Below are 53668 nucleotides of genomic sequence, written 5' to 3'. Positions count from 1 at the left end.
GCGTGGCGTCAGGGTCATGATCATCGACCCCGATCCCCAGCTGGTCTGGCAGTTCCTCTTCGTCGGCCTGATCAGGGGCATGGCCGACGACTTCGGCGCGCTCTGCCTCATCACGAACGACGAGGGGTCCATCCGCATCGACATCTGGGACGAACAGTTTTCGGAGGGTCGATTGTTCTGCCTTCAGGGCGCGCCGGCGCTACAGGGGACAACATGAGCATGGCCGGTAAATCTTGCCTGGTGCGGGGGGCCGCCTTGGCGCAGCTGCTGCCGATGCACCTTTGGTTGCGGGATGACGGCACGGTCATCTCGGCGGGGCCGACGCTTGCGAAGCTGCTCCCGGATCTGGATGCGGGCCTGGTCGGCCGACTGTCAGGCGCACGGCCCGGAGAGCCGGCGGATCCCATGACCGCGATCAGAGGGGCCGTCGACGGGCGCCGGCGCCTGTTCCTGCGTGTCGAGCCTGAAAGCCGGCTGGTCTTGCGCGGCCATGGCGTCAGGGTGTTCGACGGATCGCTTCTGCTGAACCTCGGATTCGGGATCGGGCTGCACCACGCGATCCGGCAGGCCGGGCTGACGGATGCCGATTTCGCGCCCTCCGACCTGGCGATGGAGCTGCTGTTCCTGCACGAGGCCAATCGCGGCGTCCTGATGGAGCTGTCGCGCTTCAACGAGCAACTGGCGGAGTCGCGCGCAAGCGCCCTGAAGCAGGCGCAGACCGACCCGCTGACCGGTCTCGGCAACAGGCGCAAGCTGGACCTGACGCTGTCGTCGGCGCTGAAGCCGTCCGAGACGGGTGACATCAGGCCGTTTGCGTTGGTGCACCTGGACCTCGACAACTTCAAGCAGGTCAACGACAGGCTTGGGCATCAGGCGGGGGACGACCTTCTGCGTGCCGTCGGCAAGGTGCTGCGTGACCAGATCCGGCGGGCCGACACGGCGACACGAATCGGTGGCGACGAATTCGTCCTTCTGCTGCCGGGGATGATCTCGCGGCCCGCGCTCGAACAGCTGTCGGGCCGGATCATCACGGCGATCAACGCGCTGACGCCCTCGCAGCTAAGCGGCCCGCCCGTGTCAACCAGCCTGGGGATCATCATCTGGCCCACCGACGGGGCCGAACATCCCGACGAGGTGCTGGCCCTGGCTGACGAGGCGCTTTACGCCTCGAAGCGCAGCGGTCGCAGCCGAGCGACGATCAGGTGACGCGACCCGGTCAGCGGAACAGAAGGACCGGCCGGCGCGATTCGATCAGCATCTGCGTCGTGGTCGAACCGATGATCAGCCGCCGGATCCGGCTGTGGCCATAGGCGCCCATGACCAGAAGGTCGTGATCCTGTTCCTCGATCCGGCTCACCAGCGCCGCCTCGGGCTGCCCTTCCAGCATCTTAGGCTGAGCATCGACCCCAGCCGCCCGAAGCCGCAGGATCGCCTCGTCCAGGTGGCTTTCGGCGTTACGGGGGCCGGGACCGACCATTGCGACCTCGACCAACAGGCCATGGAAGGCGGGATCCGCGGCGATGTGATCGACCGCCTTCACCGAAGAAGACCCACCGTCGAACGCGATCAGCACCCGAGAGATCGGGCGGAACGTGCGCGCCGCGACCAGGACGGGCACGCGCGCCGCCCTGACGATCCGTTCCAGGTTCGAGCCGAGGTGACCCTGCGCAAAATCCGCAGCCGCACCCCGCTTGCCGATGACGATCAGCCGGGCGTCGGTCTCTCGTCCGGCGGCCCGCTCGATCAGGTCGCCCTGGTCCAGGCGGGACGTCACCCCGACGGCACCCGACGCTTCGACCAGGGATCGCGCGTCCTCCAGCAGCGCCCGCCCTTGGGCATTGGCGATCCGCGCCCTCTGGGCGTCCAGCGTCGACAGCTCTTCCAGCAGCGCGCTTCGAGCGCCAAGCCGAATCGCGCCCGACAGGTCCTGCGCATTTGCCGCCTCCCTGCGGCCCAGGACGTGAAGCAAGTGAACCGGAACCCCGCTGCGCGCCGACATCCAGCCAGCATGTTCGCAGACCGAGGTGGCATAGACCGACCCGTCCACCAAGGCGATGATCTTGTCCGTCATGATTGTCCCCCGCTAATGTGCGACCAGTTTATCGAGTGCGCCGGATTTGTCATGCACGGCGAGCCGATCCACGAGGGTTTCCGAAGCATCATTCATGCCGACCAGCCTGACCTCGGCTCCGTCACGGCGGAACTTGAGGATCGCCATGTCCAGGGCCTGAACCGAGCTGATGTCCCAGATATGTGCGCGGCTGACGTCGATCGTGACATGGTCCAGCGGCTCCGAAAAGTCGAAGGCGGCCATGAAATCCTCGACCGAGCCATAGAACATCTGCCCCTCGACGACATAGGTGCGACTGCGTCCGTCCTTCGACAGGGTCGAGGACACGCGGAACAGCTGCGCGATCTTGGCCGCGAAGAATATCCCCGACAAGAGCACACCCACCAGCACACCGATAGCCAGGTTGTGCGTCCAGACGACGGTGGCCACCGTGGCCAGCATCACGGCCGAGGACGACCGCGGATGCGAGCGCAGGTTGCCGATCGACGACCAGCTGAAGGTCCCGATGGACACCATGATCATGATCGCGACAAGCGCCGCCATCGGGATGCGGCTGACAAGGCCGCCAAGGCCCACGACAAGGATCAGCAGCGCGACCCCGGCGGTGAAGGACGACAGGCGCCCCCGACCGCCGGACTTCACGTTGATCATGGACTGGCCGATCATCGCGCAGCCGGCCATGCCGCCGATGAAGCCCGTGGCGCTGTTGGCAAGGCCCTGGCCGATGCATTCCTGGTTGCGGTTCGACCGGGTGTCGGTCAGCTCGTCCACCAGGTTCTGGGTCATCAGGCTTTCCAGAAGGCCGACGATGCCAACCGCGAAGGAATAGGGCAGGATGATCCGCAGCGTTTCCAGGTTCAGCGGCACGTCGGGCAGCAGGAACACGGGCAGCGTGTCGGGCAGGGCGCCCATGTCGCCGACGGTCCTGACGTCCCAGCCAAAGGTCGTGGCCAGCGCCGTCAGCACCACGATCGTCACCAGCGGCGACGGAATGGCCCTGGTGATGCGCGGAAAGAGATAGATGATCGCAAGCGACGCCGCGACAAGGGCGTAGGTGAACCAGCCGACACCGGGGGTTGCAGGGTCAAGCTCTGGCAGCTGCGCCATGAAGATCAGGATCGCGAGCGCGTTGACGAAGCCGGTCATGACCGACTTCGACACGAAGCGCATCACGAAGCCCAGCTTCAGCAGGCCGCAGGCGATCTGGATCAGCCCGGCCAGAACCGTCGCGGCCAGCAGGTATTCCAGCCCGTGGTCGCGCACCAGCGTGACCATCAGCACCGCCGTCGCGGCCGTCGCGGCCGAGATCATGCCGGGCCTGCCGCCGGTGATCGCCGTGATCACGGCAATCGAGAAGCTGGCATAGAGGCCGACCTTCGGGTCGACCCCGGCGATGATCGAAAAGGCGATCGCCTCGGGGATCAGGGCAAGGGCGACGACAAGCCCCGACAGCAGGTCGGGCCGGATGTTGCCCAGCCATTCGCCCTTGTAGCGAGAGAGTGAAAACATGAATAATCCGTTCCTGACCGGGGCCGCGGCGGGCGCGGGGTCCAGCAAATCCGCAAAGGTTCGAATTGTCCGGCGGATCGGCGGCCGGAGTAGCCACCCGGGTTCTCACCGGGTCCATGCGCTTGTACCGGCTGATAGCCGCAGCAGGCGCGGCGGTGCAACCCTGCCGCGCCAAAAAAAGCGCAGGTCGTGTTCAGGCGCGGGTGCGCAGCAGGCCCATGATGTCCTTGGTCCGCTCCAGGATCGGCGTCGCGACGGCATCCGCGCGGGCCGATCCGTCGGCCAGGATCGCGTCGATCTGGGCGGGGTCGGCCATGAACTCGGCCATGCGGCGGGTGATCGGCGACAGCGCCTCGACCGCGACCTCGGCCAGGGCGGGCTTGAAGGCGCCGAAGCCCTGGCCCTCGAACCGCGCCAGCACCTGGTCGGGTGTCTCGTCCGTCAGGGCGGCATAGATGTTGACCAGGTTCTTCGCCTCGGGGCGGTCCTTCAGCGCGTCCATCTGCCCGGGCAGCGGCTCGGCATCGGTGCGGGCCTTGCGGATCTTCTGCGCGATGGTGTCGGCATCGTCCGTCAGGTTGATGCGGCTGGCGTCCGAGGGATCGGATTTCGACATCTTCTTCGACCCATCCCGCAGCGACATGACGCGCGTCGCCACTCCCTCGATCAGGGGTTCCGTGATCGGGAAATGTTCGACGCCATAATCGTGGTTGAACTTGGCCGCGATGTCGCGGGTCAGCTCCAGGTGCTGCTTCTGATCCTCGCCCACGGGAACCGCCGTTGCCTGGTAGGTCAGGATGTCGGCCGCCATCAGGGCAGGGTAGGCCAGAAGACCCAGGCTGACGTTCTCGGTGTTCTTGCCCGCCTTGTCCTTGAACTGCGTCATCCGGTACATCCAGCCGACGCGGGCCACCGTATTGAACAGCCAAGCCATCTCGGCATGGGCGCTGACCTGCGACTGGTTGAACAGGATCGATTGCGCCGGGTCCACGCCCGCCGCCATGAAGGCGGCCGCGGCCTCGCGGATGCGGGCGCGCAGCACCTCGGGGTCCTGCCAGACGGTGATCGCGTGCAGGTCCACGATGCAATAGATCGTCTCGGCCTTGTCCCCCTGCAGGGCCGCGAACCGCTTCAGCGCGCCCAGATAGTTGCCAAGCGTCAGCCCGCCAGAGGGCTGGATGCCCGAGAAGATGCGCGGGCGGAACTGGGCGTTGATCTGGTCGGACATGACGGGCCTGCCTTGGAATTTCCTGGCCGCTGGCTTAGCGGTTGGCCCGACCCTTCGCAACCGTCAAGGAACGCCCATGCGCCCCGGCCTGACTGAATCCCCGCTGAACCCCCTGCCGCCGGTGATCTGGCTGCTGGCCCTGCCTGTCATCGCATCCGAAGCCGTCTTCGCGCTTGGAAACGCCGGGCTGATCGGCGGGGCCGAGGGTGTCGGCCTGCGCCTGTCGGCGATCCGCTTGACCGCCTTTCCGCCGGAACTGGCGCAGCGGGTCTGGACGTTCGGCGCGCTGGACCTGGACCAGTTCTATCGGATCATCAGCTACAGCTTCGTGCACGTCTCGCTGACGCACGCGCTGTTCGTCGTCGTCTTCACGCTGGCCCTTGGCAACATGGTCGCGCAGAACTTCCGCCCCGCCGCAGTGCTGGCGCTGTATCTCGGGTCCGCCATCGGAGGGGCGCTGGTCTATGCGGCGGTGCTGCCGGTGATCGGGGCGCGGCCGTCGCCGCTGATCGGTGGCTATCCGGCGGTCTATGGGCTCGTCGGCGCGTTCACCTTCCTGCTGTGGACGCGGCTGGCGGCGCAGAACGCCAACCGCCTGCGCGCCTTTGCCCTGATCGGCATGCTGCTGGCGTTCCAGCTGGCCTTCGGCCTTGTCTTCGGCGGTGCGGGTCAGGGCTGGATCGCCGAGATCGCCGGCTTTGCCACCGGCTTCGCGCTGTCCTTCCTGCTGGTCGACGGCGGGATCGCCCGGACGGTGGCGCAGATCCGACAGCGTTAACCGCGCCGGATCGCCGCCTTCAGCTCGGACGGGCGATAGCCGGCGATCAGGTAGGCCAGCGCGAAGTAGATCGCGGCCCCGCCGAAGACGAGGATCGCCAGCCCAACCCCGCGCCCGAGGCCGGCGCCCTCCAGCAGGTGGCGCGTCACCCAGAGCGCTCCCGCCATCAAGAGAGAAGCCAGCAGGATGCGCGGGAAGGCGCGCCGCAGCCGGTCATCGGCCCGCGCCGCCTGTCCCATCGAGCGGGTCCCCCACCAAAGCTGCGCGACCATGACCCAGGCCGCGATGGTGGTGCCAAGCGCCGCCGCAAGGAAGCCGAAGACCGGCATCAGGCCGAACGCCGCCACCGCGTTGACCAGCATGGAAAACAGCGCATAGCGGAAGGGTGTCTTCGTATCCTCGCGCGCGAAATACAGCGGTTGCAGGATTTTCTGCAGCACGAAGGCCGGAAGACCGAAGGCATAGACCACCAGCGCCGCCGCCGTCTGCTGCGTGTCGAAAGCCGAAAACGCGCCGCGCTGGAACAGGGTCGAGACCATCGGCTCGGCGATGACGGCAATGGCGAAGGCGGCGGGCAGGGTCAGGAACAGGCCGAACTCGGTGGCGCGGGAATAGGCGGACTGGCCGCCCGCGTGATCGTCGGCGCGAATCCGGCGGGCCAGTTCCGGCAGCAGGACCACCGCCACGGCGGCGCCCACGACGCCAAGCGGCAGCTGGTAAAGCCGGTCGGAATAGGACAGCCAGGCGATGGCGCCCTCGAACCGCGACCCGACCTGGCGGCCGATCAGCAGGTTGATCTGCACCACGCCACCCGCAAAGGCCGCGGGCAGGGCGACGGCGATCAGGCGGCGCATATCGGGCGTCAGGCGCGGGCGGCGCGGCCAGAAGACATAGCCCGAGCCGCGCGCATCCCACCAGACCAGCGCCAACTGCGCGATCCCGGTGACCGGCGTGGCCCAGGCCAGCGTCAGCCCCAGGTCCCAGCCCTGCCAGCGGCCCAGGTACATCGCGACGATGAACAGCAGGTTCAGCAGCACCGGGGCCGCCGCGGCCGCCGTGAAGCGCCCGTTGGCATTCAGCACGCCCGAGATCATCGACGCCATCGAGATCAGCAGGATATAGGGAAAGGTGATCCGCCCGTATTCCACCGCCAGATCGAAGCGCGGATCGCCCACGAAGCCCGAGGCCATCAGCCAGACCAGCCCCGGCATGAAGATCATCGCCAGCGCCGACAGCGCCAGGACCGTCATGAACAGGCCCGAGAACGCGTCCCTGGCGAAGCCCTGCGCCTCGTCGATGTTCTCGATCTTCTTGGAAAACATCGGCACGAAGGCGGTGTTGAACGCGCCTTCGGCGAAGAAGCGGCGGAACATGTTGGGCAGCGACAGGGCGATCAGGAACGCCTCGGCCACCGGGCCGGTGCCCAGCCACGCCGCCATCAGGATGTCGCGCACGAAGCCCGACGCACGCGAGATCAGCGTCCAGAGCCCCACCGAGAGGAACCCCCGCACAAGTCCGCTTTTCATGCCTGTTCAGCCTCGGCCCGTTTCACGCCGTCGGCGATTGCCGCGCGCAGTTTCTTTTCCAGCGCTTCCCGTTTGGCCGGGCTGTGCAGTTTCAGCCCGAACATGTCCTTGACGTAGAAGCTGTCCACCACCTGCGCCCCGAAGGTCGCGATGACGGCGCTGACAATCTGGATGTGGTTCGCCGCGAGCGTGCGCGTCAGGTCATAAAGCAGCCCCGGACGGTCGCGGGTGTCAACCTCGATGATCGTGTAGATGTCGCTGCCCTCGTTGTCGAAGGTGACGTGGGTCGGGAACTTGAATTCCTTCGTGCGCTTCTTGGGCTTGTCGCGGGTGGCGAAGGCCTCTCGCGCGACGATCTCGCCTGCAAGGGTGCGCAGGATGGTCTGCCGCAGGCGGGGCAGGCGATCTTCGGCGAAAGGATGGCCCTCGCTGTCCTGAACCCAGAAGACCGCGGTCGCATAGCCGTCCCGCGTCGTATAGGTGCGCGCGTCGACGACGTTGGCGCCGGTCAGCGTCAGGGCGCCCGCCAGGCGGGAAAAGATGCCGGGGTGGTCCGAAAGAACGAAGGCCGCCCGCGTGGCGTCCCGGTCCGTGTCTGCGCGCAGATCGATGCGGATCTCGTCGGGACCAAGGCCGGACAGCAGTTCCGCAAAGACGGCCTGTGTCTGTGTCGGCAGGCCGGGCCAATAGGCGTCATAGTGGCGGGCCATCTCGGCGCGGATGGCGCGGGCTTCCCAGCCCTTGGCGACCAGCATGTGGCGCAGGGATCGCTTGGACTCGGCCTGGCGGCGGTCGCGGTTCAGCTCCTCCAGCCCGTTGTCCAGCGCGGCGGCGGTTTCCTGGTGCAGCTTGCGCAGCAGCATGGCCTTCCAGTTGTTCCAGGTGCCGGGGCCGACGCCGCGGATGTCGCAGACGGTCAGGACCAGCAGCATGTCCAGACGCCTGCGGGTCTTCACGGCCTTTGCGAAGTCGCGCAGGGTGCGGGGATCGCTGATGTCGCGCTTTTGCGCGACGTCGGACATCAGCAAGTGGTTGCGGACCAGCCACTCGACCGTGTCGATGTCGTCCTGCGAAAAACCGAAGCGGGTGGCGATGCGCCGCACGATGCGGGCGCCCAGGATCGAGTGGTCCTCTCTCCGCCCCTTGCCGATGTCGTGGAGCAGCGTCGCCAGGTAGAGCACGCGGCGGTTGACGCCCGCGTCGATGATCCCCGACGACAGGGGCAGGTCCTCGGGATGTTCTCCGCGTTCGATCTCGGCCAGGGCGGCCACGCATTGGATCGAATGTTCGTCGACGGTGTAGTGGTGATAGAGGTTGAACTGCATCATTGCCACGACCGGCTCGAACTCGGGGATGAAGGCGGCCAGAACGCCCAGCTCGTTCATCCGGCGCAGCGCGCGTTCCGGATTGCCGTGCTTCACCAGCAGGTCCATGAAGATGCGGATCGCCTCGGGGTCGGACTGGACCTTGTCGTCGATCAGGTCGAGGTTGGCGGCCACCACGCGCATCGCGTCGGGGTGGATCAGCGCGCCGGTGCGCAGCGCCTCCTCGAACAGGCGCAGGATGTTCAGCGGGTCGGACAGGAAATGCTTGCTGTCCTCGAACGACAGCCGTCCCTGCTGGTCGACAAAGCCGTGCCGCAGCTTGCGGCGGCGGCGGAAGATGCGGCCGAGGAAGGGTGCGGTGCGGACGTGCTGCGCCTCCAGCTCGGTCAGGAAGACGCGGGTCAGTTCACCGACGCGGGTGGCGTGGCGGAAATAGTCCTGCATGAAGTATTCAACGCCTCGCCGGGCGGGCGTATCAGCGTATTTCATGCGCCGCGCGACTTCGACCTGCATGTCAAAGGACAGCACGTCCACGGGCCTTCCTGCGATCAGGTGCAGGTGGCTGCGCACGGCCCAGAGGAAATCCTCGGCCTGCCAGAAGGCCAGGTGCTCTTCGCGGGTGAAGACGCCCAGGTCGACCAGTTCGACCGCGCGGTCGACGCGGTGGATGTATTTCGAGATCCAGTAGAGCGTCTGGAGGTCACGCAGGCCGCCCTTTCCCTCTTTGACATTGGGTTCCAGAACATAGCGCTGCCCACCCTGGCGCGCATGGCGATTGGCGCGTTCCTCCAGCTTGGCCTCGACGAATTGTGGCACGGTTCCCGCGAACAGCTCGGCCCACAGGCGCGTGCGAAGTTCCTCGGCGAGAGGTGCGTGGCCGGTGACGACCCGGTGTTCCACCAGCGACGTGCGGATCGTCATGTCCGAGGCGCCGAGGCGCAGACAGTCATCGACGCTGCGGATCGAATGCCCGATCTTCAACTTGAGGTCCCACATCATGTAGAGCATCGATTCGACGACGCTCTCGGCCCAGGGGGTGATCTTCCAGGGCGTCAGGAACAGCAGGTCGACGTCGGAATGCGGCGCCATCTCGGCCCGGCCATAGCCGCCGACGGCCAGCACAGCCAGCCGCTCGTTCTCGGACGGCGACTGCTGCGGATGCAGGCGCGTCGTCGCGACGCGGTGGATGGCGAGGACCAGCACGTCAGTCAGCGACGCGATGGCGCGCACCGTCTCTCGGGCCGCGCGGGGGTGGGTCGCAAAGCCCGCCTCGATCGCCGCCATCGCGTCCGTTCGCGTCTGCAGCAGCAGCGCGACGGCGGCCGCGCGGATCTGGCGCGGCTCGGTCAGGCCGACAAGGCTCTCGTCCAGCCGCGCCAGCAGCGGTTCAAGGGCGGGAACGGGAAGCGCCCCGGCCGATGCCGGGGCGCTGCTGGTCGTGACTTTGGAGGTCATTTCTGCAGTCAATCCCTCACGAGCCGAGGCCGCGGGTGCTGCGCGGCGCGGGGTCCAGGACGACAAGCTGGTTGTTGCGGATCGTGGCGACCGCCAGCCCGCGCCGGACCGTTCCGTCGCGCTGCAGGCGGAACACCCCGCCCACGCCCGAGAACCCGGCGGGCTGCGTCAGCCCCGAGGTCGCCAGCGCGTTCCGCTGGCCGTTGCGCACCAGCGAGGCGAGGGCGGCAACCCCGTCATATCCCAGCGAGGCCAGCGGGTGCGGCGCCTCGCCATGGGCCTGGGCATAGCGGGCGTCGAACTGCCGCTGCAGCGTCTGGTCGGGGATCGCAAACCAGCCCTCGGCCAGCTGCGGCATGCCAAGACGGTCCGCAGGCTGATCCCACCGGGTCAGGCCCATCATTTGAGTCACGGGCGACCGCACCCCGGCCTCGGCCAGTTGCTCGGTCAGGTAGGGCAGGACGGCTTGGTTGTTCGCGGTCATGAAGACGGCGTCCACCTGTCCCGACTTCGCGGCTTCGGCGATGCGCGGCGTGACGCTGTCGATGCCGCTGATCGAGACCGGATGGTTCACGCGGCCTGCCAGGCGGGCGCCGTTGCGGGCGATGGCGGTCTCGATCGCGCGGCCGCCAAGCTGGCCCGCGACATCGTCCTCAGCCACGACCAGGACGTTGCGCTTGCCCTGGTTCACGCCATAGCCGACCAGCCGGTCGGCGATGTTCTCGAAGCTGTTGCCCAGGATGAAGACGTTGCCGCCGGCGACCTGGGTATTGTTGGAAAAGGTCAGCACGTTGATGTTGCGTGGCAGCATCGTGTTGCCGACCGCGTTCGCGCCCTCGGCGAACAGCGGGCCCAAGATGATCTGCGCCCCCGCATCGGCTGCGGCGTTGGCTTGCGCGACCGCCGTCTCGGTCGAGGCGCCGACGTCATATATCCGCAGGTCGATTGTCGCCCCCTGCGCGTCGGCCGCGGCCATGCGGGCGGCGTTCTTGATGCTGCGGGCCAGCCATTCCAGGTCCTGCGAACCCGTGCCGCCGGGGGCCAGAAGCGCGACCTGCACCGGCTCGGACGGGTCGATCAGCGGGCCGGTCTCGGGTCCGGTGGCCTGGCCTGCGCCGCCTATCGGTTCGCAGGCCGCAAGAAACAGGGCCGAGACGACGGTCGCCGTCTTCAGAAGCGCGCGGTGCAATCCGGATGCAGGCCGGCCCGATGCAGCCCGGGTTGTGGCGAAGGCGAACATGTGAAACTTCCCTGCTTTGTGATAAGACGCTCGCGGATGCCGGCAGCCTAGGACCTGCGCCCGCGATTGGCAATCAGCGCCGGCCCGTATCGGCGCCGAACGGAGGCAGGATGAGCGACCGCAGTGACCGACCCGCGACCGAGCTGCCGCGCCGCCTGACCGCCCATGTCGAGGCGGTGCGGCTTGATCCGGGCCTCTACCTCGTGGCGACGCCCATCGGCGCGGCACGCGACATCACGCTGCGGGCGCTGGACGTGCTGAACAGCGCCGACATGCTGGCGGCCGAGGATACGCGCGTGCTGCGTCACCTGATGGACATCCACGGCATCCCCCTGCGCGGGCGGCGCATCCTGTCCTATCACGACCACAACGGCGACCGTGCACGTCCAGCGCTTCTGGCGGCCCTGGCCGAGGGTGGCAGCGTCGCCTATTGCTCGGACGCGGGCACGCCGCTGGTGGCCGATCCCGGCTATCGCCTGGCGCTGGACGCGGCCGAGGCTGGCGCGCGCGTCCATGCGCTGCCGGGCCCGTCGGCGGCGCTGGCCGCGCTGAGCGTCGCGGGCCTTCCAAGCGACCGGTTCCTGTTCCTGGGTTTCCCGCCGCCCACCGCGACGGCCCGCCAGACCTGGCTTCGAAACTGGATGGCCGTCGATTCAACGCTGATCCTCTATGAAAGCCCGCGCCGCGTGTCGCGGACGCTGCAGGACCTGGCCGTCCTCGACGGTGCGCGCACCGTTGTCGTCGCCCGCGAACTGACCAAGAAGTTCGAGGAGATCATCCGCGGCACCGCCAGCGACCTGGCCGGAGATCCGCGAATGGAAGCGCTGAAGGGCGAGGTCGTCATGGTCCTCGACCGCCCGTCGCCGGTCGAGGTCGACGACGACCGCCTGCAGCAGGTGCTGGAAGGCTACATGGCCACGATGTCGGTGAAGGACGCCGCGCGCGAGGCCGCAAAGGATCTGGGGCTGCCCAAGCGCGACGTTTATCAGCGCGCGCTGGCGCTGTCCGGCCAGTGAGCGGTGCCCGCCACCACCGCGGCCGCACCGCCGCAACGGCGGGGCGTCTGGCCGAGGAAAACGTCCTGCGCCTTTACCTTGGCAACGGCGCAGAGCTTCTGGCCGAACGCTGGCGCGGGCGCGCCGGAGAGATCGACCTGATCCTGCGTGACGGCGACGACATCGTCTTCGTCGAGGTCAAGGCCGCCGCCACCCATGCCCTGGCCGCCGAACGCCTGCAGCCGGCGCAGATGCGCCGCATCATGCAGGCGGCTTGCGAATATTGCGAGGCGCGGGGCTTGGGCCAGGTGCCCATGCGCTTCGACGCGGCGCTGGTCGATGCGACGGCACGGGTCGACCTGCTGAAGAACGCCTTCGGAGAGTTCTGACGCAGGCTTGCATCCGCCCCGGCCGCAGGCCACAACGGATCCGCATTTCAGGAGGTGCAGATGAGCCTTTACGTCGCCTTGCAGATGGACCCGGTCGAGCATGTCTCGATCCACGCCGACAGCACCTTCCGCATCGGGCTGGAAGCCGAGGCCCGCGGCCACCGGCTGTTCCAGTACACCGTCGACCAACTGCGCTATGACGAGGGCAGGGTGATCGCGCGCGGCCGCCCGATCACCCTGCGCCGCGAGGCCGGCGCCCATGTCACGTTCGGCGACTGGACCGAGGTCGATGCCACCGATTTCGACGTCATCTGGCTGCGCCAGGACCCGCCCTTCGACATGGCTTATGTCACCTCGACCCATCTTCTGGACCGGGTGCATGCGCAGGCGCTGGTGGTGAACGATCCGTTCTGGGTCAGGAACTGCCCCGAGAAGCTGATGGTGCTGGACTTCCCCGACCTGACGCCGCCCACCATGATCGCCCGCGATCCTGCCGCCTTCCGCGCCTTCCGCGCGCGCCACGGTGAGATCATCGTCAAGCCGCTCTATGGCAACGGCGGGGCGGGTGTCTTCCACCTGCGCCCGGGCGACCCGAACCTGTCGGCGCTGCTGGAGACTTTCGCGGGCATCAACCGTGAACCCATGATCGCGCAGAAATACCTGCCCGTCGTCGTCAAGGGCGACAAGCGGATCATCCTGGTGGACGGCGAACCCGTCGGCGCGATCAACCGCGTCCCGCAAGAGGGCGAGGCGCGATCCAACATGCATGTCGGCGGCCGCGCCGAAAAGATCGGCTTGACCGAGCGCGAGCGCGAGATCTGCGCCCGCATCGCCCCGGTCCTGCGCGAGAAGGGCCTGATCTTCACCGGCATCGACGTCATCGACGGCTGGCTGACCGAGATCAACGTGACCTCGCCCACGGGCATCCAGGAGCTTGAGCGCTTCGATGGCATCAACGCCGCCGAGGCCATCTGGCAAGCCATCGAACGCCGCGTCCTGGCCCGAGGCTGAAGACGAAGCGGCGTCTTCCGCCTTGCAGGTTGATTATCCGTGCCGGTCGCTGGCCCTCCAGCGGCCGGGCCGGTCGGGTTTCCAAAACTTCACCTTCGCTAAGTGATCGGCCGCTCAGACAGCGCATAACGGTCCGGGTCGTGCGGGGACCTGCACCGTCCGGTTCTCTCTGGGAGCGCCGGATACTGCGCAACGCGTGGCGCAGAGAAGGCGTCCGCCGATTCCTGAGATCGAGTGTCTGGTGCGCTACTCCCGCCGGATGCCGGAGTTTTTCGGGCGCGGTGATGGCGACGGGCTGGCTGCGTCGCCGGGATGAAGCAGGGCGATCGGGACGTTATGTTCGATCTCTCTGTGGGGGCGGTCTTCGTTGTAGTGCCTACGCCCATCCTCCAGCTTTCCCGGGCGCCTGCATGACTTGTGAACCAGCAAACGTTCAGGCATTCGGCCCGCAGCTGTCTGTTGAACGCCTCAATGAGGCCGTTGTCTGCTGGTTTTTGGGGCCGTGAAAGGTCCAAGATCACCTGTCTGGAATAGGCCCGGGGGCCACTGTCGCGCACCATGAACTCGCTGCCGTTGTTGGCCCGGATGGTTCGGGGATAGCCGACCTGGTAACAGACCCGTTTCAGTGACTGGGCGACACCTTGACGGTAGATGAAGCGGGGACCGGCGGTGGGACAGAAACGAGAATGTGCATCAACAATCGTCAGGATCCGCAGCTTGTTGCCCAGGGCCAACTGGTCGTGAAGGTTCGCCGGAAAGCAGTTCCCCGGACTATTTCCCGGCCCGGCTCATTCCATGGCCCAGACATCGATCGGCCCGACGGCCGTGACGCGATCGTCGCGCAGCTTCGTCCTGACCCGCCGCTTCGGATGCGTGTTCCTGAACTGCAAGTCCAACTCTTTGTAAATCATCCGGGTCTTCTTGATGTTCACCTGCCATGCCTCCCGTCGCTGCAACACATGAATGCGCCGGCATCCTTGACCCACACCAATCGCCGTCGGGCTCGAACCGATGGCTCCTCGACAGCTCAGATCTCGCGGATCTCCCTGATCCGTCGTTTGACGGCCGCCTGGTCAGTGCGACGGGACTTGTAGTGAAATGTGGAGGTTTCGAACCTCAGCGCCCCAAAAGCTCTGCGGATCGACACGCCCCAATGGATGCACATTCCGCAAACCAGCCCGCGCATCTGACCAGGGTGAGCGAGCAGGCGCCACTGGTTCAAGCCGGCTGGCGAACGAGCTTGCGGCGGATGACGCGTCTCGCAAGATGTCCCGGTCCAGCGTCAGGTCGGCCACGATCTTCTTGAGCCGGCTGTTCTCGTCCTCAAGCGCCTTCAGCCGGCGCATCTCATCGGACAACAGCCCGCCGTAGCGCGTTCGTCGGGTGAGCAGTCCACCGGACTGTTCACTGACTCTTCTTACTGCAGCTGAACTAGGTCGTCTGGCCGATCCCGGCCTTGCGTCAGCCGGTATGCCTTCCTCGGCCTGCTTCGAACCGGTCGCCCTCTGCGCCTGTGTGAACCTTGACGCTTTCAAAGATCTCAGCTCCTCTCCGGGCCAGGAGGGGTCAGCCGAAAACTCCGGTTTCAAAGGGTTCAAGTCTCAGGGGGCGGAGAACCGGCCGACCGCCGAAGCGCCGGGTCAATCGTCCTCCGAAAGATCGTGCAAGAGGTTGGTCGAGTCCGCGGCACCAGAGAAAGTGCCCTCGATGCGATGCAACCCGCGACTGCCGGAGCCACGGTGGTGCACATGCCTCTTCAACCAATGATCCATGTGACGTTTGGACAGCTTGAGGCGCGGCAACGGAGTTTCCGCAGCTCAGCCGACTTCTGCAGGATACTTCGGACAGTTGTTACACTCCGTTTTGAGCGCGAAGGGGTTACCGCACCGCACACTGGCCTCAGCCGTAGAGGGTAATGCTATGGCCCGGAGATGCCCTTGGCATCAAGCCGCCCGCGACGGTCGCAATCCTCAACCGCCTGCAACGAATGGCAGTCGATAGCTGATGGCCTCGGCCAGGTGCTGGGTCAGGACTCGCTCGGCCGCTTCAAGATCCGCGATTGTGCGGGCGGTGCGCAGGATGCGATGATAGCCGCGGGCGGTCAGTCCAAGCCGGTCTGCGGCCTTGTGGATCAGCGCGCGCCCGGCCTCGTCCGGCGCGGCGATCCGGTCCAGAAGCGCCCCCGACGCATCGGCATTCACCCGCACCCCCGGATGGTCGGCGAAACGCTGCGCCTGGATCTGCCGAGCGGCGGCAACGCGGACGGCAACCTGGGCCGAGGTCTCTCCGCCGGCGGGCAGGTCCAGATCGTGAAGCCCGACACCTGGCACCTCGAGCCGCAGGTCGAAGCGGTCGAGAAGCGGCCCTGAAATCTTGCCGAGATAGCTTTCGCCGCAAAGGGGCGCGCGGGCGCAGGCGCGCGAGGGATCGGCCAGATAGCCGCAGCGGCAGGGATTGGCGGCGGCGACCAGCAGGAAACGGCAGGGATAACGCACATGCGCGTTGGCGCGCGAGACGACGACGTCGCCCGTCTCGATCGGCTGGCGGAGGTTCTCGAGCACGCCGCGCGGAAACTCGGGGAACTCGTCCAGGAACAGGACGCCGTTATGTGCAAGGCTGATCTGGCCCGGCTTTGCCTTTGGCCCCCCGCCCACGATGGCGGGCGAGGAGGCGGTGTGATGCGGGTCCTGGAACGGCGCGTGGCGCGGGATGCCGCCATGATCCAGCGTCCCGGCCAGCGAATGGATCATCGCGGTCTCGAGCGCCTCGCGCGCGGTGAGGGGCGGCATCAGGCCGGAAAGGCGCTGCGCCAGCATCGACTTTCCGGCGCCAGGCGGGCCGACCATCAGCAGGTGGTGTCGACCGGCCGCCGCGATCTCCAGCGCGCGCTTGGCGCGTTCCTGGCCGCGAACTTCCGAGAGGCACGCCGTCCCCGGACCGTCGATCATCCGGCCCGGGCGGGCCGGCGCAATGGGTGCGCGGTCGGTCAGGTGGTCGACGATTGCGCGCAGGCTGTCGGATGCAAGGACCGGCACCTGTTCGATCCAGGCAGCCTCGGGGCCGCAGGCGCGGGGACAGATGAGGGCGCGATCTTCCTCGGAGGCGGCAAGGGCGGCGGGCAGGGCGCCCGTGACCGCGACCAGGCGGCCGTCGAGCGCCAGCTCTCCCAGGGCGACGCAGCGCGCCACCTCCTCGGCCGGAACGATCTGGAGGGCGGCAAGCACGGCCAGCGCGATGGGCAGATCGAAGTGCGAGCCTTCCTTGGGAAGGTCTGCAGGTGACAGGTTGACCGTCAGCCGCTTGTTCGGCAGCGCAATGGCCAGCGCGCCGAAGGCCGCGCGCACACGCTCTTTCGCTTCGCTGATGGCCTTGTCCGGCAGGCCCACGATCGAAAATCCGGGCAGTCCCGCGGCGACGGCGCACTGCACCTCGACCAGGCGGGCCTCGACGCCGACGAAGGCGACCGAGTAGGCGATTGCGACCATGTTCATCTCCGGCTTTGCGGCGAATGGTTAATGCCCGGCAGGTTAAGGAGTGGTTAACGGGCGAGGCTTCCTTGCGGCAGGGCGGGACGGGCGCTATCTGTGCCGGGTGAACGGGGAAGGGCCGCATGCAGGGCAAGCGCATATTGCTGATCGTGGGCGGGGGCATCTCGGCCTACAAGATCCCTCAGCTGATCCGGCTGATCCGGGGCGCGGGGGCCGCGGTGACGCCGGTGCTGACTGCGTCGGGCGCGCAGTTCACCACGCCGATGACCCTGTCGGTGCTGGCCGGAGAGCCGGTGCACGACACCCTGTGGGACCGCAACGCCGAGGCAGAGATCGGTCATATCCAGCTGTCGCGCCAGGCGGACCTTGTCGTCGTCGCGCCTGCCACGGCAGACCTGATGGCGAAAATGGCGCAGGGGGCGGCGAACGACCTCGCCTCGACCCTGCTGATGGCCACGGACAAGCGGGTGCTGATCGCGCCCGCCATGAATGTCCGGATGTGGGACCACCCGGCGACACGGCGCAACCTTGCGACGCTGCGGGGCGACGGCATCCTGACCGTGGGACCGGGCAGCGGCGACATGGCCTGTGGCGAATTTGGTCCGGGCCGCATGGCCGAGCCTGACGCGATCCTGGCCGCGATTCGCACGGCGCTGGCCGAAGGGCCGCTGAAGGGGCGGCATGTCATCGTGACCTCGGGTCCGACTCACGAGCCGATCGACCCGGTGCGATACATCGCCAACCGCTCCAGCGGCGCCCAGGGGGCGGCGGTGGCGGCGGCACTGCGGGATCTGGGCGCACGGGTCAGCTTCGTGACCGGCCCTGCGGCAGTTCCCGCGCCGCAAGGGGTCGAGGTGATTGCGGTCGAAACGGCGCAGGAAATGCGCGACGCGGTCGAGGCGGCGCTGCCCGCCGATGCGGCCGTCATGGCGGCGGCGGTGGCGGATTGGCGGATCCTCAACGGCAGCGACCAGAAGATCAAGAAGGGCGACAGCCTGCCGTCGCTGCAGATGGCGGAGAATCCTGACATCCTGGCGTGGATTTCACGTGCGGCGCAGCGGCCCCGGCTGGTCGTGGGCTTTGCGGCCGAAACGCAGGACGTCGTCGCCCACGCCACCGCGAAGCGCGCGCGCAAGGGCTGCGACTGGATCGTGGCCAACGATGTCAGCCCGGCCACGGGCATCATGGGCGGCACTGAAAACGCGGTGACGCTGATCACCGAAGCGGGCGACGAGGAATGGCCGCGTATGGCGAAGGGCGATGTCGCAGCCCGCCTTGCCGCCCGAATTGCGGAGCAGATCGGATGAGAACCTATCTCGACTGGAACGCGACCACGCCCCTGCGCCCCGAGGTCAAGGCCGCGATGTCAGAGGCGATGGAGATTGCCGGAAACCCCTCCTCGGTCCATTCGGAGGGGCGTGCGGCCAAGATGGCGTTGGAGCGCGCGCGTGAACAGGTCGCCGCCGCGTTGGGGGCGGAGGGGGCGGACGTGGTCTTCACCTCGGGCGCGACCGAGGCGGCGGCGATGGTGCTGGGGCAAGGCGGCTTCCGCTGTGCGCCGGTGGAGCACAGCGCCGTCAAGGCGTGGTGCGACGCGACGCTGCCGGTGGACCGGGACGGGGTCGTGACGGTGGACGATCCGACGACGGCCAGCCTGCAGCTGGCCAACAACGAGACGGGCGTCATGCAGGACCTGCCGCAGGGACTGCATTCGAGCGACCTGACACAGGCCTTCGGCAAGGTGCCCTTCGCGTTCAACTGGCTTGGCATCACTGCGGGCTTCGTCAGCGCGCATAAGCTGGGCGGACCGAAGGGGATCGGCGCGCTGATCCTGAAGAAGGGAACCGAACTGCCAGCGCTGATCCGGGGCGGCGGGCAGGAACAGGGGCGTCGAGGCGGGACCGAGAATCTGATCGGCATCCTGGGCATTGCAGCGGCCGCCACCGCAGCGCAGCGCGACCTGGACTCGGGTATGTGGGCCGAGGTCGAGGCGCGGCGCGATGCGCTGGAAGCGCGGCTGCTGGATGTTGCGCCGCAAGCCGTCATCGCCGGAAAATGGGCGCGGCGCTTGCCGAACACCACCTGTCTTCTTACATCGGGGTGGAAGGGTGAAACCCAGGTCATGCAGATGGATCTGGCAGGCTTTGCTATCTCGGCCGGGTCGGCCTGTTCATCGGGCAAGGTCAGGGCCAGCGGAACGCTGCAGGCGATGGGTTTCGACGATCAGCTTTCGCAATCGGCTGTCAGGATCTCGATAAGTCCGGCTTTGGACGACGATCAGATCAACCGATTTGCGGATGCGTGGGAAAAGGCGTATTCACGCTGGCGCGACAGGAATGGCGTGCCGATGCGCGCCACCGAGGAAGGATAGAGGATGACGGCAACCACCGATCTTGACGTGCGCGAGGGGGTCGACCGCGAAACGGTCGAGACCGTGCAGAACATGGGCAGCTATAAATATGGCTGGGACACCGAGATCGAGATGGAATACGCCCCGAAAGGGGTGAACGAGGATATTGTCCGGCTGATCTCGACGAAGAACAACGAGCCCGAGTGGATGACGGAATGGCGGCTGGACGCCTATCGCCGCTGGGTCACCATGTCCGAGCCGAAATGGGCGATGCTGAACTACCCTGAGATCGATTATCAGGACCAGTACTACTATGCCCGTCCGAAGAGCATGGAGGAAAAGCCGAAATCGCTGGACGACGTCGATCCCAAGCTGCTGGCGACCTATGACAAGCTGGGTATCCCGCTGCGCGAGCAGATGATCCTGGCAGGTGTCGAGGGCGCCGATGCCGCACCTGCGGAGGGCCGTCGCGTGGCCGTGGATGCTGTCTTCGACAGCGTCAGCGTCGGCACGACCTTCAAGGAAGAACTGGCGAAGGCCGGGGTAATCTTCTGTTCCATCAGCGAGGCGATCCGCGAGCATCCCGAGCTGGTGAAGAAGTACCTGGGCAGCGTGGTCCCCCAGTCCGACAACTATTTCGCGACGCTGAACAGCGCGGTCTTCTCGGATGGGTCCTTCGTCTATATCCCCAAGGGCGTCCGCTGTCCGATGGAGCTGTCGACCTATTTCCGCATCAACGCGGAAAACACCGGCCAGTTCGAACGCACGCTGATCATTGCCGACAAGGGCAGCTATGTCAGCTACCTCGAAGGCTGCACGGCGCCCAAGCGCGACACGAACCAGCTGCATGCGGCGGTAGTCGAGATCGTCGTGCTGGAAGATGCCGAGGTGAAGTACTCGACCGTCCAGAACTGGTTCCCCGGCGACGAGGAAGGCAAGGGTGGCATCTACAACTTCGTCACCAAGCGCGCGGATTGCCGTGAGGCGCGGGCGAAGGTCATGTGGACGCAGGTCGAGACCGGATCGGCGATCACTTGGAAATACCCGTCCTGCATCCTGCGCGGCGACGAGAGCCAGGGCGAGTTCTACTCGATCGCCATCGCCAACAATTGGCAGCAGGCCGACACGGGCACCAAGATGATCCATCTTGGCAAGAACACCCGCTCTCGCATTGTTTCCAAAGGGATTTCGGCCGGTCAGGCGCAGAACACCTATCGTGGTTTGGTCACGATGCACCCGCGGGCGACCAACAGTCGCAACTACACGCAGTGCGACAGCCTGCTGATCGGCGACAAGTGCGGGGCCCATACGGTGCCCTATATCGAGGTCAAGAACACCTCGAGCCGGGTCGAACACGAGGCCACGACCAGCAAGGTCGACGACGACCAGCTGTTCTATTGCCGCAGCCGCGGCATGGACGAGGAAGAGGCCGTTGCCCTGGTCGTGAACGGCTTCTGCCGCGAGGTGCTGCAGGCGCTGCCGATGGAATTCGCGATGGAAGCGCAGTCGCTGGTCGCGATCTCGTTGGAAGGGTCGGTCGGATGATCGTCACCACCACGAACACCATCGAGGGTCGCCGTATCACCGCCTATCACGGCGTCGTCGTGGGCGAGGCGATCATGGGCGCCAACGTTGTGCGGGACTTTTTCGCGCAGATCACCGACATCGTCGGTGGCCGTTCCGGCGCCTATGAGGCCAAGCTGGCCGATGCGCGGGCGATCGCCTTTCGCGAACTCGAGGAGCGTGCGGGCGGTCATGGCGCCAACGCCGTCGTCGGCGTCGATCTCGACTACGAGGTCGTCGCGGAATCCATGCTGATGGTGTCGGTCTCCGGCACCGCCGTCACCATCGACTGAGGTAAGAAGAATGCTGAAAATCAACAACCTGCATGTCAAACTTGAAGAAGAGGACAAGCAGATCCTGAAGGGCCTGTCGCTGGAGGTTCCGGCCGGCGAGGTCCATGCGATCATGGGCCCGAACGGTTCAGGCAAGTCGACCCTGTCCTATGTGCTGTCGGGCCGTGACGGCTATGAAGTGACGGACGGCGAGGCAACGCTGGACGGCGAAAGCCTGCTGGACATGGAGCCCGAGGAACGTGCCGCCGCCGGCCTGTTCCTGGCCTTCCAGTACCCGGTCGAGATCCCCGGCGTCGGCAACATGACCTTCCTTCGCACCGCCGTGAATGCGCAGCGCAAAGCGCGCGGCGAGGAGGAGCTGTCCTCGGGCGAGTTCCTGAAGGTCGTGCGCGCCAAGGCGGCAGAGCTGCAGATCAGCCCCGAGATGCTGAAGCGACCCGTAAATGTCGGCTTTTCCGGCGGCGAGAAGAAGCGCAACGAGATCCTGCAGATGGCCATGCTGGAACCCCGCATGTGCATCATGGACGAGACCGACTCGGGTCTTGATGTCGACGCGATGCGCCTGGTCAGCGAAGGCGTGAACGCGCTGCGCAGCCCGGACCGCAGCTTTCTGGTCATCACGCATTATCAGCGCCTGCTGAACCACATCCAGCCGGACGTGGTGCACATCATGTCGAACGGCCGCATCATCAAGTCCGGCGGACCCGACCTGGCGCTGGAAGTCGAAGAGAACGGCTATGGCGACCTGCTGGCGGAGGCCGGCTGATGTCAGACACCGCCGTCAAGACCAAGGTGCAGCAGACGCCTCAGGTATCGGGGGCGCCAAAGGCCGCCGATGCGCTGGAGGCCCGTCTGGCTGCGCTTGACCTTCCGCGGGGCGCGTTCGCCTCCGCGCGCGGTGCGGCGCTGACGCGTCTGCGCGACATGGGCCTCCCGGGCCCGCGCGACGAATACTGGCGTTATACCGACCCGCGTCCCTTCAATACGCCCGAGCCGAAGCCGCTGACCGTCGAGGCTGCGCTTGAATCGCCGCTGTTCACGGGCCGCGACAAGCTGACGCTGGTCTTCGTCGATGGGGTCTTCGATGCGGAGGCATCCGACGACCTTTCGCTGGAAGGGGTCGAGATCGCGACCTTGGCCGGTGCTGGCGCCGGTCACTGGGCCGCGGATCTGTTCGGCACGCTGGAAACCGCTGGTCAGAGCCCGGTCAAACGGCCCTTTGCCGCGTTGAACACCGCTGCGGCGCAGGATGGGCTGCTGATCCGCGTCACCGGCAAGCCGTCGAAGCCGGTCCACGTGCTGCACCGCCGCCGCGCGGCCGATGCCGACGCGATGTGGCACCACGTGATCCGCGTCGAGACGGGCGCCGAACTGACGCTTCTGGAAAGCGGCATGGTCGGGGCGCGCTCCAACGGCGTGATCGAGGTCGACCTGGCGCCGGGCGCCAAGCTGCACCACGTTGCCGCCAAGCGGGCGGTGGACCCGCGCGTCGGCCTTTCGCATGTCTTCGCCCGCGTGGCCGAAGGCGCGACGCTGAAAAGCTTCACGCTGTCGGTCAATGGCCACCACATGCGCAACGAGGCAGTCATCGACATGGATGGCGACGATGCCGTGGCCCATGTCGCGGCAGCCGTTCTGGGCGATGGCGATGTTGGCCCGTTCCACCACGACGACACGGTCTTCATCACCCACGGGGCCGAGCGCGGCGAGAGCCGGCAGGTGTTCAAGAAGGTGCTGAAGAACGGCGCGACGGGCGTGTTCCAGGGCAAGATCCTCGTCAAGCCCGGCGCGCAGAAGACCGACGGCTACCAAATCAGCCAGGCGCTGCTGCTGGACGAGGCGAGCCAGTTCCTCGCCAAGCCCGAGCTGGAGATCTATGCCGACGACGTCAAGTGCTCTCACGGTTCGACCACCGGCGCCATCGACGAGGATGCGCTGTTCTACCTGCGTTCGCGCGGCGTGCCGCGTGAACGGGCGATCGTCTTCCTGGTGCTGTCCTTTTTGGCCGACGCCCTGGAAGAGGTCGAGGACGAAAGCCTGCGCGACGAGATCAACGAACGGCTGGACGCGTGGCTGACGACCCGTCCGCAGATCTGACGCGCCGCGGCGGCATGGCGCAGCGTGTGCTGCGCAGCTGGTGGACCCCGCGCCAGGTGGTGCGGGGTTTGTCGGGCATGCCGGACCGCGTCTTGCTGATCGTCCTGATGCTGGCCATGCTGATCACGCTGGTCGCTCAGGCGCCGGGGCACGCGCGTGCGGCGCAGTTGGACCCGTCGATCCCGCTCGACGCGCGGATCGGCGGCGCCGTGCTGGGCACCATCTTCATGATGCCGCTTCTGGCCTACGGCGTCGCGGCGCTGGTGTCGGTCCTGACGCGGGTGACGTCATGGCGGGTCGGTCCGCGGGATTCGCGTCTGGCGCTGTTCTGGGCGCTGCTGGCAGCGTCGCCGGCGACCCTGCTCGCGGGGCTTGTCGCCGGCATGATCGGCCCCGGGCCGGAACTGACCCTGACCCGCTCCATTGCCGGGGCAGGTTTCCTCTTTATCTGGTGCGCCGGTATCGCGGCCTTGGCGAGACGCTCATGACCTTTGACGATTTCAAGCTTCTGGCCCGTCGAACCCTATCCGAGCCCGAGAACGCGGCCCGCTGGCTGATCGCGCAGAACTGGCCCCTCCAGGCGCGCTGGATGGCGCTGGTGCTGGCGGTGTCGGTGTCGGGTGTTCTGGCCTATCTGTCGACGCTGGCCTTCCCCGTCCCCGAGGGCGAGGGCACCGCGGTCCTGGGATTGAGCCGACAACCCTTGGTTCTGGCCGGCATGCAGATGGTCGCGATCGTGCTGGGGGCCGGCCTCATGTCCGGTGTGGGCCGCATGTTCGGCGGCCACGGCCGGTTCGAGGACGCCCTGCTGCTGACCGTCTGGATCGAGATCATGCTGCTGATCGTCCAGGTGGCGCAGATCGTCCTGTCGCTGGCCCTGCCGGCGCTGGCGGGCATCCTGGGCATCATGGCCGTCGCGCTGTTCCTGTGGCTGACCGTCCAGTTCACCAAGGCGCTGCACGGGTTTTCCAGCGGGCCCAAGGTGCTTCTGGTGATGCTGGCCACGCTGCTGGCCATGGGCTTCGTGCTGTCCTTCATCCTGGCCGCCTTCGGCCTCATGCCGGAGATGCCGCAATGAACTTTGACGTCAACGCTGTCCGCGCCGATTTCCCAATCCTGTCGCGGCAGGTGAACGGGCGCTCGCTGGTCTATCTGGACAGCGGCGCCAGCGCGCAAAAGCCGCGCCAGGTGATCGAGGCGATCACCCGCGCTTACGAGGGCGAATACGCCAACGTTCATCGCGGGCTGCACTTTCTGTCGAACCTCGCGACCGAGAACTATGAACGCGTACGTGGCACCATTGCGCGCTTCCTGAACGCCCCGCACGAGGACGAGGTGATCTTCACCTCTGGCTCGACCGAGGCGCTGAACATGGTCAGCTATGGCTGGGCCGCCCCGCGCCTGCAGCCAGGGGACGAGATCGTGTTGTCCCTGCTGGAGCATCATGCAAACATCGTCCCCTGGCATTTCCTGCGCGAACGCCAGGGCGTCGTGCTGAAATGGGTCGAACCGGAACCCGACGGCAGCCTTCCGCCCCAGAAAGTCCTGGCGGCCATCGGCCCGAAGACGCGCATGATCGCAATGACGCACATGTCGAACGTCACGGGGACCGTGGTGGACATCGCCGGAATCCGGGCCGGGACAGACCTGCCGATGGTCGTGGACGGCAGCCAGGCCGCCGTGCACATGCCGGTGGACCTGACGACGCTGGGGGCGGACTTCTACTGCATCACAGGTCACAAGCTCTATGGGCCGTCGGGTTCAGGAGCGATTTGGATCCGCGCCGACCGGCAGGCCGAGATGCGACCCTTCATCGGCGGCGGCGACATGATCCGCACCGTAAGCCGTGACGTGGTCAGCTATGCCGACCCGCCCCTGAAGTTCGAGGCAGGCACCCCCGGCATCGTCAACCAGATAGGTCTGGGAGCGGCGCTGGAATACCTGATGGACCTGGGGATGGAGAACATCGCGGCGCATGAACGCGGCTTGCGCGACCGCGCCCGGGACCGGCTGCGCAGCCTGAACTGGCTGCAGGTTCAGGGGGATGCGCCCGGGAAGGGGGCGATCTTCTCGATGACGATGGAGGGGGCGCATGCGCATGACATCTCGACCATCCTGGATAAGAAGGGCATTGCGGTGCGCGCGGGAACGCATTGCGCGATGCCGCTGATGGAGCATTTCGGAATCAGCGCCAGCGCCCGTGCCAGCTTCGCCATGTACAACACCCTCGAAGAAGTGGATGCGCTTATCGAAGGTTTGACCTTCTGTCGCGAGCTTTTCGCCTGAATCGTGCAAATATTACGTCGATCACCGAAGAATGCCTGAAATTTGTTGCCCGGCACGGGCAATGTCTGCATCCCTGACCTATCAGCAAGGGGGCAGGCATGGCGGAAGTTCTGGTTCTGGGTGCGGGTATGGTTGGCGTCAGCACTGCGCTGGCGTTGCAGGCGCGGGGGCATGAGGTCACGGTTGTCGAGCGGGGCGTTCCGGGCCGGGAAACCAGCTATGGCAATGCGGGCCTGATCCAGACCGAGGCGGTCGAGCCATATGCGATGCCGCTGGCGCCGGGCGCGCTTTTGCAGATCGCCATGGGGCGTGGATATGACGTCAAGTGGACGGCCTCGGGCTTGCTGTCTCAGTTGGGCGCGGTGCTGACCTACGCCCGCAATTCTCTGCCTGCGGCGCACAAGCGGGCTTCGGTCACCTGGGGCAAGCTGATCCGGCAGTCCACCGACCGTCACGGCCCCCTGATCGCCGCAGCCGGGGCCGACAACATCATCCGCCGCAATGGCTATATCGAGCTGCACCGAACGCCCGCGAAACTGGCCAAGGCGCACGATACGGCGAAGCGGTTCCTGACCGAGTTCGGTGTTGAGGCCAGGGTGATGGACGGGCAGCAGCTGCGGCTTCTGGAACCTTCGATCAAGGTCGAGGTTTGCGGAGCAACTCATTGGTCCGACAGCTGGAACTGTGCCGATCCTGGTGGTCTGGTTGCGGCCTATGCCGCGTTGTTCCAGAAGCGCGGAGGGCGGATCGTGAACGGCGACGCGGGCGATCTGCACCGCAAGGGCGCGGCCTGGATCGCCGACGAGGCAGAGGCCGAGCACGCCGTCATCGCGCTTGGGCCGTGGTCGCCGATGGTGACGCAGCGCTTTGGACTGACGGTGCCGATGGTCTACAAGCGCGGCTATCACCGACATTACCACATGGAGATGCCGCCCCATCACCCGATTGCCGATTTCGGGAACTCTGTCGTGCTGTCGCCCATGCGCCGCGGCCTGCGAATTGCCACCGCGGCGGAACTGACGCCGCATCCGCGCCTGTCGCCGCCGCAGCTGCGTCATGGCGAGAAGGCCGCAAGGGAGCTGTTCGACATCGGCGCCCCCGTCGAGGCCGAGCCGTGGACCGGCCGCCGGCCCTGCATGCCCGACATGCTGCCGCTGGTGGGGCGGGTGCCGGACCAGCCGAACCTTTGGGCGCATTTCGGGCACGGACACCAGGGCTTCACCCTTGGACCCGTGACGGCCGAGATCCTTGCCGACGAACTGGACGGCGGCCAGGGGTGGGCGGAACTTCAACCGGCAAGACTGAAACGCGGTTGAACTCGGACGGTGCCGGTCACATCTTGGGGGCAACTCCGAACGGATCAGGAACCTCATGGGTCACAGCAACACCAGCGCTCCGGTGCTGCGCTTTCCAGAAGTGACCCGCCCCAAGCTGGAGGGCGGGAAGCGCTTCGTCATGAAGTCGGAATTCCAGCCGGCGGGCGATCAGCCGACGGCGATCCAGGAACTTGCAGGCGGCGTCCTGCAGGGCGAGCGTGACCAGGTGCTGCTGGGCGCGACCGGCACCGGCAAAACCTATACCATGGCAAAGGTCATCGAGGAGACGCAGCGGCCCGCGATCATCCTGGCCCCGAACAAGACGTTGGCGGCCCAGCTTTACGGAGAGTTCAAGGGCTTCTTCCCCGATAATGCTGTCGAATACTTCGTCAGCTACTATGACTATTACCAGCCTGAGGCCTATGTCGCACGGTCGGACACCTATATCGAAAAGGAGTCGCAGATCAACGAGGCCATCGACCGGATGCGCCACAGCGCCACCCGTGCACTGCTGGAGCGTGACGATGTGATCATCGTCGCCTCGGTCAGCTGCATCTATGGCATCGGCTCGGTCGAAACCTATTCAGCGATGACCCAGGACATGATCGTCGGGGAAAGCTATGACCAGCGCGAGTTCCTGGGCCAGCTCGTGGCGCAGCAGTACAAGCGCCTGGACGCCAGCTTCCAGCGCGGCGGCTTCCGCGTGCGCGGCGATCTGGTCGAGGTCTGGCCTGCCCACCTTGAGGACCGCGCATGGCGGTTCGACTTCTTCGGGAACGAGCTTGAGGCGATCACGGAATTCGACCCGCTGACGGGCACCAAGTCCGACAGCTTCAAGCAGATCCGCATCTATGCCAACAGCCACTACGTGACGCCGCGCCCGACGATGCAGCAGGCGATCAAGGGCATCAAGAAAGAGCTGCACGACCGCCTGAAGCAGTTGCAGGACGAAGGAAAGCTGCTGGAGGCGCAGCGGCTGGAGCAGCGCACGAACTTCGACATCGAGATGCTGGAGGCCACCGGCGTCTGCAACGGCATCGAGAACTATTCCCGCTACCTGACCGGGCGTGCGCCCGGCGAGCCGCCACCGACGCTTTTCGAGTTCATCCCAGACAACGCCATCGTCTTTGCCGACGAAAGCCATGTCAGCGTGCCGCAGATCGGCGGCATGTATCGCGGCGACTTCCGGCGCAAGTTCACGCTGGCCGAACACGGCTTCCGCTTGCCCAGCTGCATGGACAACCGCCCGCTGAAGTTCGAGGAGTGGGACGCCATGCGCCCGCAATCGGTCTTCGTGTCGGCCACCCCCGCGCAATGGGAGATGGACCAGACCGGCGGCGTCTTCACTGAACAGGTCATCCGCCCCACCGGCCTTCTGGACCCGCAGATCGAGATCCGTCCGGTCGAGATGCAGGTCGACGACCTTCTGGACGAGGTCCGCCGCGTGACGGCGGCGGGCTATCGGACGCTGGTCACCACCCTGACCAAGCGCATGGCCGAGGATCTGACCGAATACCTGCACGAACAGGGCATCAAGATCCGCTACATGCACAGCGACATCGACACGATCGAGCGGATCGAGATCCTGCGCGACCTGCGCCTCGGCGCCTTCGACGTGCTGGTGGGAATCAACCTGCTGCGCGAGGGGCTGGACATCCCCGAATGCGGGCTTGTGGCCATTCTGGACGCCGACAAGGAAGGTTTCCTGCGGTCAGAAACCTCGCTGATCCAGACCATCGGCCGGGCCGCGCGGAACGTCGACGGTCGCGTGATCCTCTATGCCGACCGGATCACCGGCAGCATGGAGCGCGCCATGGCCGAAACCGAGCGTCGGCGTGAAAAGCAGATGGCCTATAACCTCGAACATGGCATCACGCCGCAGACCGTCCGCAAAAACGTCGAGGACGTGCTGGCGGGCCTCTGGCAGGGCGACACCGACCAGTCGCGGATCACCACCAAGGTCGACAAGCCGCTGGTCGGCGCCAACCTTGCGGCACACCTGGAGGCGATGCGCGCGCAGATGCGCAAGGCCGCCGAGAACCTGGAGTTCGAGGAAGCCGCACGCCTGCGTGACGAGGTCAAGCGGCTGGAGGCGGTGGACTTGGCCATCGCCGACGATCCCATGGCCCGGCAGTCGGCCATAGACGAGGCGGCCGAAGCCGCGGTGAGGACCTCTGGCCGGTCGACGGCGGGCCGCGCCGGGCAGCGCGGCGGCAACAAGCGTTCAAAGCGCGGGCGCTAGCCGCAGGAAATCCCCGTGACCCAACCCTTCGGATCGACATACATCGTCAGCCGCGCCGGGTTGAAGTCACGGGTCATCACGCCTGGCGTCATGACCTCTCGCTTGGGAAGCGATGGCGGAAGCAGGATCTCTCCGACATTCCGGCCGACCAGCGCCTGGTGCTGCGCCGGGTCGCATGTGCGGGAGGCCACGTCGTAGGGGTTTCCGCCGCAGGCCGACACCGCCAGCAGGATTGCCGGCAGTGCCAGAAGCGTGGGGCGGGGCGTGTAGCGGGGCAGGGCCGTCATGATGTCCCTCTGATCCAAGACGAGGCGCCCCGCCCTGATCGGGCGGGGGTCGATGTTATTGGGCCGCGGCCAGGACGCCGCAGGCGATCCGGTCACCGGCGTCACCCGAGGGCTGGCTTTCATAGTCGTCGGTGCCGCCGTGGATGACGAAGGCTGTGCCGTCGTCATCGTTCATGACCTCGGCGGTCAGTTCGGGCGCGAAGTGTTCGACCATGGCCTCGCCACTCTCGGGGACATGCAGGTTCGGCAGGTCGCCGACATGGGGGCCGCTCTCGACCATTACGCCGTGTTCCTGTCCTTCCAGTGCAAGATGCCCGCCCGCGCTTTCGAACGTGGGCCCTTCGCAGGCCCCTGTTTCGTGCAGGTGAACCGCGACCTGGCCAGGCGGCAGGCCCTGCAGGTCCAGCGTAACGGTGCTATAGCCCGAGGCGGTCGGCTGCACGGTGACCGTGCCGTGGTCGGTGCCGTCCGCTGCAGTGACCTGTGCGGTCAAGCTGTCGGTGGCGGCCTCCTGGGCGCCGACGGCGCCGGCCGAAAGCATCAGGACGGCAAGGCCGGCGGAAAGAATTCGATCAGACATCGGGAACTCCTTTTGTCGCATTCCGCGATCTGAACGTCTGCGGGCCTGCGATGTTCCCGGGGCTTGATCCGGACGTGCTATTTCGCGATATACCGATGACCGAAGCCGAAGGACAACCTCATGCTCGTGCGCATCTATCAGCCCGCCCGGAACGCCATGCAGTCGGGGACCGCCCGGACCAAGGGCTGGATCCTGGAATTCCCGCCCGCCGACGCGCGCGAGATCGATCCGCTGATGGGCTGGACAAGCAGCCGCGACACCCAGAGCCAGGTACGTCTGCGCTTCGACACCCGCAAGCAGGCCGAAGACTATGCCCGAGAGCATGGCCTCGAATTCGTCGTGCAAGAGCCGCACCGCCGAGGCACCAACATCCGTCCCCGAGGCTACGGCGAAAACTTTGCCACGGATCGACGTGCGCCGTGGACGCATTGACCTTGTAGTTCGGGGCATAGTTACTGCCGGCTGGGGGCCTTGTTGCACGAAGCCTTTCCGGGATTCACATTTGCGGGTCCAACGGCGTAGCTGGACAGCATGTCCAAGCCTTTGCCCACCCGCTACCGAACCCTGAACTGGTCCGCCTACAACGCGTCGCTGCGTGAGCGTGGATCGCTGACCGTCTGGTTCGATCCGTCGACACCCTGGCACGCGGCACCGTCTGGGAAGCGGGGCGGCCAGCCGGTCTACAGCGACGCTGCAATCCAGGCCTGTCTGACGATCAAGGTCCTGTTCGGCCTACCGCTCCGGCAGACGACGGGCTTCGTCGCGAGCCTTCTCAAGCTCGCGGGGCTCGACTGGCCAGTTCCGAACTTCTCGACGCTCTGCCGACGGCAGAGGACCCTTGCCGTTCAACTTCCCTACCGGGGTAGCGGCGGCCCGCTTCACCTGCTGATCGACAGCACCGGCATCAAGGTCCGCGGCGAGGGCGAATGGCATTCGCGCCCCGACACGTCCGAAGAGACATCCAGCGTCAGTGCGCGGGACTGCCGCTCGGCCAGATCCTGCATCGCCATCATCTGCAGGTCGAAATCATTCTCGACCTGATCCGGTCGAGCCCGGCCCTGGTTGTTGTAGTCGCTCTGCTGGATCAGCGGCACCGAGCGCAGCAGGTATATCTGGTCGCCGGGCTGAATGCCGTTGGAGATCACAACGGAACACGCCGATGCCGGTATGCCCGACGCCGGACGTCAGGTCGGTTTCTTCGCCGCCCCTCACGCGGATCACCCGGACGTGCGTTTCGTCCTGAGCGAGGAAGTTCCGGGGGAACGTGCCGAAGGAAGCCGCGACTTCGAATGGCCCGGCCTTGTTGGTTGCGCTCTCAACGGTCATCTGGCCCTGCCCTGCTGTGGTCGTGAGCAGGGTAGGAAGCCGCGGTTGCCCGATATATGTTGGCAGGTCAGTTCGTCAGCGGGTTGAACCCCAAGAGCGCCCCGAGGATCGAGCCGCCGCCCTCATCCACCAGTTCTTCGACAGGCCGAAGCACTGCAACCGTGGGCAGGCCAGTGGCCATGCCGACCGCGTCGCCGACAGCGCGCCGCAGTCCCCGGTCGTTCTCCCCCTGAACCGCCTGCTTGTAGACCTCGGCCGGGATGTTCAGCACCGAGCCCAGCACACCACCTGTGTCGCCGAAGTCGGTGAAGCCATGCCAAGCGTCGCGCACGAAGGGAAGCCCGCCGATGACTGTCCCGAAGGTCTCGCCCAGCATCCACGTCGCGATCTTCTCGCCACAGAGTTCGTTCCCTTCATCATCGCCGAAAGCCATTGCCGAGTAGAGCAGGCCCATCATGACACCCTCGACGACGTAGCGCGTGATGGCCGCTCAACACAGACCTTTTGACCGAGGGCTGAGCGAGGCAGAGGCCGAGGCTGTCTGCCGCAGCTCGCACTATGGCTGGCCCGGCGGCACCTTCGAGGAAGCTCGGGACATCCGTCAGCGCAACATGCGGATCGGGCTGGAGCGGGACGAACCCACCAGCGGCAGCATGGCAGCCGGATACCTGATGCTGGGCGCGGCGGCCGTCGCCGGAGTCATCGCCGGCGCAACTCTCGCCTGGTGGTTGACATGAGCAGCCCGACCTTCTGCAACGCCACCGCCGTCAGCGCCTCCGAGATCTGCGCGGACTGGGACGAGGAGCTGAACGGCGATCGCGTCGTGACCCTCGGCATGGGCAACATCGACGGGAATGACCAGGAGCAGGAGTATTTGGCCTGCGTCACGCTGACGCCGCAGCAGGCCCGCGAGATGGCGCAAGAGCTGCTGGACGCTGCGGCACAAGTCGAAAGCGACATGCCTCTGCCCAAGGACGTCATCGTCGACGGCCCGACGGGGAGGTGCTGACGATGCCGGACAGCAGCCAGACTTATCGCGGCATCCAGATCCGGCAGTTCGACGTGCCCTGCACGCCCTACGTCTGGACGCATGACGAAACGAACGGCCACGACATGGCCGAGACGCTGAAGGAGGCACGGGCGCAGATCGACCGTCACCTGGACCAGCTGCAAGGGGACGAGACATGATCTACCCCGTCGATATCACCAGCGAGACCGTCGACATCACGGCGACCTGGTGCGCCTTGACCGGCGAAGTCGGAACTTCTGCGACGGCGCACTTCCGCGGCGGTTCGATCACGGTCGTCGCAGTCCAGCGCACGCGCGAGGCATTGCCGCCGGCGCTGATGTGTCGCAACGGCGCCGCCGCCATCATGTCCGACGCGGTCGTGACCGCGTTCGAGACACGCGCAAGGAGGCGGCTTCAATGACGGGCCTCTTCATGACGCGCGACCTGAACATCGCCTTCCTTCGCGGGCAGCTCTGGTTGGCCCGCATCTTCGCGCAGCCCGACTACACGGCGCAGATCATCAAGGAAATCGACCTGCTTGAATGGAGGGGCAGATGACCGCTCTCACTTGGATTTTCGTCTCAGCGATCATGATCGCCATCGGCTTCTTGCTTCTCTGGCGTTGGATCGTCCTCACGACCAGTGAACTGCTGGATCAAGACCCACCAGTCTACGCACATCTGCGCGAAGATGAGCGGGCGGGCGGCGAATGATCCGTAAAGCCCTCAGCACACTGACCGACATGTGCCTGATGTTCCGGTGGGAGCATGACACCCACACCAACATTTTCAATCGCGGTGATGCCTCGCTCCAGAAGGTCGACGGGCTGTATCGTTTGGATATCCCCGGCATTCCGGCTAGTTACTTCCAGGACATCGTTTCCGCGATGCGCGCTGAGAAAGAAGGTGAAGCCCGGTTCCGGATGCTCGCCTCCGATGGAAGGAGAACAAGCCCCGCAGGGAGTGGTCGAAGAAGACCTCGCTCATCCAGCGAGATGGCGGCCACTACTGCCTGACCGTCTCCATGATGGGCACGCGCCGTTACCCGACATTCCGCGCCGCGGTCGAAGCGGAGACGGAATGATGGGCATCCTCAGACTTCCCCGACCCGACCAGGACGAGGTGCTGGACCGCATCCTGCGCGACCGCAAGGCGGGCACCGAAGGCGAGGGCGGCAAATGACCGGCGCACTGGACAAGCTGATCGAAGCTGTGGAGGCGGGGGACGCTGCTGAGGTCCCAAAAGCCAACCGCGCCGCCTTCTCGACCCCGTGTCAGGACATGGCGCTACAGCTACGCGAGGAGAACTGCCGCGAAGCGTTCAAGGGCTCCTGGAAGAAAGAGCGCGAACAGATGCAGGACGCGCTCTTATGCCTGTCGGGCGGCATGACGTTCCTGCAGACTTCGCAAGGCAGGTCTCGCAGCATCAAGGGCCTGGGCAACGTGATCAATGACGGCGCCCGCGACGCCGGGTTGGTGGACAGGACTGCACACGGCCTGCGGAAAGCGCGGCTGACAATGATCGCCGAAGGCGGCGGTTCGGTGCACGCAATCGTGGAGTGGGGCGGTCACGAGACGCTTGCCGAGGCGCAGCGGTATACCCGCGCGACCGATTTGAAGCGGCTGGTTTTAGGAACAGAACAGGACCAGAGCGAAGGGAACGCGCCCGATACCCCTGTAAACTTTCAGTAAAAGTACACGAAAACAAAGTGTTGCGAGGCAGTTGGTAGGCCCGGCAGGACTTGAACCCGCAACCAAGGCGTTATGAGCGCCCTGCTCTGACCAATTGAGCTACAGGCCCCCGCAGCGGACCCTGACTAATGCGGCGGCGCGGGCGGGTCAAGCTTGGGCGTTGCTCCTTGGACGGGGTTCCGCTATCGGAGTGCCGACATCAGCCGGGGGCCGCCATGACGAGTAACGGGATCAGCTATCGCGACGCAGGCGTCGACATCGACGCCGGGAACGCGCTGGTGGAACGCATCAAGCCTGCCGCCGCGGCGACGGCGCGGCCGGGGGTCATGGACGCGCTCGGCGGGTTTGGCGCGCTGTTCGATCTGAAGGCCGCGGGTTATGACGACCCGGTGCTGGTCGCGGCGACCGATGGCGTGGGGACCAAGTTGCGCATCGGCATCGACACGGGGCATCTTGACGGCCTGGGGCAGGACCTTGTCGCGATGTGCGTGAACGACCTGGTGTGCCAGGGTGCCGAACCGCTGTTTTTCCTGGATTACTTCGCCACCGGCAAGCTGTCGGTGGACGAAGGTGCGCGGGTGGTCGAAAGCATCGCGCGCGGCTGCAAGGCGGCCGGTTGCGCGCTGATCGGTGGCGAGACTGCCGAGATGCCCGGCATGTACCACGATGGCGACTTCGACCTTGCGGGTTTCGCCGTGGGAGCGATGCAGCGCGGGACGGCTCTGCCGGCCGGCGTGCAGGCCGGCGATGTCCTTATGGGACTGGCATCGGACGGGGTGCATTCGAACGGTTATTCGCTGGTCCGCAAGGTGGCGGAGCGCGCGGGTCTTCAGTGGTCCGACGCGGCCCCCTTCGCCGATACCAGCCTGGGCGAGGCGCTTCTGGTGCCGACGCGGCTCTACGTGAAGCCGGCGCTGGCTGCCATCCGCGCGGGGGGCGTCCATGCCCTGGCGCATATCACCGGGGGCGGCGTGACCGAGAACCTGCCGCGCGTTCTGCCTAAGGATCTGGGGGCGGACATCGACCTGTCCTCGTGGGCGCTTTCGCCGGTGTTCCGGTGGCTGGCAGAGGCCGGCGGGATCGAGCAGTCCGAAATGCTGAAGACCTTCAACAGCGGGTTGGGCATGATCCTTGTGGTCTCGGCCGACCGCGCCGACGCGCTGGCCGAGCTTCTGGCCGGGCAGGGCGAGTCGGTCCACCGGATCGGCAAGGTGACGCAGGGCGCGGGCATCCGCTATTCGGGCAGGCTTGCGTGACACGCGTCGCGATCCTGATTTCCGGCGGCGGCTCGAACATGCTGCGGCTGGTCGAGGACATGACGGGCGATCACCCGGCGCGCCCGGTGCTGGTCGCCTCGAACGACCCGCAGGCGGCGGGGCTGGCACGGGCGGCGGCCCTGGGCGTTCCCGTCGCCGCGGTCGATCATCGCGACTTTCCGCGCGACCGCGCCGCCTTCGAGGCCGCGCTTCTTGGGCCGCTGCTGGAGGCGCGGCCCGACATCATCTGCCTCGCCGGCTTCATGAGGATCCTGACGCCCGGCTTCGTGCAGCGATTCGCCGGCCGTATGCTGAACATCCACCCGTCGCTTCTGCCGAGATACGCGGGCCTCGACACCCATGCCCGGGCCCTTGCCGCAGGCGATCCAGAGGCCGGCTGCACCGTCCACGAGGTCACGCCCGAGCTGGATTCGGGGCCGATGCTGGGACAGGCGCGAGTCCCGGTGCTGCCGGGTGACACGGCGGCGATGCTGGCTGCGCGGGTGCTGGCGCAGGAACACCGCCTTTATCCGGCGGTGCTACGGCGGTTTGCGGTGGGCGACCGGACGCCCGTCCTGCTCTAGCTCAGCCCCAGAGCTGCGCCAGCGCGGTGACCGGGTCGTCCTGCGCCCAGATCTCGGCGCCGAGCGCGATGAAATCCGTCACCGGGGACAGCTGCGCGATCAGGTCGCGCGTGATTGCGCCTTCGGCCACGACCGGCACCTCGATCATCTCGGACCACCATTGGAACAGTTCCAGCTCGACCGGCTCACGCTTGTAGAGGGCCGAGTCGCTGACCGGACCGAAGGCCACGTAATCCGCGCCATGTTCTGCCGCCGTCATGCCTTCGTGCCGCGAGGGGCCGCAGAACGCGCCAACGATGGCGTCGTCGCCCAACTCCTTGCGGGCATACCGCACACTGCGCGCCCCGTCCGAAAGGTGAACGCCGTCCAACCCGTGGCGCTGCGCCAGCTTGACGTGATCGTCGATCACCACCGCCACGTCGCGGGCATGGGCGATCTCTCGCGCCAGGTCGGCTAGGCGCCCCAACTCGTCCTCCTCGGCACCGCTGCGGATGCGCAGGCAGGCCGTCGGAAAGCGGTCCATGACCTCGGTCAGAAGCGGGCCGAGGGCGGAAGCCTGCGCACCGGCAGGCGTCATCAGATACAGTTGCGGCGCGTCGGTCATGGGGCATCTCCTTTATGTCGCAGATAGCGCAGCTTGCCCGCCGCCGCCAGACGCACTAATGCCGTGACCATGCAAAACGATCGCCTGCCCGTCATCATCCTGGTCCGCCCGCAGATGGGCGAGAATATCGGTGCCGCCGCCCGCGCCATGTTGAATTTCGGCCTGACCGAGATGCGGCTGGTCGATCCGCGCGACGGCTGGCCGAACCCCAAGGCCGTTGCCATGGCCTCGGGGGCGGCGGGGCAGGTGCTGGACGCGGCCAAGGTGTATCCGACGCTGGCCGCGGCGATGGACGGCGTGGACTTCGCCTATGCCACCACCGCGCGGGGACGGGAGCTGACCAAGCCTGTCTATACCCCGGCCACGGCGATGGAACAGGCCCGCCGGCATCCGGGCCGCAGCGCGATCATCTTCGGCCCCGAACGCACTGGGCTGGAAAACGACGACATCGCGCGCGCCAATGCCATCGTGACGGTGCCCGTGAACCCGGAGTTTCCATCACTGAACCTGGCGCAGGCGGTGCTGCTGATGGGCTATGAATACGGCCGAGAGATCCTGCCGCCCGAACCCGCCCCCCATGCCCGCCGCAGCGAGGCGCAGGACCTTGCCGACCGGCTGGAGATCGAACGCCTTGGCGATCACTTCGACGACAGGCTGACCGAGGCCGGGTTCTTCTTTCCCGAAACCAAGGCGGCCTCGATGCGCTTGAACATGCGCAGCATGTGGGCGCGGCTGTCGCTGACGCGCGGCGACGTGCGCATTCTGCACGGCGTCCTGCGGCAGTTGACCCGCCGCTGACCGCCCCCTAACCTCCGCCCGAAAGGAGCCCCGCGATGGCCAAGCGACCTGTATTCCAGGAAGTCTCGGACCCGACCGCAGCCCGCCCCGTGCAGACCACCGGCATGATCGACGCCCGCCCCCGTGGCGCGCGCCGCGCCATCAGGCTTTGGCTGATGGTGCTGTTCGCCATGGTGCTGGCGATGATCGTGGTGGGCGGTGCGACGCGGCTGACCGGGTCGGGCCTGTCGATCACCGAATGGGCGCCGGTCACCGGAACCATCCCGCCGATGACCGCCGCCGACTGGCAGCGCGAATTCGACGCCTATCGCCAGATCCCGCAATACCAGGAGGTCAACCAGGGCATGTCCCTGTCCGATTTTCAATACATCTACTGGTGGGAATGGAGCCACCGGCTGCTGGGCCGCCTGGTGGGCCTGGTCTGGGCGCTTGGCTTCGTCTTCTTCTGGGCGACCTCCCGCATCCCGACGGGATGGACACCGCGCCTTCTGGTGCTTGGTGCGCTTGGCGGGCTGCAGGGTGCGATCGGCTGGTGGATGGTCAGTTCCGGACTGACGGGCGATCTGGTGCGCGTGGCGTCCTATCGGCTGGCGACGCATCTGGGCATAGCCTTCGTGATCCTGGGTCTGATCACCTGGTATGTGCTGCAGCTGTCACGGTCCGAGGCGGAGCTGCTGCGCGCGCGCCGTGCAGGCGAGGCGAAACTGTTCTCGATGTCGACCGGCCTTCTGCACCTGACGTTCCTGCAGATCCTGCTGGGCGCACTGGTCGCCGGCATCGATGCGGGCCGCACCTATACCGGCTGGCCCAGAATGGGCGGCGAATGGATCCCCTCGGCGATCTGGGACGGCACCCTCGGCTGGCGGAACTTCTTCGAGAACCCGGCGCTGGTCCAGTTCATCCACCGCATGACCGGTTACCTTCTTGCGATCTTCGCCGTGGTCGTCTGGCTGCGGGCGCGACGGTCGCCGCATCCGGTGACGCGCGGGGCGTTCACGGTGATGATCGTCGCGGTGGCTGCGCAGATCGGCTTGGGGATCATGAACGTGATCCACGCATCGCCCCTGCACCTTGCGTTGACGCACCAGTTCGGCGCGGTCGTGCTGTTCGCGATGATCCTGCGGGCGCGCCACCACGCCCGCTACCCCCATGAGACCTCGATCCGAGGAGTGACGCGATGAGCGCCCTGACCGACCTGCTGGCCTTCCAGCGCCAGACCGAAGCCCTGTCCTCGGTCGCCGAGCGCCTTGGTTGGGACCAGGAAACGGTGATGCCGCGCGGTGCCACCGAGCAGCGGGCCGAGGAGATGGGCGCAATGGAGGAGGTGCTGCACGACCGCCGCACCGATCCCCGCATCGGCGAATGGCTGGACGCGGCCGACCCGCAGACGCCCGCCGACAGGCGTGCGGTCGAACTGATCGCCCGCGACTTCGCCCGCAGCAGCCGAATTCCCGCACGGCTGGCGTCCGAACTGGCGCGGCTGACCTCTCTGGCGCAAGGCATCTGGGCGGAAGCGCGGGCCAAGGATGCGCCCGAGGATTTCCTGCCCACGCTGGACCAGGTCCTGATGCTGAAGCGCGAGGAGGCCGCGGCGCTGGCCGACGGCGGCGACCTATACGATGCGCTGCTGGACGATTACGAACCCGGCATGACGGGCGCACGGATCGCCACGCTCTTTCACACGATGCGCCCCAGGCTGGTCGCGCTGCGCGAGGATGTGCTGGGCTCCGAACGCCAGCCGGCGGCGTTGGCCGGACATTTCCCGCAGGAAACTCAGCTTCGCCTGGCACGCAGCTGCGCCACCGCCTTCGGCTATGACTGGACGCGCGGGCGGATGGACATCGCGGTGCATCCCTTCAGCTCTGGGCGCTGGCAGGACAGCCGCATCACCACCCGGGTGGTCGAGACCGATCCGTTCAACTGCATCTATTCGACCATCCACGAGGTCGGGCATTCCAGCTATGAGCAGGGGATCGACCCAGACTACGCCTTCACGCCGCTGGGGCGGGGCGTGTCGATGGGCGTCCACGAAAGCCAGAGCCGCATCTATGAAAACCAGATGGGGCGCGGCCGCGCCTTCGCGGGCTGGCTTTTCACCCGCATGTACGAGGCCTTCGACGGGCTGAACATCACCGACCCGGACGCCTTCTATGCGACCGTGAACCGGGTGACGCCCGGCTTCATCCGCACCGAGGCAGACGAGATCCAGTACAACCTGCACATCATGCTGCGCTTCGACCTGGAACGCGACCTGATCTCGGGCCGCCTCGACACCTCGGACCTGGTCGAGGCCTGGAACGCGCGCTTCCTGCACGACTTCGGCGTGGCGGTCGACCGTCCGGCGAACGGGGTGCTGCAGGATGTCCACTGGGCGGTCGGGCTGTTCGGCTATTTCCCGACCTACGCCCTTGGCAACGTCTATGCCGGCTGCCTGAACAAGGCGCTGCGCGAGGCGGTTCCCGATCTGGACGGCGCGCTGGCACAGGGGGACGCGACCCCGGGGACCGAATGGCTGCGAGAGAACGTGCAGCGCCATGGCGGCCTGATGCCCCCGGCCGAGGTGATCGAAAGAGCCTCGGCAAGACCCGTCACGCCGGAGCCGCTTCTGGACTACCTCGAGGACAAGTTCGGCCGCATCTACGGGCTCTGAACGCAGCAACGCCCCCGCTGGCGGCCTTTGAAACCTCCAGCGGGGCAGGGATCACTCGGCGGCGCGGGCCATCGGGTTGTTTGGGTGGCTCGTCCAGTTCGCATAGGTGCCGCGCGGGATGCCCGTGCGCTTGTCGATCTCACCCACCGCCAATTCCCGCATCGAGATGCAGTTCTCGACCGGGCAGACGTCGACGCAGAGATTGCAGGCGACACATTCCTCCTCGATCACCTCGAAGACGCGGCCGGGCTTCATGGCGATGGCCTGGTGGCTCGTGTCCTCGCACGCGGCATAGCAGCGGCCGCAGCTGATGCAGGCGTCTTGGTCGATGACGGCCTTGGTGACATAGTTCAGGTTCAGTTCTTGCCAGTTCCTGACGTTCGGCACGGCCCGCCCGATCAGGTCCGAGAGCGCCATGTCATTGCCGTCCAGGTAATCGTGCAGGCCGGTGATCATCTCCTGCACGACCTTGAAGCCATAGGTCATGGCCGCGGTGCAGACCTGTACGTTCCCGGCCCCCAGCGCCATGAACTCGGCCGCGTCGCGCCAGGTGGTCACGCCACCGATCCCGCTGATGGGGATGCCTGCCGTGACCGGGTCGCGTGCGATTTCGGCCACCATGTTCAGCGCAATGGGCTTGACCGCAGGGCCGCAATAGCCGCCGTGGCTGCCCTTGCCGTCGATGGTCGGCTGCGGCGCGAACAGGTCCAGATCGACCGAGGTGATCGAATTGATGGTGTTGATCAAACTGACCGCATCGGCGCCGCCGCGCTTGGCCGCTGCGGCGGGCTTGGTCACGTCGGTGATGTTCGGCGTCAGCTTGACGATGCAGGGCATGCGGCTGTGGGTCTTGACCCACCGCGTGACCATCTCGATGTAATCCGGCACCTGGCCCACGGCCGATCCCATGCCGCGCTCGGCCATGCCGTGCGGACAGCCGAAGTTCAGCTCGACTCCGTCGGCGCCGGTATCCTCGATGCGGTGCAGGATGTCGCGCCAGGAATCCTCGTCGCAGGGCACCATCAGGCTGATGATCAGGGCGCGGTCGGGATAGTCGCGCTTGACCGACTTGATCTCTCGCAGGTTCACCTCCAGCGGGCGGTCGGTTATCAGCTCGATGTTGTTGATGCCCAGCACGCGGCGGTCGGCGCCGTGGACGACGCCATAGCGGGGGCCGTTCACGTTGACGACCGGAGGTCCTTCGGCCCCCAGAGTCTTCCAGACGACGCCACCCCAGCCGGCCTGAAAGGCGCGGCGGACGTTGTATTCCTTGTCCGTGGGCGGGGCCGAGGCCAGCCAGAACGGGTTCGGGGACTTGATCCCGATGAAATTGCTGCGCAAGTCTGCCATGATCGCGTCCTCAGCCGGGGATTTCGACGGGACGTCCGGTCAGCCGGGCGTCGATGTCTTCTGCCGCGTCGCGGCCCTGCGCCACGGCTGTCACGGTCAGGTCGTTTCCGCCGGCGGCGCAGTCGCCGCCCGCCCAGACACCGTCCAACGAGGTCCGGCCGTGGGCGCTGACGGCGATCTTCCCGTCGATCAGCTGCAATTCGGGCGGAGCGCCGTCTAGGCGCTGGCCGATGGCGCGGAATACCTGGTCGGCACGCAGCCGGAAGCGGTTTTCGGTCAGCTTCAGCCCGTCCGGTCCGTCCTCGGTATAGGCGAACTCGATCTCGGCCACCGCGCCGTTGCCGTGCAGGGTCACGGGCGCCGCGTCGCAGATGATCCTGACGCCGCTTGCGGTGGCATGGTCCTGTTCATGGCGGCTGGCGCCCATGCGGTCCTGGCCGCGTCGATAGACGATTGTGACGTTTTCCGCCCCCAGCAGGCGGGCCTGAACGGCGGCGTCGATGGCGGTCATGCCGCCGCCGATCACGACCACGTCGCGCCCGACGGGCAGGGTGGTCAGGTCGCTGGCCTGGCGCAGGTCGCGGATAAAGCTGACGGCGTCCAGCACGTGCCGGCGGTCCTCGCCCTCGGCCCGAAGTGCATTCACCCCGCCAAGGCCCATGCCGAGGAAGACGGCGTCATATTCCGCGCGCAGCCCGTCCAGCGTGATGTCGCGGCCCAGCACCTGGTCGTGGCGAAGCTCCATCCCGCCGATGCCGATGATCCAGTCGACCTCGGCCTGCGCGAACCCGTCCACGGCCTTGTAGCTGGCGATGCCGTATTCGTTCAGCCCACCGGGCTTTGGCCGGGCTTCGAAGATGGTGACGTCATGACCTTTGGCGGCCAACCGGTGGGCGGCCGCAAGGCCCGCCGGGCCCGCGCCGACGACCGCGACGCTCCTGCCGGTCTGGGGCGCGCGCCGGAACGGGTGGACGCGCTTTGCCATCAGCCCGTCGGTCGCGTAGCGCTGGAGCGCGCCGATCTCGACCGGCTTGCCCTCGGCCTCCATGCGGACGCAGGCGCCTTCGCACAGCTGCTCGGTCGGGCAGACGCGGGCGCACATCCCGCCCAGGATATTGGCGTGAAAGATCGTCATCGCCGCGGCATCCGGGGTGTCGGTCGCGATCTGGCGGATGAACAGCGGGATGTCGATCGAGGTCGGGCAGGCCGTGATGCAGGGCGCATCGTGGCAGAAATAGCATCGGTCGGCGGCGACATGCGCCTCGTGCCGGTCCAGCGGCGGGGCGACATCGACGAAGTTCGCGGCCAGCTGTTGGGGTGTCAGCCGTCCCGGCACGACGCCGGGCGACAGTCTTGCTTGGGACATTTTCGTCTCCTGGCTCACCTGTTGGTGAAACAAGGCTGGCACAGGTCAATTTTTTTATCAAACGGTAAAATATCGCGGGATAGAAGCTGCGAATATTTCAGGCAGGCAGGTCCAGGATCGCCATAAGGCCGCCGAGGTCCGAGCGTTCCAGCCGCAGCTCACCGCCGTGAAGCGCTGCAAGATCGGCAACGATGGCCAAGCCCAAGCCCGCACCCGGCGGCCCCAGTTCGTCCAGCCGCGCACCGCGGATCAGGGCGCGGCTGGCCTGATCCGCGGCCAGGCCGGGGCCGTCATCCTCGACCCTCAGCCGAAGGCCATGGGGCCCCGTGGTGACGGCGATGTGCAGGGCGCTGCGGCCCCATTTGGCGGCGTTGTCGGTCAGGTTGCCGATCATCTCCTCGAGGTCCTGACGCTCTCCTGGGAAGGCGACGTCGGGGGGGCAGCGGATGTCGACCGCGATCCCCTTGTCGGCCAGGGGCCAGCGCAGGACCAGAAGGATGTCGTCGATCACCGGGCGGACCGGCGTGCGCTGGCCCAGGCTGCGGGGACCGGCCTGGCGGGCACGGCGCAGGTGCCAGCCGATCAGGCGATCCATGCGGGTGATCAGCGCCTGGCCCGCGTGGTCGGGCGGCAGCTCGTTCGACAGCGCCGCAAGCGGTGTCTTCAGCGAATGCGCCAGGTTGCCAAGGTGCTGCCGCGACCGCGCCAGAAGGTCGGCATTCTGGTCCAGCGCGGCGTTGATCTCGGCCGTCAGGGGGCGCAGTTCCGACACGTCGGGCAGCGCCAGCCGGTCGGCGCGTCCGTCCCGCACCCGCGCCAGGTCAGCGCGCAGGCGGTCCAAACTGCCCAGGCCGGCCGTCACCTGAATCACGCTGGCCGTCGCCAGCCCCAGCCCCAGGACGGCCAGCGCCACGCCCAGGGGGCGGACGATCTGCGCCAGGGCCGTGTCGATCTGCGCCTGTGGCGCGGTGACGGTGACCGCCACCGTGTCCTCGCTGCCGGGCAGCGTCAGTTCCCGACGCAGGATGCGCAGCCCGGCCCCGTCCGTATCGCGGCCCGCAGCGCCGGTCAGGTCGCCGCTAGGCCCGCTCAGCCGCCCGTCCAGCAGCGAAGGCGAGCGTGCGATCATCCGGTCGCCGCCCGCGACCTGCCAGTACCAGCCCGACAGGGGCAGCGTATAGCGCGCGTCCAGCGGTCGGTCGTCCAGGTCGACATCGCCGCTGTCCTCGTCGACCTCCAGTTGGCCGATCAGGCTGTCGGCGATGGCAAGCGTCTCGGTGTCGAAGCGGTCGGTGACGAAATCCTCGAGCAGGCGAGAGATCAGCAGGAAGGCCGCCAGCAGCGCGACCGACAGCCAGACCGCCGCCAGAAGCAGCAGCCGCCCCCGGATCGAGCGGATCACGCCGCCCTCAGGACATAGCCCTCGCCGCGGCGGGTTTCGATCACGCCATCGCCGACCTTGCGGCGCAGGCGGCCGATGACGACCTCGATCGACTTGAAGTCGCGGTCGCTCTCGGCCTCGTAGAGATGTTCGGATAACTCGGTGCGGCTGACGATGCGATTCTGGTGGTGGATCAGGTAGGTCAGGATCCGCGCCTCGAACGCGGTCAGCTTCAGGGCGACGCCGTCGCGCGTGATGACGCCCAGCTGCCCGTCCAGCCGCAGGGTGCCGGCGCTGATGACGGGCCGGGCATGGCCGGCGGCCCGGCGGATCAGGGTCTGGGCGCGCAGAACGACCTCGTCCAGCCGGAAGGGCTTGACGGCATAGTCGTCGGCACCCGCCCGAAAGCCCGCGACCTTGTCGGTCCAGTCGCCCCGGGCGGTCAGGATCAGCACGGGCATGGCGATACCCTGGTCGCGCCAGCGGGTCAGCACATCGATGCCGGGCAGCCCGGGCAGGCCGAGGTCCAGGATCGCGACGTCGTACGTCTCGGTCGCGCCTAGGAACTCGCCCTGCGTGCCGTCGGCCGCATGATCGGTAACGAAGCCCGCCCCGGCCAGGGCTTCGGCCAATTGGCTGGCCAGTTGCGGGTCATCCTCGACGATCAACGCACGCATGGGGTCCTTTCCGTCACTTCCTCGGTGGCCGGCGGGCCTGGATCTGGCCACGGCCGACAACGTCCAGGAACCTTCCGTCGCGCGCATCGACGCTGATGTCCAGCACATGCCGCGCAGGCGTCAGCAGCCGGAACTGATAGACAAGCTCGGCGCCCAAGGTCCGCTCGTGCAGACGGGCGGGCCTGGTCTCGGCGGCAAGAAGTCGGCCCAGATAGCGGTCCGTCACCCCCTCGGCCAGCTGGTGGAACGGCAGCGGGCGGAAGCTGCGCGCCCACGGGTCCGGTGGCGGCGCTGGCTGGGCCAGCGCCAGCGGCGACAGCATCAGCGTCAGCAAAATCACGAGTCGGGGCATGCGGATCATGGACCCAGCATACATTCCGCAGGCCAAACGAAACCCCAACGGGACATTGGCGATTCGTTCGGGCTGGGGCAGCTAGACCCGGATCGTCCACGCCGGACCTTCCGGCAAAAAGCAAACGGAGACTACCATGACCCTGAAGACATACGCATCCTCGGCCCTGCTGATCGCGCTGATCGCCGGGGGCCCCGTCGCGGCGCAGACCGCGCCCGAGCTGCCGTCGCTGTTGCAGGGCCTGGGGCTGGAACAGGTCGAAACCGAAACCGGCCGCGACGGGGAGCGCGAATACGAGGGGCGGCTGCCCGACGGCACCGAGATCGACGCACGGTTCGACGCCGAGGGCGACCTGATCGAGATCGAGGCTGACGATCGCGCATTGCCGCAGTCGGTCATCGAGGCCGTCCTGCCGCAGGCGGTTCGCAATGCCGAGATCATGTCGCAATTCGCCGTGATCGACGAGATCCACACGCGGGGTGGCCGCTTCGGCGTGTCGGGCGAGGGCGCCGACGGCGTCGACATGCGCGCGCGCTTCGACGAGGCGGGCAACGTGCTGCGCTTTGGCCGCGATGACGACGACCGCCGCGGCGACCGCGGCCCGCGGGCCGAGCGTCACGAGGGGGACCGGCCGCATCACGCGGGTCAGCGGCACGGCGGCCCGCGCGCGGGTGACCGCGATGCAAATCCGCATGGTGACATGCGCAATGCCGCGCCGACGATCGACACGGTCGCGGTGAACCAGCGTCTGACCGAGGCCGGCTACCGCCAGTTCGGCCTGCTGCGCCAGGAGGGGCCGCGCCTTCTTCTGGACGCGTCGAACCCGAACGGCGAACAGGTGACGCTGCAGCTTGACCCGCAGGGCGAGGTCGTTCGCGAAACCGCGCGCTGATCCGCGCCTTCACGCATCGGGGCCGTTCCGTCGGGACGGCCCTTTTGCATGACCGAAACGTCCTCGCGGCGGGTGGAAAGAAGACGCTTCCGAAGTGGATGGTCCCGGTCTAGGCTGCGCCGAAACCTGCTGCGCCGGCTTGTCATTATCCCGACATGACGGGCGCTTAACGGGTCGAGGCTGACAAGATCAACACGGAGGATCATCAAGATGAATCGGATCGACCGACGCGGCATCCTGCGCGGCGCCGCCGCCACGGCCGGCGTGACGCTGGCCTCGCCGTTCCTGGCGCGCCGCGCGATGGCACAGGACGCCGGCACGGTGAACATCTTTGCCTGGGCCGGCTATCTGAACGACGAGATCCTGGGCGCGTTCCAGGAAGCCACCGGCATCACCCCGAACTTCACGCCCTATGGCACCAACGACGAGCTTCTCAACCAGCTGCGCGCGAACAACGGCGCCGGCTTCGACCTGATCTGGCCGACCGTCGACCGCGTCCCGAACTATGTCGAATTCGGCCTGGTCCAGCCCATCGACGAGGCCCGCATCGAGGTCGACCGCGTCCTGCCGAGCGCGTGGGAGAATTCCGTGAACCTGGGCGCCGTCGTCGGGGGCAAGCGTTACCAGGTGCCGACCGACTGGGGCACCGAGGCCGTGGCCTTCGACCGCGACCAGATGCCCCTCGAATACGGCACCGCCTCCTATGGCGACATCTGGAACGAAGGCGCGCAGGCGACCGTGCGCGCGCATTCGGCGCTGGTGGGCCTCGGCCTCTGGCTGGAAGCCGAAGGCAAGCTGCCGCGTCCGCTGCTGGACGCCTTCAAGACGCCCGAGGCGCAGACCGAGATCTTCGACGTGATCCTGGCCGAGGCGATCGCGCGCAAGGGCAACATCATCCAGTTCTGGAACAACGAGAACGAGGCCCAGGGGGCCTTTCGCGTCAACGGCGCGAATGTCGGCCAGACCTGGGATTCGACAGCTGCGGCGCTGTCGCGCGAAGGCATGCCCATCGGCTTCATCGCACCCAAGGAAGGCGCGCTGGCCTGGATGGAGGGCCTGTCGATCCCCGTCGGCGCCGAAAACCTGGACAACGCCTATGCCTTCATCAACTGGTTCCTGACCCCGGAAGCGGGCGCGATGTACACCAACGCGACCTCGATCAACTCGACCGCGGTCGGGTCGGACCAGCTGATCTCGGATGAGGCGAAGGCGTTCTTTGCCGCCGCCTATCCGGGTGACGCGCTGGAGAAGCTGTGGTGGTGGCCGATCCAGGAAAGCTGGTACGTGACCAAGCGGAACGAATACCAGGACCGCTTCCTGTCGGCATGACCATGCAGGGGTGGCCTCGCGCCGCCCCGTTCCCCTAGGAGAGACGATGTCCCATTCCGTGGAACTGGCCGGGATCGGCATGACCTTCGGCAGCACCCGCGCCGTCAGCGACGTGTCCCTGAAGGTCGAGGCCGGAGAGTTCTTCTCGATCCTCGGCCCCTCGGGCTGCGGGAAGACAACGATCCTGCGCATGATCGCGGGCTTCATCGAACCGACCGAAGGCCGGGTGATGATCGGCGACCGCGACATGAAGGGGCTGGGCCCGAACCAGCGCCCGACCGCGATGATATTCCAGTCGCTGGCGCTGTTCCCGCTGATGTCGGTGCGCGACAACATCGCCTTCGGGCTCGAGGCGCGGGGCGTCGCGCGCGCCGCCCGTCACGCCAAGGCCGAGGAATTGCTGCGCCTGATCGCGCTGGACGGATACGGCGACCGCATGCCCGGAGAGCTGTCGGGCGGCCAGCGCCAGCGCGTGGCCATCGCCCGCGCGCTGGCCGTCGAACCGGGCGTCCTGCTGCTGGACGAGCCGCTGTCGGCGCTGGACCTCAAGCTGCGCCAGCACATGCGGGCCGAACTGCGCGCGCTGCAGAAGCGGACGGGCGTCACCTTCATCTATATCACCCATGACCAGTCCGAGGCCCTGGCCACGTCGGACCGCGTCGCGGTGATGTCGGCGGGGCTTCTGCAGCAGGTGGCCAGCCCGCGCGAGCTATATGAAGATCCCGCCACGCCCTTCGTCGCGCGCTTCGTGGGCGAGACGAACGCGCTGCCCGGCCGGATCACTGCGGTCGAGGCGGGCCGCGCCAGCATAGAGACGGATCTGGGTCCGCTGACGGGCAGGGCCGGGCAGGGCGCCGTGGCGGGTGCGCCCGGAACCATCTATATCCGTCCCGAGGCGCTGATCCCCGGCACCGGAGAGAACGCCCTGACCGCCCGTATCGAGCGCGTGGACTTCGAAGGCTCCTTTGCCCTGCTCCACGGACGCTTCGCGGGCGGCGCATCGCTTGCGGCCTCGGTGCCGTCGACGCGGTTGGCGGATGCACCGGCGCCCGGCAGCAGCGCGGTCTTTGGCTTTGCGCCCCAGCACGCGGTGGTGCTGGCCGATGGGTGAACTGAGAACCCGGTTCGGAACAGGGCTGTCGACCGTCTTCCTGGTGCTGGTCCTGTTCTGGCTGGCCGGCATGGTGCTGGCCCCGAACCTGATGATGATCGACTACGCGCTGCGTCCGAACCTGCCGCCTGCCGCGCTTGGCGGGCCGGACGATACCTATTCGCTGTCGAACATCCTCTACCTGGCGGGCGAGCCCACGCATCGCGCGATCTTCATCAAGACCATCTGGGCCAGCGGGCTCGTGGCACTGGTGACGTTCCTCGTCTGCTATCCGATCGCCTTCTGGATGGCGCAACGGGCGACGGTCGGGCAATTGTCGATCGCGCTGCTGCTGATCATCATCCCGTTCTTCATCAACGAGGTTCTGCGCACGTTGGCCTGGTTCATCATCCTTTCCTATCGCGGTCCGCTGAACAGCGTCCTGATGAACATCGGCCTGATCGACGCGCCGATCCGCTGGCAGGGTGACGGCGGCGTGCTGGCCGCGATGGTCTATGCCTATATCCTGTTCATGCTGCTGCCGATCTACAACGCCATCGAGAGCCTGGAGAAGGCGCAGGTCGAGGCTGCGCGCGACCTGGGGGCGTCCCCCTTGCGCATCCACACCCGCGTCGTGATCCCGCATGCCAAGGCGGGCATCGCCACCGGCTTCGTGTTCACCTTCATGCTTGCGGCCGGGTCCTATGTCGCGCCGTCGCTTCTGGGTTCGCCCGGCAGCCGCTGGTTCACAGAGATCATCTACAACTGGTTCTTCGAAGGCGGCGACTGGAACCGCGGCGCGGCCTATGCGCTGGTGCTGCTGGTCCTGTGCCTGACGGTGGTGCTGGTCACGCTGCGGCTGGCCAGGGTCAACCTTGCGGACGTCGCGAAATGAGCGCCGAGCGGATCTTCCGGGCGATCTTCGTCCTCTACCTGGCGGCTTTCGCGATCTACCTCTTTGCGCCGCTGATGATCATGGCCGCCGCCGCCTTCAACGAGAGCCGCTTTCCGACGGTGATCCCGTGGCAAGGAACGACGCTGTCGTGGTTTTCGACCATGTGGGCGGACGAGACCATGTGGCAGTCGCTGTGGACATCGCTGCTGGTCGCCGCCTGCGTGGTTGCGGTGGTGGTGCCGGTCGGAACGGCGGCGGCGCTGGTCCTGACCTCGCTGCATGCCCGCGCGCGCAGCTTTGCCTACGCGGTCATGGTCTCGCCGCTGCTGACGCCCGGCGTCGTGATCGGCATCTCGACCCTGATCCTGTGGCGGCAGCTGGGCGTGGGGGGCGGCGTGTTCCTGATCGTCCTGGCGCAGTCGACCTTCATCATCTGCTATGTGATGCTGATGGTGATGGCGCGCCTGCAACGCTTCGACCGCACGCAGGAGGAAGCGGCCCTGGGTCTTGGCGCGTCGCGGATCATGGTCTTCCGACGGGTTCTGCTGCCGTTCCTGCGGCCCGCACTTCTGGCCTCGGCGGGACTGGCTGTCCTGCAGTCGGTCGAGAATTACAACACGACCCTCTTCGTGCGCGGGTTCGAGACGCCGCTGACCGTCTTTATCGCGACAAAGGTGCGCACGGGCCTGACGCCTGCGGTCAACGCGCTGGCGCTTGTCATCATCCTGGCCGCCATCGCCGGTGCGGTCTTCTATGAGCTTGCGCGGCGGCGCAGGACGGCCTAGCCGTTCACCAGGATGATGTCGGCCTGAAGGCTGCTGGTCGCGACGAGGCGGGCGTTCGGAAGATCGTTCGCCTCGACCTTCGCACGGGCCTGCTGCGCCGGCAGGGCCGATCACCGCGCTTCGAGCCGTGCGCGGCTCACGTCCTCTGGCACCTCAAGCATGATCGACAGCGCGAAATGACTGCGCAGATCGCGCCAGCCGGGGCTGTCGAGCAGCAGGTAACTGCCCTCGACCAGCACCAGGCGCACGTCGGCCGCGATCTCTCTCGCAGCCGCGCGTGAGATTTCGAAGGTACGGTCGAAGACGGGCACCAGGACGGCACGCCCGTCATCTGCGGCAAGCCGGTCGAGGATCGACGCAAGCCCGTCGAGGTCGAAGGTCCGCGGCGCGCCTTTCCGCGCCAGGTCGCCCCGTTCGGCCAACAAGGCGTCGTCGAGGTGAAAGCCGTCCATCTGAAGCACCGCAGCGCCGGGGAGCGCTGCCGTCAGCCGGTCGGCAACATGGCTTTTGCCTGCACCGGGCGGACCCGCCAGCGCCACCAGACGCCGTTCAGGCCCCGCAGTCCAGTCCCGCAACCGCCCGACGAGGTCGTCGAACGCGTCCGGCGCCGCTGTCATATCTGCGCCGACCGGCCCAGGAACTGGTTGATGAAGATCGTCAGGTTGTGATGCGCGGCCTCACGGTCGGTCATGCCGGGGTTCCACCGCGCCAGGTCGCCCAGAAGCATCTTGCTGACGACGCCATAGGCATAGGTGTGCGCGATCGCGATGAACTGCGCGATGTCCTGGTCCTGGGGCAGGGTGCCCTGCTGCTTGGCGCGGTCGAGGATGCGGTACATCACCTCGTGGATCGCGCTTTCGTACCGCATCAGGTTCGGGTCCGTCTCGAACACCCCGGCTGGCATCGAGCCGATGATCCTGAACTCGCGCGGGTAATGATAGCCCCACTCGACGAAGGCTTCGGCCAGCGCGGCGAACTGCTGCATCGGGTTGTTGCTGCACGTCGCCGAGGCCAGGCGAACGCAGGTATCCTGCAAAAGCATCAGTGCATTTGCGGCGGTCGCCTGCAGCAGCGTGCAGGTATCGGGAACCACCGCGCGCAGCCTGTCTGGGCAGACCTGGATAATGGCGGCGACATCTTCGAGCGACGCAACCTGCCCAGTCTCGTCCATCAGCTTCGTGGCACCCTTGATGGCTGCCGAAAGGATATTGCCGCCGGGTCGCATCGCGATTGTCATGTCAATTACCAAGCCAAAGGAAACCAGGCGAACGCGAATACGATTCGGACCAATTGAAATGCCTGCACATAACCGTAACAACATCGTGGCACCTATGCCAAGACTTTGATGCGTCCGAAGTAAAAAAGAGGTTTCGACATGTCGGCAATCAGCCCGGAGCGGTGCGCGGCCGCATCGGTCATCATGCAGGCCTCACGAGCGGGTATGCTTATGAGTCATCGGGAGGGGCGCCGTCTCTGGACAGCAATCGGCACGGGATAGACGGCTGTCGGATCGACAAGCACTGCCTGAGCGCGACCAAGCTACTGTACTGCTCGAGCCTGCACGTCCTGAAGCCAAATCTTCGGCAGCATGCGGGTTCATGCCAGCCTGCCGGCACGTGCGGCCAAGGCTTGGAACGGATTCGCTGCCGCGAGGCTGTCATAGAGCTTCAGGTCCCGCGCCATTGCCTTGCGCAGCATCTCCTCGACCTCCGGGTCCAGGTGCACGTCGACGCTTGGAGGGACGTTGATGCGCGGCAGTTCGATAGCGCAGTCGAGACGGCCTTCGAGAAACTCGACGAAGCTGTCGATGTCCTCGTAGCGGAAGATGCGGTCGACGCGGTCGTCACCGTTGGTCAGGAAATCGGTTTGGGTGCCGATCCCCAAGCGGCGCGGTCCATCGGGATTGGCATAGCGCGAGGCGAAGGCGGCAAAGGGCATCCCCAGCATCGCGTGCTGCGGGTCGTCAAGATCGTCGCGCAGCTTGAAGCGGTACCAGCTGCGAAGCCACTCGACGGGTTCCCGCATCAGGGCGACGGTCGTGAAGCTTTCGCCCGTGCGTGCCTGCAGCCAGGGGCCGAAATGCCGGCGATACGTGGTGATATCGGTATGCTTCGCCTCGGCCGGCCGCTGGAGCGATACGGAGGCGAGGGATTCGAGCGCCATCTCGATCGCGCTGGACCCTGCCTTAGGCGTTGCAAGGAAGACCAGCCGTTGATCCCAGAAAATCAGCATCCGTCGTCACCTGTGTCCGTAGCATCGAGCGGGCGCTGGATAACCGGCCGGCCCATGGCTGTAAACGCTTTGTTAACCTGGGGCGGGCAATGGTGGCCGGGACGAATCGCAAATTAACCTCAACGACCTTGAAAAGTCGTCCGGTATCACGCATCTAGTTGCGAACAGGACGTGAACATCCGGAGGGTCGATTGCCCGGACCGGAGCGCTGTGAAATAACGTGGGGATCACATGGCACAGGCGAGCATCTTCGACATGACGGACAAACGCAGCGCGGACAAGCAAAAGGCCTTGGACAGCGCCTTGGCCCAGATCGAACGCCAGTTCGGCAAGGGCTCGATCATGAAGCTGGGCAAGGACAGCCCCGTGGCCGAGATCGAGGCAACCTCGACCGGTTCGCTGGGTCTTGATATCGCACTCGGCATCGGCGGCCTGCCCAAGGGCCGGATCATCGAGATCTTCGGCCCGGAAAGCTCGGGCAAGACGACGCTGACGCTGCATGTCGTGGCCGAGGAGCAGAAAAAGGGCGGGGTTTGCGCCTTTGTCGACGCAGAACACGCGCTTGACCCGCAATACGCCAAGAAGCTGGGCGTGAACCTGGACGAGCTGCTGATCAGCCAGCCCGACACGGGCGAGCAGGCGCTGGAGATCGTGGACACGCTGGTGCGTTCGGGCGCGGTCAGCCTGGTGGTCGTGGACTCGGTCGCCGCGCTGACGCCCAAGTCCGAGATCGAGGGCGACATGGGCGACATGCAGATGGGCAGCCAGGCCCGCCTGATGAGCCAGGCGATGCGCAAGCTGACCGCCAGCATCGGTAGGTCGAACTGCATGGTGATCTTCATCAACCAGATCCGCATGAAGATCGGCGTCATGTTCGGCAACCCCGAAACGACGACCGGCGGCAACGCGCTGAAATTCTATGCCTCGGTCCGCCTGGACATCCGCCGCACGGGTGCCGTCAAGGACCGCGACGAGGTTACGGGCAACACCACGCGCGTCAAGGTCGTCAAGAACAAGGTCGCGCCGCCCTTCCGGCAGGTCGAGTTCGACATCATGTATGGCGAGGGCATCAGCAAGGTTGGCGAATTGATCGACCTGGGCGTCAAGGCCGGCGTGGTCGAAAAGTCGGGCGCCTGGTATTCCTATGGCGACGAGCGCATCGGCCAGGGCCGCGAGAATGCCAAGCAGTTCCTGCGCGACCGTCCCGAGGTGGCCTTCGCCATCGAGGACAAGATCCGCGCCAGCCACGGCCTGGAGTTCGGCGTGGCCGAAGGCGGTGAAGACGAGGCGCTGACGGAAGAGTAACCTTGCGGCGTGCCGAGGCTGCGCCTCCGCACAGGTTCTTTCTCCGGGGGTCCGGCGCGAAGTGCGCC

The 53668-nt window shown here is 66.6% G+C and carries 58 protein-coding genes, 1 tRNA gene, 2 pseudogenes and 1 other annotated feature (1 of these 62 cut by a window edge); of the genes and pseudogenes, 38 read left to right on the top strand and 23 right to left on the bottom strand.

Annotated elements, in window-relative coordinates; genetic code table 11:
* Together OC159_RS04450 and OC159_RS04445 are read left to right on the top strand one after the other, a co-directional pair.
* On the top strand, positions 1-217 hold the end of the coding sequence (locus OC159_RS04450; RefSeq protein WP_265499946.1) for a heme NO-binding domain-containing protein. The gene continues 350 nt to the left of window position 1, outside the view; only the last 217 of its 567 coding nucleotides appear in the window; the start codon falls outside the window, past its left edge; it ends in the stop codon at positions 215-217.
* Positions 214-1206 carry a GGDEF domain-containing protein gene (locus OC159_RS04445; RefSeq protein WP_265499945.1) on the top strand — a complete coding sequence of 331 codons (993 nt, stop codon included), beginning with the start codon at positions 214-216 and terminating at the stop codon, positions 1204-1206. Before OC159_RS04450 ends, OC159_RS04445 begins: the two co-directional genes overlap by 4 nt.
* A gap of 10 nt (positions 1207-1216) precedes the next feature.
* On the opposite strand, the gene OC159_RS04440 is transcribed toward OC159_RS04445, so the two are convergent.
* The 3 genes from OC159_RS04440 to trpS form a co-directional block, all read right to left on the bottom strand.
* Positions 1217-2071, bottom strand: a complete 855-nt coding sequence (locus tag OC159_RS04440) for a universal stress protein (protein WP_265499944.1) — start codon at positions 2069-2071, stop codon at positions 1217-1219.
* A gap of 12 nt (positions 2072-2083) precedes the next feature.
* Positions 2084-3580 (bottom strand): SulP family inorganic anion transporter, encoded by a 1497-nt coding sequence (locus OC159_RS04435; RefSeq protein WP_265499943.1) that lies wholly within the window; start codon positions 3578-3580, stop codon positions 2084-2086.
* 63 nt (positions 3581-3643) lie between these two features.
* Positions 3644-3699, bottom strand: a sequence feature (sul1 is cis-regulatory element that is thought to sense ions involved in sulfur or methionine metabolism; They are found in Alphaproteobacteria).
* A 74-nt stretch (positions 3700-3773) separates the two neighbouring features.
* On the bottom strand, positions 3774-4808 hold the full coding sequence (gene trpS, locus OC159_RS04430; protein ID WP_265499942.1) for a tryptophan--tRNA ligase: 1035 nt from the start codon (positions 4806-4808) through the stop codon (positions 3774-3776).
* Positions 4809-4884: 76 nt separating this feature from the next.
* Between trpS and OC159_RS04425 the strand changes: the two genes are divergently transcribed.
* On the top strand, positions 4885-5586 hold the full coding sequence (locus tag OC159_RS04425; protein WP_265499941.1) for a rhomboid family intramembrane serine protease: 702 nt from the start codon (positions 4885-4887) through the stop codon (positions 5584-5586).
* Here the strand turns inward: OC159_RS04425 and murJ are convergent.
* The 3 genes from murJ to OC159_RS04410 are packed head-to-tail and all read right to left on the bottom strand — an operon-like array spanning position 5583 to position 11132.
* Complete coding sequence (murJ, locus tag OC159_RS04420) at positions 5583-7112, bottom strand: murein biosynthesis integral membrane protein MurJ (protein WP_265499940.1); 1530 nt, start codon at positions 7110-7112, stop codon at positions 5583-5585. The two genes, OC159_RS04425 and murJ, sit on opposite strands and share 4 nt — an antisense overlap.
* On the bottom strand, positions 7109-9892 hold the full coding sequence (locus OC159_RS04415; protein WP_265499939.1) for a [protein-PII] uridylyltransferase: 2784 nt from the start codon (positions 9890-9892) through the stop codon (positions 7109-7111). The genes murJ and OC159_RS04415 overlap by 4 nt, the downstream gene beginning before the upstream one ends.
* Positions 9893-9908: 16 nt before the next feature.
* On the bottom strand, positions 9909-11132 hold the full coding sequence (locus tag OC159_RS04410) for a penicillin-binding protein activator (RefSeq protein ID WP_265499938.1): 1224 nt from the start codon (positions 11130-11132) through the stop codon (positions 9909-9911).
* A gap of 110 nt (positions 11133-11242) precedes the next feature.
* On the opposite strand from OC159_RS04410, the gene rsmI reads away from it, so the two are divergent.
* From rsmI to gshB, 3 genes are read left to right on the top strand one after another with little or no spacing between them, the layout of a single operon-like run.
* A complete protein-coding gene (gene rsmI, locus OC159_RS04405; RefSeq protein ID WP_265499937.1) occupies positions 11243-12148 on the top strand; it encodes a 16S rRNA (cytidine(1402)-2'-O)-methyltransferase in 906 nt (301 codons plus the stop codon).
* Positions 12145-12516 (top strand): YraN family protein, encoded by a 372-nt coding sequence (locus OC159_RS04400; RefSeq protein WP_265499936.1) that lies wholly within the window; start codon positions 12145-12147, stop codon positions 12514-12516. Before rsmI ends, OC159_RS04400 begins: the two co-directional genes overlap by 4 nt.
* A gap of 60 nt (positions 12517-12576) precedes the next feature.
* Positions 12577-13527: a glutathione synthase gene (gshB, locus tag OC159_RS04395; RefSeq protein WP_265499935.1), complete on the top strand. Its 951-nt coding sequence runs from the start codon at positions 12577-12579 to the stop codon at positions 13525-13527.
* Between the two features lie 246 nt (positions 13528-13773).
* Here gshB and OC159_RS04390 read toward each other — a convergent pair.
* Together OC159_RS04390 and OC159_RS04385 are read right to left on the bottom strand one after the other, a co-directional pair.
* Positions 13774-15062 (bottom strand): annotated as a pseudogene (locus OC159_RS04390) (integrase core domain-containing protein).
* Positions 15063-15497: 435 nt separating this feature from the next.
* Positions 15498-17012 (bottom strand): YifB family Mg chelatase-like AAA ATPase, encoded by a 1515-nt coding sequence (locus OC159_RS04385; RefSeq protein WP_265500050.1) that lies wholly within the window; start codon positions 17010-17012, stop codon positions 15498-15500.
* Positions 17013-17137: 125 nt separating this feature from the next.
* On the opposite strand from OC159_RS04385, the gene coaBC reads away from it, so the two are divergent.
* The 11 genes from coaBC (at position 17138) to uvrB (ending at position 29162) form a co-directional block, all read left to right on the top strand.
* Positions 17138-18322, top strand: coding sequence for a bifunctional phosphopantothenoylcysteine decarboxylase/phosphopantothenate--cysteine ligase CoaBC (gene coaBC / locus OC159_RS04380; RefSeq protein WP_265499934.1), 1185 nt, complete (start codon positions 17138-17140; stop codon positions 18320-18322).
* Complete coding sequence (locus OC159_RS04375; protein WP_265499933.1) at positions 18319-19386, top strand: cysteine desulfurase family protein; 1068 nt, start codon at positions 18319-18321, stop codon at positions 19384-19386. The genes coaBC and OC159_RS04375 overlap by 4 nt, the downstream gene beginning before the upstream one ends.
* 3 nt (positions 19387-19389) lie before the next feature.
* The gene (gene sufB / locus OC159_RS04370; protein ID WP_265499932.1) at positions 19390-20910 is read left to right on the top strand and encodes a Fe-S cluster assembly protein SufB; all 1521 of its coding nucleotides are present in this window, start codon (positions 19390-19392) and stop codon (positions 20908-20910) included.
* Positions 20907-21221 (top strand): heavy metal-binding domain-containing protein, encoded by a 315-nt coding sequence (locus tag OC159_RS04365; protein WP_265499931.1) that lies wholly within the window; start codon positions 20907-20909, stop codon positions 21219-21221. Before sufB ends, OC159_RS04365 begins: the two co-directional genes overlap by 4 nt.
* 10 nt (positions 21222-21231) lie before the next feature.
* Positions 21232-21987 (top strand): Fe-S cluster assembly ATPase SufC, encoded by a 756-nt coding sequence (gene sufC, locus OC159_RS04360; RefSeq protein ID WP_265499930.1) that lies wholly within the window; start codon positions 21232-21234, stop codon positions 21985-21987.
* Complete coding sequence (locus OC159_RS04355; RefSeq protein WP_265499929.1) at positions 21987-23318, top strand: SufB/SufD family protein; 1332 nt, start codon at positions 21987-21989, stop codon at positions 23316-23318. The genes sufC and OC159_RS04355 overlap by 1 nt, the downstream gene beginning before the upstream one ends.
* Positions 23291-23806 (top strand): hypothetical protein, encoded by a 516-nt coding sequence (locus tag OC159_RS04350; RefSeq protein WP_265499928.1) that lies wholly within the window; start codon positions 23291-23293, stop codon positions 23804-23806. The genes OC159_RS04355 and OC159_RS04350 overlap by 28 nt, the downstream gene beginning before the upstream one ends.
* Entirely contained in the window at positions 23803-24396 is a 594-nt protein-coding gene (locus OC159_RS04345; RefSeq protein WP_265499927.1) for a Yip1 family protein, read from the top strand. The genes OC159_RS04350 and OC159_RS04345 overlap by 4 nt, the downstream gene beginning before the upstream one ends.
* Positions 24393-25604: a cysteine desulfurase gene (locus OC159_RS04340; protein ID WP_265499926.1), complete on the top strand. Its 1212-nt coding sequence runs from the start codon at positions 24393-24395 to the stop codon at positions 25602-25604. The genes OC159_RS04345 and OC159_RS04340 overlap by 4 nt, the downstream gene beginning before the upstream one ends.
* Before the next feature lie 98 nt (positions 25605-25702).
* Positions 25703-26920 (top strand): NAD(P)/FAD-dependent oxidoreductase, encoded by a 1218-nt coding sequence (locus OC159_RS04335; protein WP_265499925.1) that lies wholly within the window; start codon positions 25703-25705, stop codon positions 26918-26920.
* 55 nt (positions 26921-26975) lie between these two features.
* A complete protein-coding gene (gene uvrB, locus OC159_RS04330) occupies positions 26976-29162 on the top strand; it encodes an excinuclease ABC subunit UvrB (protein ID WP_265499924.1) in 2187 nt (728 codons plus the stop codon).
* Here the strand turns inward: uvrB and OC159_RS04325 are convergent.
* Positions 29159-29449, bottom strand: coding sequence for an I78 family peptidase inhibitor (locus OC159_RS04325; RefSeq protein ID WP_265499923.1), 291 nt, complete (start codon positions 29447-29449; stop codon positions 29159-29161). The genes uvrB and OC159_RS04325 overlap by 4 nt on opposite strands.
* Before the next feature lie 55 nt (positions 29450-29504).
* Positions 29505-30029, bottom strand: coding sequence for a superoxide dismutase family protein (locus OC159_RS04320; RefSeq protein WP_265499922.1), 525 nt, complete (start codon positions 30027-30029; stop codon positions 29505-29507).
* A gap of 120 nt (positions 30030-30149) precedes the next feature.
* Here OC159_RS04320 and OC159_RS04315 point away from each other — a divergent pair, with 120 nt between their 5' ends.
* Together OC159_RS04315 and OC159_RS04310 are read left to right on the top strand one after the other, a co-directional pair.
* Positions 30150-30461, top strand: coding sequence for an ETC complex I subunit (locus tag OC159_RS04315; protein WP_265499921.1), 312 nt, complete (start codon positions 30150-30152; stop codon positions 30459-30461).
* A 99-nt stretch (positions 30462-30560) separates the two neighbouring features.
* Positions 30561-30968: pseudogene (locus OC159_RS04310) on the top strand (IS5 family transposase); the annotation flags it as partial.
* Here OC159_RS04310 and OC159_RS04305 read toward each other — a convergent pair.
* The 3 genes from OC159_RS04305 to OC159_RS04295 all read right to left on the bottom strand — a co-directional run bounded on the left by OC159_RS04305 (position 30908) and on the right by OC159_RS04295 (position 31812).
* Positions 30908-31174, bottom strand: a complete 267-nt coding sequence (locus OC159_RS04305) for a hypothetical protein (protein ID WP_265500056.1) — start codon at positions 31172-31174, stop codon at positions 30908-30910. The pseudogene OC159_RS04310 and the gene OC159_RS04305 sit on opposite strands and share 61 nt — an antisense overlap.
* Positions 31056-31355: a hypothetical protein gene (locus OC159_RS04300; protein WP_265499920.1), complete on the bottom strand. Its 300-nt coding sequence runs from the start codon at positions 31353-31355 to the stop codon at positions 31056-31058. The genes OC159_RS04305 and OC159_RS04300 overlap by 119 nt, the downstream gene beginning before the upstream one ends.
* Before the next feature lie 67 nt (positions 31356-31422).
* Complete coding sequence (locus OC159_RS04295; RefSeq protein ID WP_265499919.1) at positions 31423-31812, bottom strand: hypothetical protein; 390 nt, start codon at positions 31810-31812, stop codon at positions 31423-31425.
* 25 nt (positions 31813-31837) lie between these two features.
* Between OC159_RS04295 and OC159_RS04290 the strand changes: the two genes are divergently transcribed.
* The 8 genes from OC159_RS04290 (at position 31838) to OC159_RS04255 (ending at position 34054) form a co-directional block, all read left to right on the top strand.
* Complete coding sequence (locus tag OC159_RS04290) at positions 31838-32092, top strand: hypothetical protein (RefSeq protein ID WP_265499918.1); 255 nt, start codon at positions 31838-31840, stop codon at positions 32090-32092.
* Entirely contained in the window at positions 32089-32364 is a 276-nt protein-coding gene (locus OC159_RS04285) for a hypothetical protein (RefSeq protein ID WP_265499917.1), read from the top strand. The genes OC159_RS04290 and OC159_RS04285 overlap by 4 nt, the downstream gene beginning before the upstream one ends.
* Positions 32365-32366: 2 nt before the next feature.
* Positions 32367-32543 (top strand): hypothetical protein, encoded by a 177-nt coding sequence (locus tag OC159_RS04280; protein ID WP_265499916.1) that lies wholly within the window; start codon positions 32367-32369, stop codon positions 32541-32543.
* Entirely contained in the window at positions 32540-32785 is a 246-nt protein-coding gene (locus OC159_RS04275; RefSeq protein ID WP_265499915.1) for a hypothetical protein, read from the top strand. Before OC159_RS04280 ends, OC159_RS04275 begins: the two co-directional genes overlap by 4 nt.
* The gene (locus OC159_RS04270; protein ID WP_265499914.1) at positions 32782-32922 is read left to right on the top strand and encodes a hypothetical protein; all 141 of its coding nucleotides are present in this window, start codon (positions 32782-32784) and stop codon (positions 32920-32922) included. The genes OC159_RS04275 and OC159_RS04270 overlap by 4 nt, the downstream gene beginning before the upstream one ends.
* Positions 32919-33077 (top strand): hypothetical protein, encoded by a 159-nt coding sequence (locus OC159_RS04265; RefSeq protein ID WP_265499913.1) that lies wholly within the window; start codon positions 32919-32921, stop codon positions 33075-33077. Before OC159_RS04270 ends, OC159_RS04265 begins: the two co-directional genes overlap by 4 nt.
* Positions 33074-33379 (top strand): hypothetical protein, encoded by a 306-nt coding sequence (locus OC159_RS04260; protein ID WP_265499912.1) that lies wholly within the window; start codon positions 33074-33076, stop codon positions 33377-33379. Before OC159_RS04265 ends, OC159_RS04260 begins: the two co-directional genes overlap by 4 nt.
* 162 nt (positions 33380-33541) lie before the next feature.
* Positions 33542-34054, top strand: a complete 513-nt coding sequence (locus tag OC159_RS04255; RefSeq protein WP_265499911.1) for a tyrosine-type recombinase/integrase — start codon at positions 33542-33544, stop codon at positions 34052-34054.
* A 32-nt stretch (positions 34055-34086) separates the two neighbouring features.
* Here the strand turns inward: OC159_RS04255 and OC159_RS04250 are convergent.
* Positions 34087-34163: transfer RNA gene (locus OC159_RS04250), tRNA-Ile, on the bottom strand.
* A 106-nt stretch (positions 34164-34269) separates the two neighbouring features.
* On the opposite strand from OC159_RS04250, the gene purM reads away from it, so the two are divergent.
* Together purM and purN are read left to right on the top strand one after the other, a co-directional pair.
* Positions 34270-35310, top strand: a complete 1041-nt coding sequence (gene purM / locus OC159_RS04245) for a phosphoribosylformylglycinamidine cyclo-ligase (protein WP_265499910.1) — start codon at positions 34270-34272, stop codon at positions 35308-35310.
* Positions 35307-35894: a phosphoribosylglycinamide formyltransferase gene (purN, locus tag OC159_RS04240; RefSeq protein ID WP_265499909.1), complete on the top strand. Its 588-nt coding sequence runs from the start codon at positions 35307-35309 to the stop codon at positions 35892-35894. The genes purM and purN overlap by 4 nt, the downstream gene beginning before the upstream one ends.
* Position 35895: 1 nt before the next feature.
* Here the strand turns inward: purN and OC159_RS04235 are convergent, their stop codons facing one another.
* Positions 35896-36498, bottom strand: coding sequence for a thiamine phosphate synthase (locus OC159_RS04235; RefSeq protein WP_265499908.1), 603 nt, complete (start codon positions 36496-36498; stop codon positions 35896-35898).
* 69 nt (positions 36499-36567) lie between these two features.
* Between OC159_RS04235 and OC159_RS04230 the strand changes: the two genes are divergently transcribed.
* Genes OC159_RS04230 through OC159_RS04220 form a run of 3 tightly spaced genes read left to right on the top strand, consistent with a single transcriptional unit; the run spans position 36568 to position 39946 of the window.
* Positions 36568-37296: an RNA methyltransferase gene (locus OC159_RS04230; protein ID WP_265499907.1), complete on the top strand. Its 729-nt coding sequence runs from the start codon at positions 36568-36570 to the stop codon at positions 37294-37296.
* 35 nt (positions 37297-37331) lie between these two features.
* On the top strand, positions 37332-38477 hold the full coding sequence (gene ctaA / locus OC159_RS04225) for a heme A synthase (RefSeq protein WP_265499906.1): 1146 nt from the start codon (positions 37332-37334) through the stop codon (positions 38475-38477).
* On the top strand, positions 38474-39946 hold the full coding sequence (locus tag OC159_RS04220; RefSeq protein ID WP_265499905.1) for a carboxypeptidase M32: 1473 nt from the start codon (positions 38474-38476) through the stop codon (positions 39944-39946). The genes ctaA and OC159_RS04220 overlap by 4 nt, the downstream gene beginning before the upstream one ends.
* Positions 39947-39997: 51 nt before the next feature.
* On the opposite strand, the gene preA is transcribed toward OC159_RS04220, so the two are convergent.
* The 5 genes from preA to OC159_RS04195 all read right to left on the bottom strand — a co-directional run bounded on the left by preA (position 39998) and on the right by OC159_RS04195 (position 45072).
* Positions 39998-41296, bottom strand: a complete 1299-nt coding sequence (gene preA / locus OC159_RS04215) for an NAD-dependent dihydropyrimidine dehydrogenase subunit PreA (RefSeq protein ID WP_265499904.1) — start codon at positions 41294-41296, stop codon at positions 39998-40000.
* Between the two features lie 10 nt (positions 41297-41306).
* Positions 41307-42662: an NAD(P)-dependent oxidoreductase gene (locus OC159_RS04210; protein ID WP_265499903.1), complete on the bottom strand. Its 1356-nt coding sequence runs from the start codon at positions 42660-42662 to the stop codon at positions 41307-41309.
* A gap of 97 nt (positions 42663-42759) precedes the next feature.
* Complete coding sequence (locus OC159_RS04205; RefSeq protein WP_265499902.1) at positions 42760-44064, bottom strand: sensor histidine kinase; 1305 nt, start codon at positions 44062-44064, stop codon at positions 42760-42762.
* A complete protein-coding gene (locus tag OC159_RS04200; RefSeq protein ID WP_265499901.1) occupies positions 44061-44720 on the bottom strand; it encodes a response regulator transcription factor in 660 nt (219 codons plus the stop codon). Before OC159_RS04200 ends, OC159_RS04205 begins: the two co-directional genes overlap by 4 nt.
* Before the next feature lie 13 nt (positions 44721-44733).
* Complete coding sequence (locus OC159_RS04195; protein ID WP_265499900.1) at positions 44734-45072, bottom strand: PepSY domain-containing protein; 339 nt, start codon at positions 45070-45072, stop codon at positions 44734-44736.
* Between the two features lie 136 nt (positions 45073-45208).
* Between OC159_RS04195 and OC159_RS04190 the strand changes: the two genes are divergently transcribed.
* The 5 genes from OC159_RS04190 to OC159_RS04170 all read left to right on the top strand — a co-directional run bounded on the left by OC159_RS04190 (position 45209) and on the right by OC159_RS04170 (position 50063).
* Positions 45209-45964, top strand: coding sequence for a hypothetical protein (locus OC159_RS04190; RefSeq protein ID WP_265499899.1), 756 nt, complete (start codon positions 45209-45211; stop codon positions 45962-45964).
* Between the two features lie 210 nt (positions 45965-46174).
* Positions 46175-47293, top strand: coding sequence for an extracellular solute-binding protein (locus OC159_RS04185; protein ID WP_265499898.1), 1119 nt, complete (start codon positions 46175-46177; stop codon positions 47291-47293).
* A gap of 46 nt (positions 47294-47339) precedes the next feature.
* The gene (locus OC159_RS04180; protein ID WP_265499897.1) at positions 47340-48404 is read left to right on the top strand and encodes an ABC transporter ATP-binding protein; all 1065 of its coding nucleotides are present in this window, start codon (positions 47340-47342) and stop codon (positions 48402-48404) included.
* Complete coding sequence (locus OC159_RS04175; RefSeq protein ID WP_265499896.1) at positions 48397-49278, top strand: ABC transporter permease; 882 nt, start codon at positions 48397-48399, stop codon at positions 49276-49278. The genes OC159_RS04180 and OC159_RS04175 overlap by 8 nt, the downstream gene beginning before the upstream one ends.
* Positions 49275-50063, top strand: coding sequence for an ABC transporter permease (locus tag OC159_RS04170; protein ID WP_265499895.1), 789 nt, complete (start codon positions 49275-49277; stop codon positions 50061-50063). Before OC159_RS04175 ends, OC159_RS04170 begins: the two co-directional genes overlap by 4 nt.
* Positions 50064-50173: 110 nt before the next feature.
* Here the strand turns inward: OC159_RS04170 and OC159_RS04165 are convergent, their stop codons facing one another.
* The 3 genes from OC159_RS04165 to OC159_RS04155 all read right to left on the bottom strand — a co-directional run bounded on the left by OC159_RS04165 (position 50174) and on the right by OC159_RS04155 (position 52226).
* Positions 50174-50680: a nucleoside/nucleotide kinase family protein gene (locus OC159_RS04165; RefSeq protein WP_265499894.1), complete on the bottom strand. Its 507-nt coding sequence runs from the start codon at positions 50678-50680 to the stop codon at positions 50174-50176.
* Positions 50677-51300, bottom strand: a complete 624-nt coding sequence (locus OC159_RS04160; RefSeq protein ID WP_265499893.1) for a hypothetical protein — start codon at positions 51298-51300, stop codon at positions 50677-50679. Before OC159_RS04160 ends, OC159_RS04165 begins: the two co-directional genes overlap by 4 nt.
* Before the next feature lie 359 nt (positions 51301-51659).
* On the bottom strand, positions 51660-52226 hold the full coding sequence (locus OC159_RS04155; protein WP_322626711.1) for a hypothetical protein: 567 nt from the start codon (positions 52224-52226) through the stop codon (positions 51660-51662).
* A 300-nt stretch (positions 52227-52526) separates the two neighbouring features.
* On the opposite strand from OC159_RS04155, the gene recA reads away from it, so the two are divergent.
* Positions 52527-53600 (top strand): recombinase RecA, encoded by a 1074-nt coding sequence (recA, locus tag OC159_RS04150; RefSeq protein WP_265499891.1) that lies wholly within the window; start codon positions 52527-52529, stop codon positions 53598-53600.
* The last annotated feature ends 68 nt before the right edge of the window (positions 53601-53668 follow it).

The sequence above is a fragment of the Paracoccus beibuensis genome (assembly GCF_026162625.1).
Taxonomy (GTDB): Bacteria; Pseudomonadota; Alphaproteobacteria; order Rhodobacterales; family Rhodobacteraceae; genus Paracoccus; species Paracoccus beibuensis.
This window is presented reverse-complemented; position numbering and strand designations above follow the sequence as displayed.

Excerpts from the sequence above, each read along its gene's own strand:
- ctaA (WP_265499906.1), top strand. The coding sequence starts at position 37,332 with ATGGCCAAGCGACCTGTATTCCAGGAAGTCTCGGACCCGACCGCAGCC.
- OC159_RS04255 (WP_265499911.1), top strand. The coding sequence starts at position 33,542 with ATGACCGGCGCACTGGACAAGCTGATCGAAGCTGTGGAGGCGGGGGAC.
- OC159_RS04410 (WP_265499938.1), bottom strand. The coding sequence starts at position 11,132 with ATGTTCGCCTTCGCCACAACCCGGGCTGCATCGGGCCGGCCTGCATCC.
- OC159_RS04375 (WP_265499933.1), top strand. The coding sequence starts at position 18,319 with ATGAGAACCTATCTCGACTGGAACGCGACCACGCCCCTGCGCCCCGAG.
- trpS (WP_265499942.1), bottom strand. The coding sequence starts at position 4,808 with ATGTCCGACCAGATCAACGCCCAGTTCCGCCCGCGCATCTTCTCGGGC.
- OC159_RS04165 (WP_265499894.1), bottom strand. The coding sequence starts at position 50,680 with ATGACAGCGGCGCCGGACGCGTTCGACGACCTCGTCGGGCGGTTGCGG.
- OC159_RS04345 (WP_265499927.1), top strand. The coding sequence starts at position 23,803 with ATGACCTTTGACGATTTCAAGCTTCTGGCCCGTCGAACCCTATCCGAG.
- OC159_RS04185 (WP_265499898.1), top strand. The coding sequence starts at position 46,175 with ATGAATCGGATCGACCGACGCGGCATCCTGCGCGGCGCCGCCGCCACG.
- recA (WP_265499891.1), top strand. The coding sequence starts at position 52,527 with ATGGCACAGGCGAGCATCTTCGACATGACGGACAAACGCAGCGCGGAC.
- OC159_RS04355 (WP_265499929.1), top strand. The coding sequence starts at position 21,987 with ATGTCAGACACCGCCGTCAAGACCAAGGTGCAGCAGACGCCTCAGGTA.
- OC159_RS04335 (WP_265499925.1), top strand. The coding sequence starts at position 25,703 with ATGGCGGAAGTTCTGGTTCTGGGTGCGGGTATGGTTGGCGTCAGCACT.
- OC159_RS04365 (WP_265499931.1), top strand. The coding sequence starts at position 20,907 with ATGATCGTCACCACCACGAACACCATCGAGGGTCGCCGTATCACCGCC.
- OC159_RS04415 (WP_265499939.1), bottom strand. The coding sequence starts at position 9,892 with ATGACCTCCAAAGTCACGACCAGCAGCGCCCCGGCATCGGCCGGGGCG.
- OC159_RS04280 (WP_265499916.1), top strand. The coding sequence starts at position 32,367 with ATGCCGGACAGCAGCCAGACTTATCGCGGCATCCAGATCCGGCAGTTC.
- OC159_RS04325 (WP_265499923.1), bottom strand. The coding sequence starts at position 29,449 with ATGACGGCCCTGCCCCGCTACACGCCCCGCCCCACGCTTCTGGCACTG.
- OC159_RS04230 (WP_265499907.1), top strand. The coding sequence starts at position 36,568 with ATGCAAAACGATCGCCTGCCCGTCATCATCCTGGTCCGCCCGCAGATG.
- sufC (WP_265499930.1), top strand. The coding sequence starts at position 21,232 with ATGCTGAAAATCAACAACCTGCATGTCAAACTTGAAGAAGAGGACAAG.
- OC159_RS04285 (WP_265499917.1), top strand. The coding sequence starts at position 32,089 with ATGAGCAGCCCGACCTTCTGCAACGCCACCGCCGTCAGCGCCTCCGAG.
- OC159_RS04235 (WP_265499908.1), bottom strand. The coding sequence starts at position 36,498 with ATGACCGACGCGCCGCAACTGTATCTGATGACGCCTGCCGGTGCGCAG.
- OC159_RS04425 (WP_265499941.1), top strand. The coding sequence starts at position 4,885 with ATGCGCCCCGGCCTGACTGAATCCCCGCTGAACCCCCTGCCGCCGGTG.
- coaBC (WP_265499934.1), top strand. The coding sequence starts at position 17,138 with ATGCAGGGCAAGCGCATATTGCTGATCGTGGGCGGGGGCATCTCGGCC.
- OC159_RS04265 (WP_265499913.1), top strand. The coding sequence starts at position 32,919 with ATGACCGCTCTCACTTGGATTTTCGTCTCAGCGATCATGATCGCCATC.
- gshB (WP_265499935.1), top strand. The coding sequence starts at position 12,577 with ATGAGCCTTTACGTCGCCTTGCAGATGGACCCGGTCGAGCATGTCTCG.
- OC159_RS04210 (WP_265499903.1), bottom strand. The coding sequence starts at position 42,662 with ATGTCCCAAGCAAGACTGTCGCCCGGCGTCGTGCCGGGACGGCTGACA.
- OC159_RS04195 (WP_265499900.1), bottom strand. The coding sequence starts at position 45,072 with ATGCCCCGACTCGTGATTTTGCTGACGCTGATGCTGTCGCCGCTGGCG.
- OC159_RS04180 (WP_265499897.1), top strand. The coding sequence starts at position 47,340 with ATGTCCCATTCCGTGGAACTGGCCGGGATCGGCATGACCTTCGGCAGC.
- OC159_RS04385 (WP_265500050.1), bottom strand. The coding sequence starts at position 17,012 with ATGGTCGCAATCGCCTACTCGGTCGCCTTCGTCGGCGTCGAGGCCCGC.
- uvrB (WP_265499924.1), top strand. The coding sequence starts at position 26,976 with ATGGGTCACAGCAACACCAGCGCTCCGGTGCTGCGCTTTCCAGAAGTG.
- OC159_RS04320 (WP_265499922.1), bottom strand. The coding sequence starts at position 30,029 with ATGTCTGATCGAATTCTTTCCGCCGGCCTTGCCGTCCTGATGCTTTCG.
- OC159_RS04190 (WP_265499899.1), top strand. The coding sequence starts at position 45,209 with ATGACCCTGAAGACATACGCATCCTCGGCCCTGCTGATCGCGCTGATC.
- OC159_RS04260 (WP_265499912.1), top strand. The coding sequence starts at position 33,074 with ATGATCCGTAAAGCCCTCAGCACACTGACCGACATGTGCCTGATGTTC.
- OC159_RS04340 (WP_265499926.1), top strand. The coding sequence starts at position 24,393 with ATGAACTTTGACGTCAACGCTGTCCGCGCCGATTTCCCAATCCTGTCG.
- OC159_RS04315 (WP_265499921.1), top strand. The coding sequence starts at position 30,150 with ATGCTCGTGCGCATCTATCAGCCCGCCCGGAACGCCATGCAGTCGGGG.
- OC159_RS04170 (WP_265499895.1), top strand. The coding sequence starts at position 49,275 with ATGAGCGCCGAGCGGATCTTCCGGGCGATCTTCGTCCTCTACCTGGCG.
- purM (WP_265499910.1), top strand. The coding sequence starts at position 34,270 with ATGACGAGTAACGGGATCAGCTATCGCGACGCAGGCGTCGACATCGAC.
- rsmI (WP_265499937.1), top strand. The coding sequence starts at position 11,243 with ATGAGCGACCGCAGTGACCGACCCGCGACCGAGCTGCCGCGCCGCCTG.
- preA (WP_265499904.1), bottom strand. The coding sequence starts at position 41,296 with ATGGCAGACTTGCGCAGCAATTTCATCGGGATCAAGTCCCCGAACCCG.
- OC159_RS04160 (WP_265499893.1), bottom strand. The coding sequence starts at position 51,300 with ATGACAATCGCGATGCGACCCGGCGGCAATATCCTTTCGGCAGCCATC.
- sufB (WP_265499932.1), top strand. The coding sequence starts at position 19,390 with ATGACGGCAACCACCGATCTTGACGTGCGCGAGGGGGTCGACCGCGAA.
- OC159_RS04290 (WP_265499918.1), top strand. The coding sequence starts at position 31,838 with ATGGCCGCTCAACACAGACCTTTTGACCGAGGGCTGAGCGAGGCAGAG.
- OC159_RS04440 (WP_265499944.1), bottom strand. The coding sequence starts at position 2,071 with ATGACGGACAAGATCATCGCCTTGGTGGACGGGTCGGTCTATGCCACC.
- OC159_RS04220 (WP_265499905.1), top strand. The coding sequence starts at position 38,474 with ATGAGCGCCCTGACCGACCTGCTGGCCTTCCAGCGCCAGACCGAAGCC.
- OC159_RS04155 (WP_322626711.1), bottom strand. The coding sequence starts at position 52,226 with ATGGCGCTCGAATCCCTCGCCTCCGTATCGCTCCAGCGGCCGGCCGAG.
- OC159_RS04175 (WP_265499896.1), top strand. The coding sequence starts at position 48,397 with ATGGGTGAACTGAGAACCCGGTTCGGAACAGGGCTGTCGACCGTCTTC.
- OC159_RS04300 (WP_265499920.1), bottom strand. The coding sequence starts at position 31,355 with ATGACCGTTGAGAGCGCAACCAACAAGGCCGGGCCATTCGAAGTCGCG.
- OC159_RS04200 (WP_265499901.1), bottom strand. The coding sequence starts at position 44,720 with ATGCGTGCGTTGATCGTCGAGGATGACCCGCAACTGGCCAGCCAATTG.
- OC159_RS04445 (WP_265499945.1), top strand. The coding sequence starts at position 214 with ATGAGCATGGCCGGTAAATCTTGCCTGGTGCGGGGGGCCGCCTTGGCG.
- murJ (WP_265499940.1), bottom strand. The coding sequence starts at position 7,112 with ATGAAAAGCGGACTTGTGCGGGGGTTCCTCTCGGTGGGGCTCTGGACG.
- OC159_RS04270 (WP_265499914.1), top strand. The coding sequence starts at position 32,782 with ATGACGGGCCTCTTCATGACGCGCGACCTGAACATCGCCTTCCTTCGC.
- OC159_RS04435 (WP_265499943.1), bottom strand. The coding sequence starts at position 3,580 with ATGTTTTCACTCTCTCGCTACAAGGGCGAATGGCTGGGCAACATCCGG.
- OC159_RS04295 (WP_265499919.1), bottom strand. The coding sequence starts at position 31,812 with ATGATGGGCCTGCTCTACTCGGCAATGGCTTTCGGCGATGATGAAGGG.
- OC159_RS04275 (WP_265499915.1), top strand. The coding sequence starts at position 32,540 with ATGATCTACCCCGTCGATATCACCAGCGAGACCGTCGACATCACGGCG.